Consider the following 57,671-nt stretch of genomic DNA (forward strand, 5'->3'; position numbering starts at 1 on the left):
CCGATCACGGTTACGGTCTGGTGAAGTTTTTCTTCCTGCTGACCTTCGCCGCGGCGATCCCGGCGATCATCTCCGGCGGGATTGCCGAGCGCGCGCGATTCGCTCCGCAACTGTGTGCAACGGCGCTGATCGTGGCGTTCATCTACCCGTTTTTCGAGGGCATGATCTGGAACGGCAACTTTGGTCTGCAGGCCTGGCTGACCGCGCGCTTTGGCGCGGCGTTCCATGATTTCGCCGGATCGGTAGTGGTGCACGCCATGGGTGGCTGGCTGGCGCTGGCGGCGGTGTTGCTGCTCGGGCCGCGCAACGGGCGTTATCGTGACGGGCGTCTGGTGGCGTTCGCACCCTCAAGCATTCCGTTTCTGGCGCTGGGTTCGTGGATTCTGATTGTCGGCTGGTTCGGCTTCAACGTGATGAGCGCACAGACGTTGCAAGGCGTCAGCGGTCTGGTTGCAGTCAACTCGTTGATGGCCATGGTCGGCGGCACGGTGGCGGCGTTGATTGTCGGGCGTAATGACCCGGGCTTCCTGCACAACGGCCCGTTGGCCGGACTGGTAGCGATCTGCGCCGGTTCCGACCTGATGCATCCGGTGGGTGCCTTGGTCACCGGCGCGATTGCCGGTGCGCTGTTTGTCTGGTGCTTTACCGCCGCACAAGTCAAATGGCGCATCGACGATGTGCTCGGTGTCTGGCCGTTGCACGGTTTGTGCGGGGTGTGGGGCGGGATCGCCTGCGGCATCTTCGGCCAGACTGCGCTGGGTGGTCTCGGCGGCGTCAGCCTGATCAGCCAGGTGATCGGCACCGCGCTGGGTGTGTTGGTGGCGTTGCTCGGCGGCTTCGTCGTCTACGGTGTGATCAAGGCCTTGCACGGCCTGCGCTTGAGTCAGGAGCAAGAGTATTACGGCGCCGACCTGTCGCTGCACAAGATCGGCGCGGTGAGTCAGGACTAGGCTTCCTTGTCTTCGGCGCCGGGATAAAACCCGTGCAACAGGCGATAGCGATCGATGCGCACTTGATCGATCTGCTCCTGCACCTGATGCGCCGGCAGGCCGAGCATGATCAAGGCGTGGGAGGCGAGCATCAGGCTCGATTCCAACAGTTCCGGCACCACTTCGGTGGCGCCGGCCGCTTTGAGTTCAGCCCATTGGCTGTCGTCGCGGGTGCGCACCAGAATCGGGATCTGTGCATTGAGCCGGCGCGCTTCCTTGAGAATCCGCAGGCTGACATCGCTCTGATCCACGGCGATCACCAGCAGCCGGGCGCGCAACAGTCCGACCGCGGTCAGCAGGTCGCCGCGTGACGAGTCGCCGTAATGCACCTCGCTTTCGCCGGACGCGGCTTCCTGCACGCGCACCGGATCGTTGTCCAACGCGATATAAGGCTGATTGGCATTGCGCATGAAGCGGCCGATGGACTGGCCGACTCGGCCGTAGCCACAGATCACCACGTGTTGATCCAGACCGGCATTGAGGGCGCTGATTTCCTCGATTTGCGCCTCCTGGTTCGGCTTGCGGTGCAGGCGCGCGGCGATTTTCGGCGCGGCGCGCAACAGCAACGGTGTCAGCAGCATCGAGCAGAAGGTGGCCGCGAGCAGCAGGGCGCCCAACTCGGCAGGGAGCAGTTGGTTCTGTTGCATCTGCGCCATCAAGGCGAAGCAGAATTCCCCGCCCTGCGCCAGGGCCAGGCCGCTGCGCCAGGCGGTTTCATGATCGCTGCCGCGCCACTTGATCAGGAGTGCGACGACCGTGCCTTTGATCAGCATCAGGCCGAGGGTCAGGCCGAGAATCAGCACGCTGTGACTGATGAACAGTTGCAGGTCGATCAGCATGCCGATGCTGACGAAAAACACCCCGAGCAGGATGTCGCGAAACGGCCGGATGTCGGCCTCGATCTGATGGCGATAGTGGCTCTCGCCGAGCAGCATCCCGGCCAGAAATGCGCCAAGGGCAGGGGACAGGCCCAGCAGGTGCGTCAGCCATGCGGTCAGCAGCACAATCACCAGCGCCAGCAGCACGAACAATTCCGCCGAGCGCGACGCGGCCACTTCATGGAACAGCCGTGGCAGCAGCCAGCGGCTGGCCAGCAACAGACCGAAAAACAGCACCACGGTCTTCACCAGCGTCAGCGGCAAGGCCCAATACCAGGCTTGCGCGCTGCTCCCGGCGAACACTGGCACCAGGGTCAGCAACAACACCGCGACCACGTCCTGAAACAGCAAGACCCCGACTGCGTTCTGCCCGTGGCTGCTGAACACTTCGCCCAGGCTGCTCAACTCCTTGGTGACAATCGCCGTCGACGACAACGACAGCCCGGCGCCGAGCAACATTGCCGGGGCCAGCGGCATGCCCAGCAGGATCAGCACCAGCCCGAGCACCCCGGTGCTGAGCAATACCTGCTGACTGCCCAGGCGAAACACTACCTGGCGCAGCGCGATCATTTTCGACAGGGAAAACTCCAGGCCCAGTGAGAACAGCAGGAACACCACGCCCAACTCGGCCACGTCCGGCAGGTGTTCGCTCTCGTTGACCCAGTTGAACGCGGTCGGTCCCACCATCAGGCCCACGCAGAGATAGCCCAGCACCGGCGGCAAGCGCAGGCGGCGGAACAGGGCAATCATCACCAGTGATGAGGCGAGGATGATCAACAGGTTGGCAAACACAAGACACTCCGATGTCAGGCTCAGGCTTCTCAAGCGTAGAGGCAAAAAGCCCGGGAGCATCGCCTGATTGGCTTTTCCGTGGACTGATTTGCGTCAGGGTTTGCGTGTTTCCCGCCGTGTTCGGGTCTTCGGGCAGCAGTCGCTCGACGGGTTTTCGAGGCAGGCCTAGAATGAACGCTCACTTTTCCGGTTGAGCGATCATGCCTCCTGAATGTCAGTTGTTCGGCACCTTGGGATGCCATTTGTGTGAGTTGGCAGAGGCCGAGTTGATGCCGCTTGTCGAGCATGGGCTGTTGGTGGAGCTGGTGGACATCGCTGAAAGTGAGCCGTTGGTTGAGGCTTATGGGCTAAGAATTCCGGTACTGCGCCGAATTGATACCGGGGCCGAGTTGGACTGGCCTTTCGACGCCGATCAAGTGGTTGCTTTCCTGCGTTGATCCTCATTCCGCTGGTCACTCCTGCACAGGCAGTCCTTGGCACTCTAGGGTTTATTCGGTTACTGTATGTTCATACAGTAATTGGAAAGACCTGCTGCTTTTGATGACTTGAGCAGGTGAATCCGGCAGTCAGAGGGACGAACCGTGGTCAATGTCGAACAGTTGAAGAACAGCGTGAACCGGATGTCGGTTGACGTGGTGCGCGAGGCGGTCCTCGAGTTGCGCCTGGACGGGCTGGTCACGGAGGGCAAGACGCCTTTCAACAAACTGCATTTCAACACCTGTTTTGCCGAGATCGAGGCGCTGTTCCAGCGTGCCGGTTATCACAAGCAGCTGGATGTGGTCGGTTATCAGGGCTTGCTGTACGCCTTGTATGACCCGGGGCGCTGGGAGGCGGTCGATGTGCTGCGCTGGCTCAAGGAGTTCACCGAAGCCGCGGCGCTCAAGTCGATTCCGGCCTGAGCGGGCCGCAGATTCTGCGCTAGGTTCGTTGCGCTCAGTGTTGGATAATGCCGGCCTGCATTGAGGGTTCGAATTTCCGTATGTCCACACCAACATTTTCCGCTGCTCAGAATCAGGCCAGCACCCTTTACCTGCCTCCGGGTGCGTGGCTTACCGTGCTGGATTGCCTGTGTGAGCATTTCAGTGCGATCAGCCGGGAGCAATGGCTGGACAGAATCGCCCGGGGCCGGGTGCTGGATGGTCAGGGGCAGCCGATTGCGGTGGATCTGCCGTACAAGGAAGGCCTGCGCATTCACTACTTCCGCGAAGTGCCGGATGAAAAACCGATTCCGGTGCTCGAGTCGATCCTGTATGCGGACGAGCATCTGGTGGTGGCGGACAAACCGCATTTTCTGCCGGTGACACCCGCCGGTGAATACGTCGAGCAGACGTTGCTGCGCCGTCTGATCCGTCGCCTCGATAATCCGCATCTGGTGCCACTGCACCGCATTGACCGGCACACGGCGGGGCTGGTGATCTTTTCCGCCAACCCGCAAACCCGCTCGGCTTATCAGTCGTTGTTCCCGACCCGGCAGATCGATAAACGTTATGAAGCGATCGCCCGTGCGCTGCCGGAACTGGAATTTCCCCTGGTGCACAAAAGTCGCCTGATCGACGGCGAACCGTTCTTCCGCATGCAGGAAGGCCCAGGTGTCGCCAATACTGAAACGGCGGTGGAAGTCCGGGAAAAGAATGGTGATCTGTGGCGCTACGGCCTGTACCCGGTGACGGGCAAGAAGCATCAGCTAAGGGTGCATATGACCGCGCTAGGGGCGAGTATCTGTAATGATCCGTTCTACCCGGATGTGTTGAAAGACGTTGAGGATGACTATGCCAATCCGTTGAAGCTGTTGGCACAGGGGCTGCGGTTTGTCGACCCGGTGACCGGCGAAGAACGCGAGTTCGAAAGCCAGATCACCCTGCAGTGGTGACGCCATTCACTTTCCCCGCGCCCATGAAAAAGCCCGCATTAATGCGGGCTTTTCTGTATCCGGTGTCGACGTAAAGCTTACAGCTCTTTAACGGTACGAACCTGATCCTTGTTGATGCGGGTCTCTTTGCCGTCGAGTTGTTTGAACTCGTAGAAGCCCGAATCTTCATCGTATTTCGGGGTGTCGACGGCCTGGATTTCGCGACCGTCATTCAAGGTGATCACTGTTGGCGACGAGCAACCAGCGAGAGTTGCCAGGCCCAGTGCGAGCATGAAAGTGGCGAGGGTCCGTTGAGTCATGGGTGTGTCTCCGAATGGGAATACTTTGGTTACTGAGCTTGAGACGTGTACAAGGCGTGAGAGTTCCTTGAGTGCTGTCAGTCTGACACAGTGTTATGCGCATTTAACAGTTCGGGGGTGTTCAGGTTGGCCAGTCGCGGGTCATTGTCGGGGCATTGCAGGGCCGTCGCGCCGAGGTTGCGCATGACCCGGCCAGGGCTGCGCTCGCCGGTATTCCAGGCGGTTTCGAACACGGGCAGCAGCGCGACTGGAATCACACACAGCAGCGGTTCCCAATGGTCATCGTGACGCAGCATTAAAGGTTTGTCAGGAAACCGGCCGGCGGTTTCACGCATGTCCTGCAGCAGTGCTGCGTCGATTCGCGGCACATCGCAGGGCAGCACCAGCAGGTGCGGCAGGCGGGCGGCTTTGAGTCCGGCAAGGATACCGGCCAGAGGACCGGGAAAATCGCCCTCTTCATCGCTGACCAATTGATCGGCGTACGCGGCATAACGCTCACGATTGCGATTGCAGGAGATGATCAGATCGTCAGTCAGCGGCCGCACCTTGCGCTGCAGGTGCGCAATCAGCGGCTCACCCTGCCACTCGATCAGCCCTTTGTCCTGGCCGCCCATGCGCTGGCCGCGTCCGCCTGCCAGGAGCAAAATGGAACAAGGGGGCAATGGCGTATTCGAGGTCATGGCAGCTCTCCAGCAGGGCGGCGAAAAATTCGGGCGCTGTGATATAACACCGGGCTGTTTCTCCTACAACTGGACGAGCCTAATGAAAGCCAAGGCCGATGTACCTTTTGCACCGCTGAACATTTCGGTGCTGACTGTCAGCGACACCCGAACCCTGGAAACCGACACATCAGGCCAGGTTTTCGTCGACCGTCTGACCGCTGCCGGCCACCGTCTGGCCGAGCGGGTCCTGCTCAAAGATGATCTGTACAAGATCCGCGCGCAAGTTGCCCACTGGATTGCCGAGGACGTGGTGCAGGTTGTGTTGATTACCGGCGGCACCGGTTTTACCGGGCGTGACAGCACGCCTGAAGCCGTAGCTTGTCTGCTCGACAAGCAGGTTGACGGATTCGGTGAACTGTTCCGCCAGATCTCGGTGGCTGATATCGGTACGTCAACCGTGCAGTCGCGAGCTCTGGCCGGTCTGGCCAATGGCACGCTGGTGTGCTGCCTGCCAGGTTCAACCAATGCGGTGCGCACCGGTTGGGACGGGATTCTCGCCGAACAGCTGGACTCTCGGCATCGCCCATGCAATTTCGTACCTCACCTGAAACAGGCAGCGCCTTGTGAATCCCGTGGGTAAGCCGGGCAAGACTGGCAGTCTGATGCCTGTCGAGGAAGCGCTGGCCCGCCTGCTGGAAATGGCTGACGCTTCGCCGATTGTCGAGCGCGAGTTTCTGCCGTTGGCTGAAGTAGAGGGGCGGGTGCTGGGTGACGACCTGATTTCGACTCTGGATCTGCCGCCCTGGCCAAACAGCGCCATGGACGGTTATGCCCTGAATCTGGCGGACTGGACCGGCGAACCGCTGCCGGTCAGCCAGAAAGTGTTCGCCGGGCAGGCGCCTGAGCCATTGAAGCCCGGTACCTGCGCGCGGATCTTCACCGGTGCGCCAGTGCCAGCCGGGGCCGATTGCGTGGAAATGCAGGAGAACGCCGAGGTTCTGACCGACGGCAGCGTGCGCTTCATCGAAACCATGAGTGTCGGTCAGAACATTCGCCCGCAGGGGCAGGAAACCACTGTCGGTGAGTTGATCCTGGCGGCAGGTACCCGACTGGGACCGATCGAGCAAGGTCTGGCGGCGTCGCTGGGGTGTGCCGGCCTGAATGTAGTACGCAAGGTGCGAGTCGCGGTGCTGTCCACCGGCGATGAACTGGTCGAGCCGGGTCAGCCGTTGGGGCCGGGACAGATTTACAACAGTAATCGGGTGGTGTTGTGCAGTTGGTTGCAGCGCCTGGGTTGTGAAGTGATTGATGCCGGCATTCTTCCGGACGATCTGGCCACTACGCGGGCGCGTTTGGGCGACTTGCGGGATGTCGACCTGATTCTGTCGACCGGCGGCGTTTCGGTGGGCGAAGCGGATTTTCTTGGCATCGCGTTGAGGGAAGAGGGCGAGCTGGCGCTGTGGAAACTGGCAATCAAACCGGGCAAACCGCTGACCTTCGGCCATTTTCGCAAGGTGCCGGTCATCGGCCTGCCGGGTAACCCTGCTTCGACTCTGGTGACCTTTGCTCTGCTCGCGCGGCCCTATTTGCTGAGGCGTCAGGGCGTGCAGGATTCAGAACCTCTGAAGTTTACGGTGCCGGCAGGCTTCGTCTGGCCAGTGGCCGGCAATCGGCGCGAATACTTGCGCGGTCGACTCGAACAGGGGCGGGCAGTCATTTACCGCAATCAAAGTTCCGGTGTGCTGCGCAGTGCAGCCTGGGCGGATGGCCTGGTAGAAGTGCTGGAAGGCCGTACGCTGGCAGAAGGCGATGAGGTTGGGTTCATTCCATTGAGCGACCTGCTCGGCTGATCCGCGCCTGGTGACTGCAGGCTCGACCGATACCGCGTCGATGCCTGCATTTCTTCCGTCAATGGCTCATCAGTGTGACCAACTGATCGAACCGGCTGTTGGCAACCCATCCCAACAGTCCCAAGACCACCGCCGTAGCACCCGCCGAATAGGCGAGACGGTGCTTGATGGTCTTTACATCCCCGCGGACTTCGTCCATATCGCGACGAATGTATTTGAGGTGGGTTTCCAGTTCGGTCACGCGCGGTTCCATATCAACTTCTCCAGCGGTTCTGGCGTTTTTTTTGAAATCGGATTTGTGACTGGTGCGACTTTCACCGAGAGGGACAATCGGACTAGTTGGAATTTTGGCTTCATGGCTGGACATGGAAATGTCCATCGGCTGTTTCAAATGTAAGCGCGCTGGCCTTCCCGTCATTCCAACTGTCACCAGCACCGAGGGTGTATCCACTCATTACCTGCACGTCCTTGTGTTGTTAAATCGAAGATTGATACCACCTGCACACGGTGAATCAATGATCGAGTCTGGTCAATTGAGCCGATTCCTCACATATCGTAAGAAAAAATACCGCTGTGTAGGACTGCAACAGGCAATCGTTTGAATTAAATGGGATTGCCATGGCTTTTTTGCGGGTGCCAGAGGTCAAGATGTTTCATACCGATTCAACCGTGGGGAGTGACCGTTATGAGTGAGCGCAGGGCGCTGTTGATTTTGCATGGCAAGCAGGCACTCAATGAGGCGGTGCGCGCCGCCGTCGAAGCAAAGCGCGAGCAGGGCTGGGAGCTGGCAGTGCGTCTGACCTGGGAGGCCGGTGACGCTCAGCGTCTGGTGGAGGAGGCGCTGGCAGGCGGCTATCGGCAGATCATAGCCGGGGGTGGTGATGGTACGTTGCGGGATATCGCTGAAGCCCTGGCGGCGCATGCGCACAAGGCCAGTCTGGTGCTGTTGCCGCTCGGGACGGCCAACGATTTTTCCCGCGCGGCGGGGATCCCGCTGGAGCCGGCCGAGGCACTTGAGCTTCTCGATGTACCGCCGCGTGATATTGATCTGGGCGAAGTTGGCGGGCAGATTTTCCTCAACATGGCGACCGGCGGTTTCGGTAGCCAGGTGACGGCCAATACGTCCGAGGATCTGAAAAAAGTGTTGGGCGGGGCCGCCTATCTGTTCACCGGTTTATCGCGCTTCAGTGAGTTGCACGCGGCCTATGGCGAACTGCAGGGGCCGGACTTTCACTGGCGTGGCGAGCTGCTCGCGCTGGGCATCGGCAACGGTCGTCAGGCGGGTGGTGGACACGTATTGTGCCCGCAGGCGCTGGCGGATGATGGCCTGTTGGACATCAGCATTCTGCCCGCGCCACAGGAGTTGGTGGGCACGCTGAAGAATCTGCTCAGCGATGGTTTCGGCCTCGATAACATGTTTGTGCGCGCCCGCTTGCCCTGGGTCGAAATCAAGGTTGCCGAGGGCTTGAGCATCAATCTTGACGGCGAGCCGCTGACAGGCGAAAGCCTGCGCTTCGAGGCCCGTCCGGGAGCATTGCGGGTGCACTTGCCCGAGCATTCGCCGCTGTTGGGCGGTAACCGCTCGATCAGTCGTCCAGGCTGATGATCTGCTCGCGTACCGCGAACAGTACCAGGCCCGCCACGTCGTAGATCTGCAGGCGTTTCATGATCTGCGAACGATGGGTTTCGACAGTCTTGATGCTCAGGCCCAGACCGTTGGCGATTTCCCGGGTGGATTTGCCGCGCACGATCAACCGCAGGATCTCCAGCTGCCGTGCCGTCAGGTTGTGCGAGTCGGCCACTTCCGGCTGGTTTTTCTGCGTGCGGGTCAGCGCCTGGTTGATCACGGTGTGGGCGATCGCCGGGCTCAGGTAGCGTTCGTTGTTGCGCAGGGCTTCGAGGGCATGTTCAAGCTCGGTGGCCGTCGTGTCCTTGAGCAGATAACCGTGCGCCCCGGATTCCAGTGCCTGCATGATCAGCGCCGGATCGGTATGCATCGACAGGATCAGTACCTTGCTTTGTGGCCGCACGCGCTTGAGCCGTTGCAGGGCTTCCAGGCCTCCGGTTTCCTTCATCGAGATATCCAGCAACACGATATCGGGTACCAGTTGCTCGACCATTTCGAGCAGCTGCGAGCCATCGCTGGCTTCGCCAACGACTGCATAACCGGGAATGTCGAGCACCAGAGCACGCACGCCGGCCCTGATCAGCGAGTGGTCATCCACCAGAAGTAAGTTACAAGTCAACGCATAACCTTATTCGTACTGGCCCGCTCGAGTGCACGGGGCGCCCAGGGGAATAGTGCTTCGATTTGAGTGCCTTTGCCCGGCTCGCTGATGACGTTCAGCGTGCCGCCCAACTGTTCGATCCTTTCGGCCATCCCGGCCATGCCGCGCTGTCCTTCCCGCCCCGGATCCGCAGCAGGCGCAAACCCTTGGCCATCGTCGCTGATCAACAGCGTCAGGCCTTGCGGCAGTCGTTGCACGCGGATCAACAGGTTGCTGGCCTGCGCGTGACGCAGAATGTTGGTGACCGCTTCCTGGGCAATGCGAAAGGCGGCGACTGCCATTTCTTCGGGAATCCCGTTGAGCCGCTGCTGGCAATCGAGGCTCCAGTGCACCGGCGTGTTGGCCAGAGTCTTGAGCAAGTGCGCACGCAGACTGGCCTCCAGCCCGAGGCTGGTCAGTTGGCGCGGATTGAGGATAGCCGACACGTCGCGCACCTTGTTCAGGGTTTCCTCAAGGGTGTCGCAGAGTGTCGAGCATTGCTCTTGCAGGTCTTGCGGCAGACGTCTTTTCAGCCATTCGCTTTGCAGCTTGGCCGCCGTCAGCAACTGACCGATATCGTCGTGCAGTTCGCGGCTGAGCCGGTGCCGTTCGTTTTCCTGGACTTCCAGCAAGCGGTCGGCGAGCTCCTGAGGCTGGAACTTGATCGATTTGCGTGACAGCCGATATTGCACCCAGACACAAGCGGTGGCGGCGATGTTCAACAGCAGCAGACCGAGCGAGAGTGGCGCCGAAAAACCGTAGGTCAGCAAGCTGCCAACGGCTGCGCTGACACACAATATGAGAGTGAACCGGCGTGCATTTTCCCGGGAGGGTGGCCATGTGGTGATTGACTTGAGGCTGGCGTACATAACGGATGGAGCCAATAGATGTTCGCTGCGGGTAGACCGGCCGGTGGCGGGCGGATCTCTGTCTGAAAATGCTGTCAATTATGTTATTGATTTTAACCGGGGTCAGTGAACGACATTTTGACCGCAAACTTCGATGGATGCCTGTCACTGAATCACTGTGCCATTAAATTGAAAGCAACTAATGGCCGGCATAATACCACTTAAGATACCGTTGGTCGCGTTTGCCATATATGTCCATTGAGTCATGAAAGAGGCCATGTTGGACGTGAGTTCCATAATGGAAAAGTCGCTTTATTGTGTTCGATAGATATCGATGTTGCTCGAAGTTGATCGTTACACGGACACAGGCAAACCCTGAGGCCGCAGGAAAATTTCCGCTGGTGTCAGGTGTGATTATTTAATTCGGTTTGTCGCTGGCAGGTATGAACTATTCAATTGCGACATTCAGCGGTGCGGATCAGCTATCTGGATTCGTGCAATTTCAGCACTGAATCAGGCCTGCCGTTCCGAATAAGACATGAGTGACAACGGTTGAGTCGCAAGTGACGGCTGAAATTCACCTTGACCTACCTGGAACGCGAAGGCTTCGATCAGGGAGGTCTGTTCGCTGGCGTCCAGGCTCAACTGGCCAGTGTTCTGATCGACCAGTTCGATTTGCCAGGCCATCAGGGTGAAACAGTCTTTGAGCGCATCCAGAGCCTGTGCATGCAGGTCGATATGTTCCGGCGCGTGGTCGAGCAGGCTGTGAATATGCAGGGAAAACTCGGAAATCGCCTCCAGTGCCAACGCTTCTGCACGGCTTGCAAGCTTGAGCAGGGTGCTGCGCATGCAGTCGATGGCGTCCTTGTCGTTGCTGATCAGTTGCAGGTGGCTCAGGCATTCTTCGGACTTGGCCAGGAGTGTTTCAGCTTCGACGAGAAATTCGGGGAAGCGTTGTGCCCAGTCTTTGCGGTCGATTGGCATGCTTATCTCCACAGCGTCATGTCTGATGAGGGAATGCCGTGTGTGTCGACGATCATGAATCGTCGGGAGATCGCGCCCCACCGTGCAAGTGCACTGGCTGAGGTTTTCCAGAGGGTAAGGTTCCACTGACCTGCGATCGCACACAATAGCCTGACTCCGTTCATGCAATGAGAATGGCGTCACATTAATGGCTATTGGATATTGCGAACATCAGGTTGGGCCTGATTGTTACTAGGGGATTCCCTTACACGCGGGAACCTGTGACGCCAACCGTGGTCGCGCCAGAAGAGAATGTAGCAGATGAAAACACCGAGCCAGTAAACCATGATGTTAATGTGACATCAATGCCTGTGTATGGCATTTTGATACTGATTTCTATGGGGATCAAGAATCGCCATAAACAGCCGATAACCCCTCAATAGTGAATTCATCAGAACAAGCCCAGGAGTCATTGATGGCCGGCATTCTCGACACGGTAGACCAACGCACGCAACTGGTGGGTGAGAATCGCCTGGAAATTCTCATGTTTCGACTGGCCGGACGCCAATTGTTCGCGATCAACGTGTTCAAGGTTCAGGAAGTTCTGCAATTGCCGAAGCTGACCCTGATGCCGCAGCGCCACCCGTTTGTCTGCGGCGTGGTCAACCTGCGCGGCCAGACGCTGCCGGTGATCGACCTGTCCCAGGCGATCGGCATGCGTCCGCTGGTGCCGGGCCCGAACAGCACCATCATCGTCACCGAGTACAACCGTTCGGTGCAGGCTTTCCTTGTCGGTGGCGTGGATCGCATCGTCAACATGAACTGGGAAGCCATCCTGCCGCCGCCGACCAGCGCCGGTCGCCAGCATTACCTGACCGCGATCAGCAAGGTTGACGATCAACTGGTGGAAATCATTGACGTCGAGAAAGTCCTCGCCGAGATCGTCCCGTACAACGCCAAGGTCTCGCGTGACAAGCTCGACGATCCGGTGCTGGAACGTGCCCGTGGCCGCGAAGTGCTGCTGGTGGACGACTCCAACGTGGCGCTGTCGCAACTGCGCGACACCCTTGGCCAGCTCGGGGTGAAGATGCACATCGCCAGCGATGGCCTGAAGGCGCTGAACATGCTCAAGGCCTGGGCCGATACCGGGGTGAACATGACCGACAAACTGCTGATGGTGTTCACCGACGCGGAAATGCCGGAAATGGACGGCTATCGCCTGACCACCGAGATCCGCAACGACCCGCGCCTGCGCGGCCTGTACGTGGTGCTGCACACCTCGCTGTCCGGCAGTTTCAACGACTCGATGGTGAAGAAGGTCGGCTGCGACAACTTCCTCTCCAAGTTCCAGCCGGACAAATTGGTCGATGTGGTGCGTCAGCGCCTGATGCTCGATGAAGTGCCAGCCTGATCACACCACCACACCGCTCCTGTAGGAGCTGTCGAGTGAAACGAGGCTGCGATCTTTTGATCTTTAAAGTCAAAGTCAAAAGATCGCAGCGTGCCGCAGCTCCTACATTGTCGTGCAGTGCCCGAACTCTGCCTTTGATTCACAGATAAAGCTCGTATAGGGTGGCTTTTTTGCCCATCAGGAAGCTGGACATGCTGCGTCTGAGTGCGCTTTATCGTTACCCGTTGAAATCCGGCAAGCCCGAGATTCTGCAATCGATTGGCCTGGATAAACTGGGCCTGGAAGGTGACCGACGCTGGATGCTGGTAGACGAGGCCAGCGGCCGCTTCCTGACCCAACGGGCCGAAGCGAAAATGAGCCAGCTCTCGGCGCTGTGGAATGCGCAGGGCGGTCTGACCCTCAGTGCGCCTGACCACACCGCGCTGGATATCCCGTTGCCCGAGGACGATGCCGAGCTGCGCGGCGTGACCATCTGGCGTGACACCCTGCGCGTGCCGGATGCCGGTGATGAAGCGGCCCGCTGGGTCAGCGATTTCATCGGCAAGCCGACCCGTCTGGTGCAGGTGCCACTTGATCGCGCGCGCATGACGCAGGCCGGTTATGGCCGCGAGGATGATCAGGTGGCATTCGCCGACGGTTTCCCGCTATTGCTGATTGGTGAGGCGTCGTTGCAGGATCTGGTGCAAAAGGTCGGACGACCGCTGGAGATGTTGCGTTTCCGGCCGAATCTGGTGATCGAAGGCAGTGCGGCGTTCGCCGAAGATGGCTGGAAGCGCATTCGCATCGGCGCTGTCGAATTCCGGGTGGTCAAGCCGTGCTCGCGCTGCATCCTGACCACCATCGATCCGCAGACCGGGGAGCGCAGTGCCGATCGCGAACCGCTGGCGACCTTGCAGAAGTACCGCGCCCAGGCCGATGGCGCGATGTTCGGGCAGAATCTGGTCAACGACAGCAATGGTCGACTGGAAGTCGGTATGCCGGTGGAAATCCTCGAATAATCGAGGCCAGCAATGAAAAATGCCCGTGTCCATGGACACGGGCATTTTTTTGCACCGGGAAAAACCCGTGGGCTTAGCCGCGGTATTCGCACAGGTAAGCGGTATCAACGGCGACTTTCAGCTGGAACTTGCTGTTGGCCGGTACGTTGAACTGGCTGCCGGCGGCGAAGGTTTCCCAGTCGCTGCTGTCCGGCAGTTTGACGGTCAGTGCGCCGGAGACCACGTGCATGATTTCGCGCTGAGCGGTGCCGAATTCGTATTCGCCCGGGGCCATGACGCCGATGGTCGCCGGGCCTTCAGCGGTGCCAAAAGCGATCGACTTGACGGTGCCGTCGAAGTACTCGTTGACTTTGAACATGGGCGATTCCTCTTGAATGGGGCTTAAAAGGGTTAAAAAGGGCCGGCCAGTATGCACAAGGCTCCCGGCGCCGTCACCTGCCCGGGGCGTGTCCGGCGAGTTCTCGCCCTGACTTCAGAGTGGCAAGACCAGCGGCAGCAACCGCGCGGTGTTGCGCGCATCTTCCAGGGCCCGATGCTGTTGACCGCTGAACTGCATGCCGGCCAGTTGCAGCGCGCCGTTCAGGCCCAACGGTCGTTCCAGTCGCCGCGCCTTGGCAAAGCGCTGTTTGAGGTTCATGTGCTGCACCCGGCTCAGTACGCTGTCGAGTTGCAGGCGTTGCCACTCCTGGAGCAATTGCTTGCGGTCGTAATCGCCCCAACTGGCCCAGCCCTCGAGGCGCGTCTGGTGTTGCCCGAGCCAGCGTTCGAACGCCGGCCAGACCTCGCTCAACGGCTGCGCGGCGTCGATGTTGGCTTGGGTGATGTGGGTGAGCTCCCGACAGAACGGCGTCAGCAACGGCCGCCGGGTCGGTTTGACGAACCGCTGAAAGTGATCCTGCTCGCGACCGGCACGATCGACCAGCGTCGCGCCGATTTCGATGATTTCCATTTCCGTAACCGGCCAGCCACCTTCATCTGTGGTGGCTTCCAGATCAATGACCAGCCAATGGGGCATCGCAGGTTTCCTGATTTACGCGTCCTGATAGATCAGAGCGTAGTCAAACCTCGCGTTTGCGCCTGGCGACTCACTCGACCTGCAACAGAACCTGACGATTTTTTACCTGATCGCCGACCTTGACCTGCACCCGCTTGAGCACGCCGTCGATGCCGGCCTTGAGCGGGTGCTCCATTTTCATTGCCTCCAGCACCACCAGCAACTGACCCTTGCTGACCGTGCTGCCTTCGCTGACCAGCACGTCGACGATGGCACCGTCCATCGGCGCCTTGAGTGTGCCGGAGCTGACGCTGCTCTGACTGCTGATGAGCGCATGAGTTCGATCCTCCAGGCGCAGGCTGCCGGGGTGGGTGAACAGCCAGAGTTCTTCACCATCGACCCGATAGGCGTGACGCTGGCGCAGGCCGTCGACTTCCAGCGTCACCGCGCGCTCGTCGCAATCGATGACGGTCAGCGCCAGCGCGCGCTGCATCACGTTCACGGTGAATCGGCCAGCGCCGTCCGCAAGCAGTTGCAAGGTCCAGTCCCGTTCTTCCACACCGAGACGGAAATTGAGCGGCACGCCGGCATTGTTGCGCCAGCCCTTGAGTGGCGCACGATGCGCCCGCGCGCCAGACTGATAAAACAGCACGGCGGCGATGGCCAGTTCTTCGGCGGTGGGTGCGTAAACATGCAGGCAAGGGTGGTCAGTGAAGTGCTGCGCGATGAACGCGGTGCTGAACTCGCCGCTGATGAACTGAGGATGTTGCAGCAGGCTGACCAGCAAACGCTGATTGGTCTGCACGCCGAGCAGCACGCTGTCCTGCACCGCGCGCAACAGTTTGCGCCGCGCTTCTTCGCGGGTGGCGCCGTGGGCAATCAGTTTGCCGAGCATCGGGTCGTAGAACGGGCTGACCCACTGACCTTCGCGCAAGCCGTGATCGATCCGCGCCCCAGGACTCACCGCCGGTTCCCAGGCCTGGACACGACCGGTCTGCGGCAGGAAATTCTGCGTCGGATCTTCGGCATACAGACGCACTTCCATGGCGTGGCCGTTCAGCGCGACCTGATCCTGAGTCAACGGCAGCGGCTGCCCTTCGGCGACGGCCAATTGCCAGGCGACCAGATCCTGCCCGGTGATCAACTCGGTCACCGGATGCTCGACCTGCAGACGCGTGTTCATTTCCAGAAAGTAGAACTGCCCACGGGCATCGAGCAGAAACTCGACGGTGCCGGCACCTAGGTAATTCACCGCTCGACCAGCCTTGAGCGCCGCTTCGCCCATGGCCTGGCGCAACTCGTGGGTCATCACCGGGCAGGGTGCTTCCTCGATGACTTTCTGATGGCGGCGCTGCACCGAGCAGTCGCGCTCGCCGAGGTAGATCAGGTTGCCGTGATGATCGCCGAACAGTTGCACCTCGACGTGCCGTGGTTCGATCAGCGCCTGTTCGAGGATCAGCTCATCACTGCCGAAACCGTTCAGCGCCTCGGAGCGAGCGGTGCGCAATTGCGCCGGCAACTCCTCGCTGCTGTGCACCAGGCGCATGCCGCGTCCACCGCCGCCGGCGCTGGCCTTGATCATCAGCGGGTAGCCAATGCGCTCGGCCTCGCGCAGCAACGTGGCGTCGTCCTGCACGGCGCCTTGATAGCCGGCGATACACGGTACGCCGGCTTCGAGCATGGCGATTTTCGACAGGCGCTTGCTGCCCATCAGTTCGATGGCCTCGGCGCTGGGGCCGATGAAGGTCAGATTGGCCGCTGCGCAGGCGCGGGCGAATTCGGCATTTTCCGAGAGGAAGCCATAGCCGGGATGAATCGCGTCGGCACCGCTGCGGCGGGCGGCGTCGAGGATCGCCGGGATGTTCAGGTAGGACTGCTGCACCGGGGCGGCGCCGATGTTCACGGCTTGATCAGCCATCTGCACGTGCAGGGCATTGGCGTCGGCATCGCTGAATACGGCAACGGTGCGATAGCCGAGGGCCTGGGCGGTGCGCTGGATGCGGCAGGCGATTTCACCGCGGTTGGCGATCAGGATTTTGTGGATGACGGGCATGTTGATCTTCCTGAGTATTTGGCGGTGGGTTGTCTGGCCTCTTCGCGAGCAGGCTCGCTCCCACAAGGAATTTGCATCGTTCACAAAACCTGTGGGAGCGAGCCTGCTCGCGAAGCTTTTAAGGGGCCCACTTCGGTTTACGTTTTTGCACAAAAGCCATGGTGCCCTCGATCCCTTCGGCCCCGGTCACCGCTTCGCTGAACCACCGCGCCGCTTCATCCAGCAATTCACTCGAAGGCTGCCCGGCACTGGCCAGCAGCAGCTTTTTGGTTGCCGCGTTCGCTTCGGGCGCGCAGCACAGAACATGGTCGATCACTTCATCGAGGCGTTCGGCCAGCGCTTGCGGATCCTGCTCGACAAAATGCACCAGCCCCAACCGCCGGGCCTGATGGCCATCGAAGCGCGCGGCGGTCAGTGCCAGACGGCGAGTCTCGGTCAGGCCTATGCGTTGCACCACGAACGGAGCGATCTGCGCCGGTAGCAAACCGAGGCTGGTTTCCGGCAGACCGAATTGCGCTTGATGGTCGGCCATTGCGATATCGCTGACACATGCCAGCCCGAAACCACCACCGAGCACTGCGCCCTGCAGCACGGTGATCAGCACTTGTGGTGCGTCCTGAGCTTCTTGCAGCAGGGCTCCAAAGGCGCGGTTCAACTCGCGGTAAGCGTCGGCCCCTTGGGCACGGGCATTGGCCATGTCCTTGATGTCGCCACCCGCACAGAAATGCCCACCGGCACCGCTGAGGACCAGAGCGCGCACCCCGCGGTCATCGCGCACCGCCGCCAGCACCGCACGCAGCTCGGCGACCATTTGCAGGCTCATCGCATTGCGGCTTTCCGGGCGATTGAGGGTGATGTGCAGCACGCCGCCGTGCTGTTCCAGCAGCAGCGTCTGGCAGTCGGGCAGGGCGCTCATTTCTTTTTCCCCGGCAGGATGCCCATCAGTTTGCAGATGATCCCCAGCATGATTTCGTCGGCGCCGCCGCCAATCGACACCAGCCGCACATCGCGATAGGCGCGGGCCACCGGGTTGTCCCACATGAAGCCCATGCCGCCCCAATATTGCAGACAGCTGTCGCTGACTTCACGACCGAGGCGTCCGGCCTTGAGCTTGGCCATCGACGCCAGGCGTGTGACGTCCTGGCCCTTCACATACTGCTCGGTGGCCTGATAGACCAGCGCCCGCAGGCATTCGATTTCGGTCTGCAATTCGGCGAGGCGGAAGTGAATCACCTGATTGTCGATCAGCGCGTTGCCGAAGGTCTTGCGCTCCTTGCAGTACTCGATGGTGCTGTCGACGCAATATTCCAGGCCCTTGATCATGTTCGCCGCGCCGAACAGGCGTTCTTCCTGGAACTGCAGCATCTGCATCATGAACCCGGCGCCTTCGTGGCCGATGCGGTTGCGCTGCGGCACACGCACGTTATCGAAAAACACCTGGGCGGTTTCCGAGCTGCGCATGCCGAGCTTGTCCAGGTGCGAGCTGAGGCTGATGCCCGGGGTGTTCATCGGCACCATGATCAGCGACTTGTTGATGTGCGGCTTGTCGTCCGAGGTGTTGGCCAGCAGGCAGATGAAGTCGGCACTCGGTGAATTGGTGATCCACATCTTGCTGCCGTTGATCACGTAGTCGTCGCCGTCCTTGCGCGCGCTGGTCTTGAGCCCGGCGACGTCGGAGCCGGCACCGACTTCCGAGACTCCGATGCAGCCGACCTGCTCGCCGCTAATCGCGGGGCGGAGGAATTCGTCGCGCAATTCATCGGAGCCGAAGCGGGCCAGCGCCGGGGTGCACATGTCGGTCTGTACGCCGATCGACATCGGAATGCCGCCGCAGTGGATGGTGCCAAACTCTTCGGCGGCGACAATCGAATAGCTGTAGTCGAGGCCCATGCCACCGAATTTTTCCGGTTTGGAAATTCCCAGCAACCCGAGGTCGCCGGCCTTGCGGAAAATCTCGTGGATCGGAAAGCGCCCGGCCTGTTCCCATTCATCGACGTGCGGGTTGATTTCGTGCTCGACGAATTGGCGGACGGTGCGGCGCAGTGCTTCGTGTTCCGGGGTGAAGATCATTTTTATTGTTCTCCTTGGGATCCGTGGCAGTCAGAAGCGGCTGACGCCGAAGCTGTTGGGTTGCAGCGTGCGGATGTCGGCTTCGTGGCAGATATCCAGCAGGTAACCGAGCAGGGTGCGCGTATCGCGCGGATCGATCAGGCCGTCGTCCCACAGGTTGGCGCTGCCGTAGAGCGCGGTGGACTGGCTGTCGAGTTTCTGCGCGGTGACCTGTTCGAGCATATCGAGCATTTTCGGGTCCGGCACCAGTCCCTCCTTGAGCTGTTTGGCCTCGGTGACAATACGCAGCACCTTGCCGGCCTGCGCGCCGCCCATCACCGCGGTGCGGCTGTTGGGCCAGGCAAAAATGAAGCGTGGATCGAGACCGCGCCCGCACATCGCGTAATTGCCGGCACCGTAGGAACCGCCGACGACAATCGTCAGTTTAGGCACTCGCGCATTGGCCACCGCTTGAATCAGTTTCGAGCCGTGTTTGATCACGCCTTGCTGCTCGGACTCGGTGCCGACCATGAACCCGGTGGTGTTGTGGAAAAACAGCAGCGGCGTCTGACTCTGGTCACACAGCTGAATGAACTGCGCGGCCTTGCTCGCCCCAGCGGGGGTGATCGGGCCGTTGTTGCCGATCAAACCGCAGGCGCGACCGTGGATTTTCAGTTGGCCGCAAACGGTGTGTTGATCGAACTCGCCCTTGAATTCAAGGAACTCGGATTCATCGGCAATCCGCGCAATGATTTCGCGCACGTCGTAGGGTTTTTTCGGGTCGTCGGGGATCAGTCCGAGCAGTTCGTCGATCGGGTACAGCGGCGCCTTGTATTGCGGCTCGGGCAGCCACGGCAGTTGCTCGTTCCACGGCAGCATGCGCAGGATCTCGCGCACCAGCCGCACGCCATCGGCATCGTTCTCGGCCAGGTACTCGGCGGTGCCGGCGACTTGCGCGTGCATCTCGGCGCCGCCCAGCTCTTCATCGGTGGCGACCTCGCCCGTCGCGGCTTTGAGCAGCGGCGGCCCGGCAAGAAACAGCTTGGCCTTGCCGCGTACCACCACCACGTAATCCGATAGCCCCGGTTGATACGCGCCACCCGCCGTGGCCGAACCGTGCACCACGGTAATTTGCGGCAGGCCCATGGCCGACATCCGCGCCTGATTGGCAAAGCTGCGCGCACCCTCGACGAAAATCTCCGCGGCATAGTTGAGGTTGGCCCCGCCGCTTTCGGCGAGGGTGATCACCGGCAGTTTGTTTTCCTGGGCGATCTGTTGCAGGCGCAGGGACTTTTTCAGGCCAGTCGGGGAAATGGTGCCGCCCTTGATCGCGCTGTTGTTGGCCACCACCATCGCGCGTATGCCGGACACGTAACCGATGCCGGCAATCAGGCCACCGCCGGCGGCGCTGCCGTCCTTGTCGTCGTGCAGTTTGTAGCCGGCCAGGCTCGCCAGTTCGAGGAACGGTGCGCCGGGGTCGAGCAGCAGATTCAGGCGTTCGCGGGGCAGCAGTTGCCCGCGCTTGTCGAATTTCGCCTTGGCTTCGGCAGCCTTGTTCAGCAGGTTCTGTTCCAGTTGCTGGACGTGCTCGATGGCCGTGAGCATCGCCGTCTGATTGCGGGCGAAGGCCTCACTGTACGGATCGAGTTGGGACTGGATCTGCGGCATGGCTTACTCCTTGTCCTTGAGGACGTCGGGCAAGTACGCCCGATGGAAACCGTTGAACGACTCGCTGTGGCTCGCCTTGTGCAACGGCCATGCGCGGCTGCCGAGACTGGCCGCGCCATCGATTTTCAAGGTGCTGCCGCTGATGAACGCCGCCGCCGGACTGAGCAGGAAAACGATCGCCGCACTGACTTCCGATTCGGTACCGATGCGCTTGAGCGGCACATGTTCGCGCAGGGTCGGGATCACTGCTTTGAACGCGCCCTCATAAGTATCCATGCCGCTGGACGCGATCCAGCCCGGCGCCACTGCATTGACCCGCACCCCGGCGTAACCCCATTCGAACGCGGCGGTCTTGGTGAAGTTGTCCATCCCCGAACGTGCCGCGCCGGAATGGCCCATGCCGGGCATGCCGCCCCACATGTCGGCGAGCATGTTGACGATGTTGCCACCGTGCTTGCTCATCGACTGGTTGAACACTTCCCGGGCCATCAGGAAGCCGCCGACCAGATTGGTCCGCAGCACGGTTTCGAAGCCTTTCTGATTGATCGAGGCCAGTGGCGACGGGTACTGGCCGCCGGCATTGTTGACCAGACCGTGGATCGGCCCGTGTTCGGCGATCAACTCAGTGACCAGTTGTTTCACCGCTTCCTCATCACGGATATCGCAGGCTTGCCAGTGCGCGCGGCCACCGTCTTCGGTGATTTCAGCGGCGACCTTTTGCAGTTTTTCCGGCTTGCGCCCGACCAGCAGCACATTGGCCCCGAGCGCCGCCAGTTCATGCGCGGTGCAGCGCCCGATGCCGCTGCCGCCACCGGTGACGATGATGTTCTGGCCGCTGAACAGATCGGTACGGAAAATTGACTCATAAGCCATGACGCGAATCCTCTAGTCGAGCTGTTCGGCGATGCTCTGCGGCACCGGGATCTGGATTTCCAGCAACTGCTGGGCGAAGGCCTTGCCCTGTGGATCGATACGCAGACTCGCGACACCGCCACCACCGAGGGCGTTTTCCAGCAGGAAATTCAGGCTGTGGGTGCCGGGCAGGTACCAGCGCTCGACCCGGCCATGAATCGGGTCGAGCACGTGGCTCATCCAGTCGACAATCACTGCCGGGGTCAGCGCTTCGGCGATCCACGGCAGGTATTCGGGGCGGCGCGGCAAGACGCCGATGTTGCTGTGGTTGCCCTTGTCGCCGGAGCGCGCCACCGCCAGTTTCACCAACGGCACACTGGCGTCGGCGCGGCCCTGGGGTTTCGGTGGCTGGTCGGGGGTGGGCAGATCGTGGCTGTCGAGTGGTGTTTGCGCGGGCAGGGCGCAGGGGTGCTGTTCACCGGCCATATCGACTTGCAGGGTGCAGGCGTTTTTATCGATCAGGAACGAGAACAGGCGAATCAACGGATATACCGTCGGCCGTCCGCCGACGATGCCGGTCAGCCCCGGAGCCATGCCGGTGGCAGCCTGGGCGATTTCCCGGGAGAACAGGATCAGCGCCGGTTTCAGTGGATGGCGCACCGCGAGTTTGATCACCACCTCGCGGCTGTCACGACGCTGGCCGTGCGGGCCGTAAGTGGCTTCGCTGCCGAGCAGTTCGATGTCGACTTCGGTGTAGGGTGGCCAGCCGCGCTGGCTGAACATTTCTGCAGTCTTGTCGATGATTGCCTGACTGACGCGCCGCGCCTTGTCCACCGCATCGATACCGGCGATCAGGCAACTGGCGGTGCAGCGGAAACCGTCCGGCCAGGTTGCGCTGACCTTGTATTTATCGCTGGGCGGCAGGCCTTTGGCGCCGTGGACGTGCACGGCGTTTTTGCCCTGTTGCTGCAGTTTGACCTGAGTGAAATCGCAGACCACATCCGGCAACAGATACGCCTGCGGATCACCGATTTCATAAAGCATCTGCTCGCCAACTGTCAGCGGCGTCACCAATCCGCCGGAGCCTTCGGGTTTACTGACGATGAACTGGCCGTCGGCGCTGACTTCGACGATGGGGAAACCGATGTGTTCGTAATCCGGCACGTCGCGCCAGTCGGTGAAGTTGCCACCGGTGCATTGCGCGCCGCATTCGATGATGTGCCCGGCCAGCGCGGCCTGGGCCAGTTTGTCGTAGTCGTGCCACGCCCAGCCGAATTCATGTACCAGCGCCGCACTGACCACCGCGCTGTCGACCACGCGCCCGGTGATGACGATGTCGGCGCCCAGGCGCAGGGCTTCGACGATGCCCGGTGCGCCGAGGTAGGCGTTGGTCGATACGCACATCGGCGGCAGCGGCGTGCCGTTGAACATTTCGTGGATGCCTTGGGCGGCAAGTTGCTTGAATTGCGGTTGCAGGTCATCGCCGAGCAGCACGGCGATTTTCAGCTTGACCCCGGCCTTGTCGCAGGCGGCTTGCAGGGCGGCGGCACAGGCTTTTGGATTGATCCCGCCGGCATTGCTGATGACGCGGATTTTCTGTTCAGCCAACTGCGGCAGCAGCGGCGCGAGCACTTCGACGAAGTCCCCGGCGAACCCGGCCTGCGGGTCCTTCATACGGGCGCCGGCCATGATCGACATGGTGATCTCGGCCAGGTAATCGAACACCAGATAATCCAGCTGACCGCCGGCCACAAGTTGTGCGGCGGCAGTATTGGTGTCACCCCAGAATGCGCTGGCGCATCCGATCCGAACGGTGGTGGGCATTTTTATCTCCGACTCAGGGACCTGCGACAGAAGTGTCTGGAGGCTACCAAGCAAGCGCTTGGTTTGTAAACCACTGAAATATCTTCTGCCCAAGCGCTTGCTTGGTTGCGGCCCGCGGCTTAAATTGCGCGCAACCCTGCGTGTTCAGGGGGCAACAGACTGATCGACTGTAGGAGAGAACGGGTGGACGAGCAAAAAGCCCTGAGGGTCATGCGCGAACTGGTCGACCAAGGCCAGTTGACCGACCCTGACAGTGCCCGCGGCAAACTGCTGCAAGTGGCGGCTCACCTGTTCCGCAACAAGGGCTACGAGCGCACGACGGTGCGTGACCTGGCGGGGGCGGTGGGGATTCAGTCCGGGAGCATTTTTCATCACTTCAAAAGCAAGGATGAAATCCTCCGTGCGGTGATGGAGGAGACCATCCGCTACAACACCGCGCTGATGCGCGCCGCGCTGGCCGAAGCCACCAATGTCCGCGAGCGGGTGCTGGCGCTGATCCGCTGCGAATTGCAATCGATCATGGGCGGCAGCGGCGAAGCCATGGCGGTGCTGGTCTACGAATGGCGCTCGTTGTCCGAAGACGGTCAGGCCCGGGTGCTGGCCCTGCGCGACGTCTACGAGGACATCTGGCTGCAGGTGCTGGGGGAAGCCAAGGAGGCCGGTTTTATCCGTGGCGACGTATTCGTTACCCGACGTTTTCTCACCGGCGCGCTGTCCTGGACCACCACCTGGTTCCGTGCCGGCGGCAGCCTGAGCCTCGATCAGTTGGCCGATGAAGCGCTGATTCTGGTGCTCGAAGAGCGTTAACCCATTTTTCTATAAGGTCGGGAAACTGGCTAACTGGGCGAAACCGCCTAGCTTGAATGCATTGATCGGTATTTTTTCGGGGAGTGGGGTGTTTTGAAGTCTTCGCCAATTCGGACGGCCACGGGTCTGGTACTCGTCGCGCTGACGGCATTTTCAGGGTTGCCTGCGCAGGCGGCGCAACTGGTTCGAGTGGGCGCCGCGCACTTTCCCCCTTACACCATTCGCCCGGAAAGCGGCGCCGATACCGGGCTGCTGCCGGAATTGGTCGAAGCGCTCAACGCGTTGCAGACGGACTATCAGTTTGTCTTGGTACCGACCTCGATTCCCCGGCGTTTCGGCGATCTGAAGGAAGGTCGCACCGACATGGCCATCTTCGAAAACCCCGAGTGGGGCTGGAAGGACATTCTACATACCACGGTCGATATGGGCTTGGAAGATGCCGAGATTTTTGTCGCGCAACGCAAAGATGCTCGCCAGGAAAACTATTTCGCCGATCTCAAGGGCAAGCGCCTGGCGCTGTACAGCGGTTATCACTATGAGTTTGCCAACTTCAATGCCGATCCCAAATACCTTGCTGATACGTTCAACGCCACGCTGACCTATTCCCACGACAGCAACCTGTTGATGGTTCTGCGCGGGCGCGCCGACATTGCCTTGGTGACGCGCTCATACCTGTTCGATTATCTGAAGCGCAATGAAAAGGTTAAAGATGAGCTGTTGGTGTCGCAGCGCATCGATCAGATTTATCACCACTACGCCATTTTGCGCCCGAGCGCACCGATCACCGGCGAGGCGTTCAGCAAGTTACTGCAGGGGCTGCGCAACAACGGCCAGATGCTGAAAATCTTCGAGCCGTACAAGATTGCCGTGGTGCCGGTGCCGCACCCCTGAGCGTTTTTCACCCCGGCGGCTAAATTTCCTCCCCTGGCTCACGTCCCATCGTTGAACTGTCGACGATTATCGTGAGCCCGACCCATGTCCAATCTGAATGACCTGACTGCCCTGGCCTTGCCTTCGGGCAGCCAATTGGTAGCCGATGCAACTGAAAGCCGTCTAAGCCTGAGCCTGGACGGGCAACCGCTGATTCGCCTGCGTATGGATCGTGACGGCAACGGCCCGATTCAGCTCGATGAGCGTTTTGCCCTGCCGCCCGGCCTGACGTTGTGGGCGGCCTGTTACTGGTTGTTCGCCCGTGAGCCGGAGCGCCAGCAGTTGCTCTGGCAGCTGGATCAGCCACCGACCGAAGCCTTGCTCAGCGGTTTGCTGGTGAGTACCGAGGTGGCCGGTGAGTATCGCTGCGAACGCACACTGTTCTGGCAACTGCCGCAGCCATGGCTCGGTACCTCGTTGAGCGGCAGCTACCCGCAGCAAATGGTGATCAGCCAGGGCAAACGCCATCCGCTGCGCCCGGTGAAGCCGCGCGGTGAAGTCTATCGGCGCTTCGATGCACGCCTCGGGGCGTGGATTTCCCTGCGCACGGTGGAAATCGAGCAGGATCTGGCGCGTTTCAACCGTTGGCAGAACAGTCCGCGGGTCGCCAGTTTCTGGCAGGAGGAGGGCAGTCTTGAGCAGCATCGCGAATACCTGAGCAAGCTCGACGCCGATCCGCACACCCTGACGCTGATCGGTTGTTTCGACGATCAGCCGTTTGCCTATTTCGAAGCCTACTGGGCCAAGGAAGATCGTATTGCGCCGTTCTACGACGCCGACAATTACGACCGTGGCATTCACATGCTGGTGGGGGAGGAGAATCACCGTGGCCCGCACAAAGTCGCGAGTTGGTTGTCGGCCCTGGTGCACTACCTGTTTCTGGATGATTCGCGCACTCAGCGCGTGGTTGCCGAACCGCGTGCCGACAACGCGAAGATGATCGGCCACATGCACAACCAGTGCTTCCACTGCGAGAAGGAATTCGACTTCCCGCACAAGCGTGCGGCGCTGATGATTCTGGGGCGTGAGCGGTTTTTCGATCGGTGCAAGCTGGCCTGAGGTTCAGGCCTCAAAGATCTACGTGATCTTGAGGCCGCATTCGCGAGCAAGCCCGCTCCCACATCGACCTGTGTACGCCGGTCAAATGTGGGAGCGGGCTTGCTCGCGAATGGCTTGACGCCGAATTCAGGGCTTAGCGACGACCCATCGAAGCCGCATCCCCACGACTGCCCGACACCTTGCGGCAGTGCACCAGCGCATCACGAATCATGAAGTTGACCAGGGTCGGCGAGACGCCGAGTTCCTTGGCGATGTCCTTTTGCGGCACCCCGTGCAGGCGGTACATCTCGAAGGCGTAGCGGGTGCGGCTGGGCAGTTCGGTGAGGGCGTCGGCGATGTGTTCCAGTGTCGAGAAATTGATGTGCGAGGTTTCTGGCGAAGCGCCTTGAATGACCACGTTCAACCCTTCCTCTTCCGGGCCTGCGTATTTCTGCTCCAGCGCCTGTTTGCGGTAGTGATCGATGGCCAGATTGCGCACGATCTGGAACAGGTAACTCAATTGAGCCTTGATTGACGACGTGATCGGTGGAGCCGACTGCAGCCGGAAGAACGCATCCTGAACCACGTCTTCGGCGCGCGAACGGCAGCCGGTAATGCGGGCTGCAATCTTCACCAGAATCAGTCGATTGTCGACGAAGGCCTGAAGTAGCGGTGAATCGCACCTGCTTGTGGATACTTGTTCCGTCATGGAAATCACCTTGCTGCCAATAGGTTAGTGGGACGCCTGGGGGACGGGGCCGTCCTACACATCGAGCGACAAATTATGTTGAATGATAATGATTGTCAATTGAGAAAGAGAACTAATGCTCCGTAAAGGTGCGAATCGAGAACTGCGACACACCGCCACACCTCGGCCCCCGTTGGCGATCCTGCGCGCCGACTAATTATTTCCACAGGTCATCCGTTCTCATTGGTGAATGTCTTCGGCGCACAGCCCCGGCCAGACAGCATTCCCAAGCCTCGCGCGGTCGGCACAGACCGCGCCCTGCACGCCCTCGACCGGCGTGACGCAGCAACCCGATTCCACTTAGCAAGCCGAATTCAGGCAGGAAACCTCATGACCGACGCGTTCGAACTCCCCAGCACTCTGGTCCAAGCCCTCCAGCGCCGTGCGGCACAGACGCCGGATCGACTGGCCCTGCGCTTTCTCGCCGAAACCGAGGAGCAGGGCGTGGTGCTCAGTTACCGCGAACTCGATCAGCGCGCGCGGACCATTGCTGCCGCGTTGCAGGCCCAGGCTGAATTCGGTGATCGCGCGGTGCTGCTGTTTCCCAGCGGCGCGGATTACGTCGCGGCGTTTTTCGGTTGTCTGTACGCCGGGGTGATTGCGGTGCCGGCCTATCCGCCGGAGTCCGCCCGTCGTCATCATCAGGAACGCCTGCTGTCGATCATTGCCGACGCCGAACCGCGCCTGCTGTTGACCAGCGCTGACCTGCGCGATGCCTTGCAGCAAATCGAAGGTGCGCCGCCGCTGCTGTGCGTCGATACGCTCGACAGCGCGCAGGCTGAACGCTGGGTTGAGCCGGCTCTGCCGCAAGATCACATTGCCTTCCTGCAATACACCTCCGGCTCCACCGCGTTGCCCAAAGGTGTGCAGGTCAGCCACGGCAATCTGGTGGCCAACGAGCTGCTGATTCGTCACGGTTTCGGCATCGACGTGAACCCCGATGACGTGATCGTCAGCTGGCTGCCGCTGTACCACGACATGGGCCTGATCGGCGGCCTGCTGCAACCGATTTTCAGCGGCGTGCCGTGCATCCTGATGTCACCTGCGTACTTCCTTGGCCGCCCGTTGCGCTGGCTCGAAGCGATCAGCCAATACGGCGGCACCATCAGTGGCGGGCCGGATTTCGCCTATCGTTTGTGCAGCGAGCGGGTCAGCGATTCGGCGCTGGAACGCCTTGATCTAAGCCGCTGGCGCGTGGCCTATTCCGGCTCCGAACCGATCCGCCTCGACACCCTTGAACGCTTTGCCGAGAAGTTCACCCCGTGCGGTTTCAGTGAAGACAGCTTCATGGCCTCCTATGGTCTGGCCGAGGCGACCCTGTTCGTCGCCGGCACCCCCCGTGGCGCTGGTATTCCTGCGCTGCGCGTCGATGATCAGGCGCTGGCGCAAAACCGCGCCGAGCCGGGCGACGGCAGCCCGATCATGAGTTGCGGCATCAGCCAGCCGGAGCATGCGGTGCTGATCGTCGATCCGGTAACGCTAAACGAACTGGCTGACAACCTCGTCGGCGAAGTCTGGGCCACCGGCCCGAGCATCGCCCACGGCTACTGGCGCAATCCCGAGGCCAGTGCCAAGACTTTCGTCCAGCACGCCGGCCGCACCTGGCTGCGCACGGGTGACCTGGGCTTCATCCGCGACGGTGAACTGTTCATCACCGGTCGCCTGAAAGACATGCTCATCGTGCGCGGCCACAACCTGTATCCGCAGGACATCGAGAAGACTGTCGAGAACGAAGTGGAAGTGGTGCGCAAGGGCCGCGTCGCGGCATTCGCGGTCACTCAGGACGGTGAAGAAGGCATCGGCATCGCCGCGGAAATCAGCCGCAGCGTGCAAAAAATCCTGCCGCCGGAAGCGCTGATCAAAGCCATTCGCCAAGCGGTGGCCGAGGCCTATCAACAAGCGCCGAGCGTGGTGGTGCTGCTCAACCCGGGCGCGCTGCCGAAGACGTCCAGCGGCAAGCTGCAACGCTCGGCGTGCCGCAATCGTCTGGCCGATGGCAGCCTCGACAGCTACGCGGTGTTCCCGTCCGCCGAGGTGCAAAGTACCGCATCGACCCTGGCAGCCTCCGAGCTGGAAGCCTTGATCGGCAAGATCTGGGCCGAACAACTCAACGTCAGACAGGTCGGTGCCGACGACCACTTCTTCCTGCTCGGCGGCAACTCGATTGCCGCCACGCAAGTGATCGCCCGAGTGCGTGAAGAACTGGCGCTGGAGCTGAATCTACGCCTGTTGTTCGAAGCCCCGACCCTGTCCGCGTTCGCCGCTGCCGTGGCGCAGCAGCAACAGGACGGCGGCAGCGCCCAAGGCGCAATCAACACCTTGTCGCGCAGCGAAGCACTGCCGCAATCGCTGGCGCAAAACCGGCTGTGGATCACCTGGCAACTCGACCCGCAAAGCAGCGCCTACAACATTCCCGGCGCCCTGCGTCTGCGCGGCGAGCTGGACGAAGACGCGTTGCGTGCGAGCTTCCAGCAACTGATCGAGCGCCACGAATCGCTGCGCACACGTTTCTTCGAACGCGACGGTGTGGCGCTGCAACAAGTCGACGCCGCACCTGAATTCAACCTGCAACTGATCGACATCAGCGACCTGCCGGCGCACGAGCGTGAAGCCCGCGCGCAACAGATCCGCGAGGACGAAGCGCGCACCCAGTTCGACCTGGAAAAAGGCCCGCTGCTGTGGGTGACGCTGGTGCGTCTCGACGACGAAGATCACCAGTTACTGGTGACGCTGCACCACATCATTGCCGACGGCTGGTCGCTGAACGTACTGATCGACGAATTCTCGCGCCTGTACGCTGCCGCCTCTCAAGGCCAGCGCGCCGAACTCGCGCCGCTGCCGACCCAATACGCCGACTACGGCAGTTGGCAGCGCCAATGGCTGGCGCAAGGCGAGGGCGAGCGGCAACTGGCGTACTGGAAAGCCCAACTGGGCGACGAACATCCGGTGCTGGAACTGGCCACCGATCATCCGCGTTCGGCCAAACAATTGCACAGCGCTGCGCGCCACAGTGTGCGCCTCGGGGTCAGCCTCAGCGATGCGATCAAGCAGACCGCCCAGGCTCACCAGTCGACGCCGTTCATGCTGTTGCTCTCGGCCTTCCAGAGCCTGCTGCACCGCTACAGTGGTCAGCGCGATATCCGCATCGGTATCCCCAACGCCAACCGTCCGCGCCTGGAAACCCAGGGCCTGATCGGCTTCTTCATCAACACTCAAGTGCTGCGGGCCGAGGTTGATTCACGGCTGTCATTTGTCGAGTTGCTGGCGCGGACCCGCGACGCTGCACTGGGCGCTCAGGCGAATCAGGATCTGCCCTTCGAACAACTGCTCGAGGCGTTCCCGCAGGCCCGCGAGCAGGGTCTGTTCCAGGTCATGTTCAACCATCAGCAGCGCGACTTGAGTGCGCTCAAGCGCCTGCCGGGCCTGCTCGCCGAAGAGTTGCCGTGGCACAGCCGCGAGGCCAAGTTCGACCTGCAACTGCACAGCGAAGAAGATCGCAACGGGCGCCTGACCCTGTCCTTCGACTACGCCGATGAGCTGTTCGACGCAGCGACCATCGCGCGTCTGGCCGAGCACTTCAGCAACCTGCTGCGCGCCGTCTGCGAACAGCCGCAACAGGCGATCGGCGACCTGCCATTGCTCACTCCGTGCGAGCACGAACAGCAGCAGGCATGGAGCATCGCCCCGTGCACCCCGGCGCAACAATGGCTGCCGGAACTGCTCAACGAACAGGCGCGGCAGACCCCGGAACGCACCGCGCTGGTGTGGGACGGCGGCAGCCTCGACTTCGCCGAATTGCACGCCCAGGCCAACCGCCTCGCGCATTATCTGCGCGACAAAGGTGTCGGCCCGGATGTGTGCGTGGCGATTGCTGCCGAGCGTTCGCCGCAACTGCTGATCGGTCTGCTGGCGATCATCAAGGCCGGTGGCGCGTATGTGCCGCTGGACCCGGATTACCCGGCCGAGCGCCTGGCTTACATGCTCAGCGACAGCGGCGTCGAACTGCTACTGACCCAGACCGCATTGCTCGACCGTCTGCCGGCCAGCGACGGCGTCAGCGTGATCGCCATGGACGCGCTGCATCTGGAGAACTGGCCGAGCCAGGCGCCGGGTCTGCACCTGCATGGCGACAACCTCGCCTACGTGATTTACACCTCCGGCTCCACCGGCCAACCGAAAGGCGTCGGCAACACCCACGCCGCGTTGGCCGAACGTCTGCAATGGATGCAGCACAGTTACCGCCTGAACGACAGCGACGTGCTGATGCAAAAGGCGCCGATCAGTTTCGACGTGTCGGTGTGGGAGTGCTTCTGGCCGCTGATCACTGGCGCACGTCTGCTGATCGCCGGCCCCGGTGAACACCGCGATCCGCATCGCATCGCCCAGTTGGTTCAGGAATACGGTGTGACCACGCTGCACTTTGTGCCGCCGTTGCTCGCGCTGTTCATCGACGAGCCGCTGAGCGCCGAATGCACCAGCCTGCGCCGGTTATTCTCCGGCGGTGAAGCGCTGCCGGCGGAACTGCGCAACCGCGTGCTGGCGCAACTGCCGGCGGTGCAACTGCACAACCGTTACGGCCCGACCGAAACCGCAATCAACGTCACCCATTGGCACTGCACCAGCGCCGACGGCGAGCGCTCGCCGATTGGCCGGCCGCTGGGCAACGTGATCTGCCGCGTGCTCGACGCCGATCTCAATCCCGTGCCGGCCGGTGTGCCGGGTGAGCTGTGCATCAGCGGCATCGGTCTGGCCCGGGGGTACCTCGCTCGCCCGGCGCTGACTGCGGAGCGTTTCGTGGTCGACCCACTGGGCGAGCAGGGCGCACGTCTGTATCGCACCGGTGACCGTGCACGCTGGACCGCTGACGGCGTGATCGAATACCTCGGGCGTCTCGATCAGCAAGTCAAACTGCGTGGTTTCCGCGTTGAGCCGGAAGAAATCGAAGCGCGCCTGCTGGCCCAGGACGGCGTCGCTCAAGCCGTGGTACTGGTGCGGGAAACCGCCGCTGGCGCGCAATTGATCGGCTACTTCACCGCCATCGATGCCCGCGAAGATCAGGACGCGCAAATCGCTCGTCTGAAAACCGCACTGGCCGCCGAACTGCCGGAATACATGGTCCCTGCGCAACTGATGCGCCTGGACGCAATGCCCCTGAGCCCGAGCGGCAAGCTCGACCGCCGCGCCTTGCCCGAGCCGCAGTGGCAGGTGCGTGAACACGTCGAACCGGTCACCGAACTGGAGCAACAGATTGCCGCAATCTGGCGCGAAGTGCTGGGTCTGCCTCAAGTCGGTCTGCGCGACGACTTCTTCGCCCTCGGCGGGCACTCATTGCTGGCCACGCAAATCATCTCGCGCAGCCGCCAGGCCTGTGACGTCGAGTTGCCGTTACGCGCCTTGTTCGAGCACAGCGAACTCGGTGACTTCGCCGAGCAGATCCGCCTGATCCAGGCCAGCGGCCAGACCAACCAGCAGCCGCCGATTGCCAAAGTCGATCGCCGCCAAGTCGTGCCGCTGTCCTATTCGCAACAACGCATGTGGTTCCTCTGGCAGATGGAGCCGGACAGCCCGGCGTACAACGTCGGCGGCATGGCGCGCCTGCGCGGCGTGTTGCATGTCGAGCATTTCGAGGCGGCCTTGCAGGCGCTGATCCTGCGCCACGAAACCCTGCGCACCACGTTCCCGAGCGTCGATGGCGTGGCCCGTCAGCAGGTGCATGCCGAGACCGGCGTGCGCATGGGTTGGAAAGATTTCTCGAAACTGCCGGCGGACCAGCGCGAGCAGAGGGTTCAGCAACTGGCCGACGAAGAAGCGCATCTGCCGTTCGATCTGGAAAGCGGCCCACTGCTGCGCGCCTGTCTGGTGAAGACCGCCGAGCAGGAGCATTACTTCGTCCTGACCCTGCACCACATCGTCACCGAAGGCTGGGCGATGGATATTTTTGCCCGCGAACTCAGCGCGTTGTACGAAGCCTTTGTCGATGACCGCGACTCGCCGCTCGAAGCGTTGCCGGTGCAGTACCTCGACTACAGCGTCTGGCAACGGCAGTGGCTGGAGTCCGGTGAACGTCAGCGTCAACTCGACTACTGGACCGCGCAACTCGGTCGCGAACATCCGCTGCTGGAACTGCCCGGCGACCGTCCGCGTCCGCCGGTGCAAAGCCACCAGGGCGAGCTGTTCCGTTTCGACCTGAGCGACGATCTTGCCGCCCGCGTCCGTGCGTTCAATGCGCAAAACGGTCTGACCCTGTTCATGACCATGACCGCCGCGCTCGCCACCTTGCTCTACCGCTACAGCGGTCAGACCGACCTGCGCATCGGCGCGCCGGTGGCCAACCGTATCCGCCCGGAAAGCGAAGGGCTGATCGGTGCGTTCCTCAATACCCAAGTGCTGCGCTGCCAGCTCGACGGGCAGATGTCGGTCGGCGAGTTGTTCGAGCAAGTGCGTCACACCGTGATTGAGGGCCAGTCGCATCAGGACCTGCCGTTCGATCATCTGGTCGAAGCGCTGCAACCACCCCGCAGCGCGGCGTACAACCCGCTGTTCCAGGTGATGTGCAACGTGCAGCGCTGGGAGTTCCAGCAGAGCCGCATGCTCGCCGGGATGACCGTCGAGTACCTGGCCAACGATGCGCGAGCGACCAAGTTCGACCTCAACCTGGAAGTCACCGACCTCGACCATCGCCTCGGTTGCTGCCTGACATACAGCACCGATCTGTTCGACGAGCCGACCATCGCACGCATGGCCAAGCATTGGCGCAACCTGCTGGAAGCGTTGATCGCCGACCCGCAACAGCGTTTGAGCCAGTTGCCGCTGCTAGACCAACCCGAGCAGCAACAACTGCTCGACAGCCTCGGTGTCGAACCGGGCGAACGTCGTCTCGATCAATGCCTCCATCACCTGTTTGCCGAACAGGCACTGGCGCGCAAAGACGCCCCGGCCCTGACCTTCGCCGGGCAGACCCTGAGCTACGCCGAACTTGATGCGCGGGCCAATCGCCTGGCCTGGGCCCTGCGTGAGCGTGGGGTCGGCCCGCAAGTGCGGGTCGGTCTGGCGCTGGAGCGTTCGCTGGACATGGTCGTCGGCTTGCTGGCGATCCTCAAGGCGGGCGGCGCTTACGTGCCGCTGGACCCGGAATACCCGCTCGACCGTCTGCACTACATGATCGAAGACAGCCGCATCGGTCTGCTGCTCAGCGACCGCGCGATGTTCAATGCGCTTGGCGATCTGCCGTCGAACGTGGCGCGCTGGTGCCTGGAAGACGACAGCGCGGCGCTGGCGGATTACCCGGCCACTGAGCTGCCCTTTATCAGCCTGCCGCAGCATCAGGCGTACCTGATCTACACCTCGGGTTCGACCGGCAAACCGAAAGGCGTGGTGGTGTCCCACGGTGAAATCGCCATGCATTGCCAGGCCGTGATCGAACGTTTCGGCATGCGCCCGGACGACTGCGAGCTGCACTTCTATTCGATCAACTTCGACGCCGCCACCGAGCGTCTGCTGGTGCCGTTGCTCAGCGGCGCGCAAGTGGTGCTGCGAGCGCAAGGGCAGTGGGATGCGGAAGAAATCTGCGGGTTGATCCGCACCCATCGGATCAATGTGCTCGGCTTCACCCCGAGCTACGGCAGCCAGCTGGCGCAGTTCCTCGCCACGCAGAATGAAACTCTGCCGGTGCGGATGATCATCACCGGCGGCGAAGCGCTGACTGGCGAGCACCTGCAACGGATTCGTGCTGCGTTCAAACCGAGTCTGTTCTTCAACGCCTATGGCCCGACTGAAACCGTGGTCATGCCGCTGGCCGGTCTCGCCCCGGAAGTGCTGGAAGAGGGCGCCGGCAGCGTGCCGATCGGCAGCGTGATCGGTGACCGCGTGGCGTACATTCTCGACGCCGATCTGGCGTTGGTGCCGCAAGGCGCGACCGGTGAGTTGTTCGTCGGCGGCGCCGGTCTGGCGCAGGGCTATCACGACCGTCCGGGCATCAGCGCCGAGCGTTTCGTGGCGGACCCGTTCGCCGCCGATGGCGGACGCATGTACCGCACCGGCGATCTGGTGCGCCAGCGTACCGATGGTCTGGTGGAATACCTGGGCCGGATCGACCATCAGGTGAAAATCCGTGGTTTCCGCATCGAACTGGGCGAGATTGAAACCCGTCTGCTCGATCACCACTCGGTCCGCGAAGCGGTGGTGCTGGCGCTGGATGCACCGAGCGGCAAACAACTGGTGGGTTATCTGGTCAGCGAAGTCGCCGAGCAAGGCGAAGCGCAACAGGCCGAACTGCGTGAAGCACTGAAGTCGCACCTCAAGGCACAACTGCCGGATTACATGGTGCCGACGCACCTGATCCTGCTGGCGAGCATGCCGCTGACCGCCAACGGCAAACTCGACCGCCGCGCCTTGCCGGCACCGGATCCCGAGCTGAACCGTCAGCACTACGTCGCCCCGAGCAATGAGCTGGAGCAGACCCTGGCGCAGATCTGGTGTGAGGTGCTTAACGTCGAACAGGTCGGCCTCAACGACAACTTCTTCGAACTCGGTGGTGACTCGATTCTTTCGATTCAAGTGGTCAGCCGTGCGCGGCAGCAGGGCATTCATTTCAGCCCGCGGGATCTGTTCCAGCATCAGACGGTGCAGACCCTCGCCGCTGTCGCCAGCCGCAGCGAGCAAGTCACTGCCGAGCAGGGACTGGTGGTCGGTGAGTCGGCCATGACGCCGATCCAGCACTGGTTCTTCGATACTGATATTCCTGAGCGTCAGCACTGGAACCAGGCGCTGCTGCTGGAGCCGAGCGTGGCGCTGGAACCGCATCGTCTGGAGCAGGCGCTATTGGCGGTGATAGAACAGCACGACGCCCTGCGTCTGCGCTTCACTCAGGCCAACGATCAATGGCAGGCAACGCATCAACCGGTGTCCGACGCCGAGGTGTTGTGGCAGGTGCGGGTGGCGGCGATGGACCAGTGCGCAGCGCTGTTCGCCGATGCCCAGCGCAGTCTCGATCTGCAAAACGGCCCGCTGCTGCGCGCCTTGCTGGTGGATGGTCCGCAAGGTCAGCAACGGCTGTTCATTGCGATCCATCACTTGGTGGTCGACGGTGTGTCTTGGCGCGTATTGCTCGACGATCTGCAAACCGTGTACCGCCAGCTCGATGCCGAACAGTCGGTAAAACTGCCGGCGAAAACCAGTGCCTTCAAGGACTGGGCTGCACGTTTACAGGCCTATGCCGGCAGCGAATCGCTGCGCGAGGAACTGAACTGGTGGCAGACCCAACTGGCCGGATCGAACGCCGAGCTGCCGTGCGAAAACCCGCAGGGCGGACAGCAGAATCGTCACGCGCAAACCGTCAGCGTGCGCCTGGATGCCGAGCGTACCCAACAACTGCTGCAACAGGCGCCGCGGGCCTACCGCACGCAGGTCAACGATCTGCTGCTGACCGCGCTGGCCCGTGTGCTGTGCCGCTGGAGCGGTCAGCCGTCGGCATTGATTCAACTGGAAGGCCACGGCCGCGAAACCCTGTTCGACGAGATCGACCTGACTCGCACCGTCGGTTGGTTCACCAGCGCCTATCCATTACGCCTGACCCCGCACAACATCGAAGAGGCCGCCGGGCAGGGCGCTTCGATCAAGGCGATCAAGGAGCAACTGCGCGCGGTACCGCACAAAGGTCTCGGTTATGGCGTGTTGCGTTATCTGGCCGATGACCTCAGCCAGCGCAGCATGGCGGCGTTGCCGAATGCCCCGGTGACCTTCAACTACCTCGGCCAGTTCGACCAGAGTTTCGCCAGCGATGCGCTGTTCCGTCCGTTGGACGAGCCGGTCGGTGCGGCCCACGATCCGCAGGCGCCGTTGCCCAACGAGTTGAGCATCGACAGTCAGGTGTACGGCGGCGAACTGTTGCTGCGCTGGACTTTCAGCGGCGAGCGTTACGAGGCGCAAACCATCAACGATCTGGCCGACGCCTACCTCGGCGAGCTGCAAAGCCTGATCGAACATTGCCTGCAAGACCAGGCCGGTGGCCTGACGCCGTCGGACTTCCCGCTGGCGAAACTGACCCAGGCGCAACTCGATGCACTGCCGGTGCCGGCGGCGCAGATCGAAGACGTCTATCCGCTGACGCCGATGCAGGAAGGCATGTTGCTGCACACCTTGCTCGAACCGGGCACCGGTCTGTATTACATGCAGGATCGCTACCGCATCAACAGCGAGCTCGATCCGGAGCGTTTCGCCCAGGCCTGGCAAGCGGTGGTCGCCCGTCACGAAGCGCTGCGTGCGTCGTTCTGCTGGAACGTCGGCGAAGACATGCTGCAAGTGATCCACAGCCCGGGGCGCACGCCGATCGAGTACCTGGACTGGAGCGCCGTTGCCGAAGAAGAGCAAGAACCGAAGCTGCAGGCGCTGCTGAAAAGCGAGCGCGAGGCCGGGTTCGATCTGCTCAATCAGGCACCGTTCCACCTGCGCCTGATCAAGGTCGGCGCGGCGCGTTACTGGTTCATGATGAGCAACCACCACATCCTCATCGATGCCTGGTGCCGCTCGCTGCTGATGAACGATTTCTTCGAGATCTACACCGCCCTCGGTGAGGGGCGCGAAGCACAGTTGTCGGTGCCGCCGCGTTACCGCGACTACATCGGCTGGCTGCAACGCCAGAGCCTGGCCGAGGCGCGCCAGTGGTGGCAGCAGAACCTGCAAGGTTTCGAACGCACCACGCCGATCCCGAGTGACCGACCGTTCCTGCGCGAACACGCCGGTGAAAGCGGCGGCATGATCGTCGGTGACCGCTACACCCGTCTCAACGTTGAAGATGGCGCCCGTCTGCGTGAGCTGGCCCAGGCCCATCAACTGACCATCAACACCTTCGCCCAAGCGGCATGGGCCTTGGTGCTGCGACGCCTGAGCGGTGATCGCGACGTGCTGTTCGGCGTGACCGTGGCCGGGCGTCCGGTGGAAATGCCGGAGATGCAACGCACCGTCGGCCTGTTCATCAACAGCATCGCGCTGCGGGTGCAGATCCCGGCGGACGATCAGCGCGCCAGTGTGCGCCAGTGGTTGAGCGGCCTGCTCGACAGCAACATGCAGCTGCGCGAGTACGAATACCTGCCGCTGGTGAACATTCAGGAGCAGAGTGAACTGCCGAAAGGCCAGCCGCTGTTCGACAGTCTGTTCGTGTTCGAAAATGCCCCGGTGGAAGTCTCGGTACTGGACCGCGCGCAGAGCCTCAATGCGACTTCGGACTCCGGTCGCACCCACACCAACTTCCCGCTGACGGCGGTGTGCTACCCGGGTGATGACCTCGGTCTGCATCTTTCGTATGACCAGCGCTATTTCGACGAGTCGACCATCGAGCGCATGCTCGGCGAGTTCAAGCGCCTGCTGCTGGCGCTGGTCGAGGGTTTCCACGGCGACATGGCTGACCTGCCGCTGCTGGGCGCCGAGGAACAGGACTTCCTGCTGCACGGTTGCAACCAGAGCGCCCACGATTATCCGCTGGAGCAGAGCTACGTGGCGCTGTTCGAAGCGCAGGTCGCGGCGCACCCGCAGCGCATCGCCGCCACTTGCCTCGATCAGCAACTGAGCTATGCCGCGCTCAACCACAACGCCAACCGTCTCGGTCATGCACTGGTTGCGGCCGGGGTGCAGATGGATCAACCGGTGGCATTGCTGGCCGAGCGTAATCTCGATCTGCTGGGGATGATCATCGGCAGCTTCAAGGCCGGTGCCGGTTACCTGCCGCTGGACCCGGGCCTGCCGAGCCAGCGTCTGCAGCGGATCATCGAGCTGAGCCGCACGCCGGTGCTGGTGTGCAGCGAAGCCTGTCGCGAACAGGCGCAGACCTTGCTCGATGAATTCAGCTGCGCCAACCGTCCACGGCTGTTGGTCTGGGAAGAGGTGCAGGCGTTGGCGACCTCCGCGGACAACCTCGGCATCCACAGTGGCCCGGACAATCTGGCTTACGTGATCTATACCTCGGGTTCGACCGGGTTGCCGAAGGGCGTGATGGTCGAGCAGCGCGGCATGCTCAACAACCAGTTGAGCAAGGTGCCGTACCTGAAACTGACGGACGCCGACGTGATCGCGCAGACCGCCTCGCAAAGCTTCGATATTTCGGTCTGGCAGTTCCTCGCCGCGCCGTTGTTCGGCGCGCGGGTGGACATTGTGCCGAACACCATCGCCCACGATCCGCAGGGCTTGCTGGTGCATGTGCAGGCGCAGGGCATCACCGTGCTGGAGAGCGTGCCGTCGCTGATTCAGGGCATGCTCGCTTCTGATCGCCTGAGCCTCGACGGCCTGCGCTGGATGCTGCCGACCGGTGAAGCGATGCCGCCGGAACTGGCGCACCAGTGGCTGCTGCGTTACCCGGACATCGGTCTGGTCAACGCTTACGGGCCGGCGGAGTGCTCGGATGACGTGGCGTTCTTCCGCGTTGACCTGGCCTCGACTCGCGGCAGCTATTTGCCGATCGGTACGCCGACCGACAACAACGTGCTGTACCTGGTCGATGGCGCGCTGGAACTGGTGCCGTTGGGTGCGGTGGGTGAGTTGTGCGTAGCGGGGACGGGTGTCGGTCGCGGTTACGTCAGCGATCCGCTGCGCACCGCGCCGGTGTTCGTGCCGAACCCGTTCGGCGTGCCGGGCGAGCGTCTGTATCGCACCGGTGACCTCGCGCGGCGGCGCAGTGACGGGGTGCTGGAGTACGTTGGCCGGGTTGACCATCAGGTGAAGATTCGCGGTTACCGGATTGAACTGGGTGAAATCGAGGCGCGTCTGCACGAACAGCCGGAAGTCCGCGATGCGGCGGTCGGCGTGCAGGAAGGCGTGAATGGCAAGCACTTGGTCGGCTATCTGGTCGCGGCGGATTCGGCGCTCAACCCGAGCGAACGTCTGGAGCGGATCAAGCAACGCCTGCGCAGCGAACTGCCGGAATACATGGTGCCGCTGCACTGGTTGTGGCTGGATCAGTTGCCGCACAACGCCAACGGCAAACTCGACCGCAAGGCCCTGCCGGCGCTGGAGATCGGTCAGTTGCAGAGCCAGGACTACCTGGCCCCGCGCAACGAGCTGGAGCAGACCCTGGCCGACATCTGGGCCGAAGTGCTCAAGGTCGACAAGGTCGGCGTGCGCGACAACTTCTTCGAACTGGGCGGGCATTCGTTGCTGGCCACGCAGATCGCTTCGCGGGTGCAGAAAACCCTGCAACGCGATGTGCCGCTGCGGGCGATGTTCGAGTGCAGCACGGTGCAGGAACTGGCCGAGTACATCGAAGGCCTGGCGGCCAGTGACATGACCGAGGACAAGGTGGATCGCTTGAATGATCTGATGGCGGAGCTGGAAGGCTTGTAATTCCGGCGTCTTCACCGGCCCCTTCGCGAGCAAGCCCGCTCCCACCATTGGAATGCATTCCCCTGTGGGAGCGGGCTTGCTCGCGAAAGCGTCAGTGAATTCAACACAAATAAACCGGCATATTCACGTACATATCCAGGGTTGACGATCAACAACCGGCAGCTCAGTCTGCCGGTTCTCTTTTTTGTCGCGGGGGTGGTCGATGCCTTTCTTCACGGTTGACGGACAAGCGCTGCACTACATTGATCAAGGCACCGGCCCGGCCGTGTTGCTGGCCGGCAGTTATCTGTGGGACACGGCGATGTGGGCACCGCAGATCGCTGCACTGTCGCCGCACTACCGGGTGATTGCCCTGGACCTGTGGGGCCACGGTGAATCCGGGCGCTTGCCGCCAGGCACCACCTCGCTGGATGACATTGCGCGGCAGGCTGAGGCCTTGCTCGATCACCTGCAGATCGAGCAGATAACGCTGGCGGGGCTGTCGGTCGGCGGCATGTGGGGCGTGCGGCTGGCCTTGTCGGCACCACAGCGGATCAACGGGCTGGTGCTGATGGACACCTACGTCGGCGTCGAGCCTGAGCCAACCCGTCAATACTATTTTTCGCTGTTCAAGCAGATCGAAGAAAGCGGCGAGATTGCGCCACAGTTGCTCGACATCGTGGTGCCGATCTTCTTCCGTCCGGGCATCGATCCGCAGTCGCCGCTGTATCAGGACTTCCGCGCCAAACTGGCGGCCTACACCACGGATCGCCTGCGCGAAAGCATCGTGCCGATGGGCCGAATCACGTTCAGCCGTGATGACCTGTTGCCGCGTCTGGGCGAGCTGAACGCCGCGACCACTCTGGTGCTGTGCGGCGACCAGGACAAACCACGACCGCCCTCAGAGGCTCAGGAAATGGCCGAACTGATCGGTTGCCCGTGGGTGCTGGTGCCGGAGGCAGGGCATATCTCCAGTCTGGAGAATCCGCAGTTTGTGAGCGAGGTGTTGTTTACCTTTTTGGCTGAGCGCAACCGTTAAACCGTGTCATCGTTCTTTTCGCGAGCAAGCCCGCTCCCACAGTGACCGCGGTGATCCCTGTGGGAGCGGGCTTGCTCGCGAAGAGGCCAGATCAGGCAATAAAGAATTCGGACTTATTTCGGCCCGAGAATCTTCGCCAGTTTCTCCGGCGAAGGTGCCCCTTGCTGCTGTTGCAGCTCACCCTTGTCATCCATGTAGAAAATCGCCGGAGTCGCCTGCAATTCCAGGTCTTCCATCAACTGCATGTTCGCCGCGAGTTTGGTCTGCACTGCCGCCGGGATGTCTTTCAATGGCTTGAGGGTGCTGGCCTTGCCGGCCTTTTCGTGGTCTTCCAGGGCCTTGGCCGGATCTTTCGCGGCCAGCAGTGCAGCGGATTTGGCCGGGCTGTCTTCGCGGATGATCCCGACCATGATGTGCCGCAGTTGTACCTTGCCGGCCTTGACCCATGGCCGCGCCTGTTCCCAGAACATGTTGCAGTACGGGCAGTTCGGATCGCTGAACAGGTACACGGTGCGCGGTGCATCCTTGTTGCCGTCCTGAATCCAGTTGCTGGCTTCGAACTTGCCCCAGATTTCCTTGGCCATCGGCGCGTAGACCAGTTTCTGCAACGGCTCACTGCTCAAGTCCTTGCCGTCGGCGTCGTACAGATTGCCGAGCAAGACGTGCTGGCCGTCCGGTGTCAGGTACAGCGCCATGCCACGGTTCTGGTACTGCGCTGCATAACCGCGCAAGCCGTCCGGCGCGTCGAACTGGCCGACGATTTTCGCGCCCTTGGCTTCGATCTGCTTGATCGCGGCGGGCAATTCTTCGGCGGCCTGAACCGACGGCAGGTGCAGCAGGGCAGTGCCCAGAGTCAACGTCAGCAGGTGGCGGAGGCGGGGCATGGCAGTTTCCTTGCAGGGGTGGCCGGTGCGGCGGTTGGATTTGGGATGTCGAAGTTTTCCAGGGCGCGTGCCAGGCTGGCGTTCGACAGTTCGCCCAGGTGGCTGCTCAGCAAACGTCCGTCAGGGCTGTAGAACAGCGTAGTCGGCAGCGCCATGGAACCCACGGCTTGACCCAGTCGGCCGCTGCGGTCGAACAGTACGTTGTTCAGGCTCAGGCCCTGGGTTTCGAGGAAGGTGGCAACGCTTTGCATGCTTTCGGCCTGATTGACGAACAGAAAGGTCAGGTCCGGGCGTTGTTGTTGAGCGTTTTCCAGCACCGGCATTTCACGCCGGCAGGGCGGGCACCAGGTTGCCCAGAGGTTGATCACCAGTGGGCCACCCTGATAGTCGCTGAGCTGGATGGTTTCACCGGCGGCGTTACGCAGGGTGATTTCCGGCAGGCGCGTGCCTTGCTCGTAGATGTTCAGCGACAGGGTCGCCAGCAGCCAGAACAGCACGCCGCTGGCCACACCAAAACCCAGTGGCCGACGCAGGCCCGGGCGGCGCCAGCCGCGATAAAGTGCAGCCAGCAGCAGTACGATCACCCCCGGCCAGGCGAGGAAACCGCCGTCGCGCAGGTCGATGATCTGCCACGGGTCGTTGCGATAGTGCCCCCAATACAGGGCGACAAACGCCACGCGCGCCGCAAGCATGCCCAACAGGAAAAGGCTGAACAGCGCCGACTCGGGATTATCGCCGCCACGCTTGGCCACCCGCCAGCCGACAAAGGTCGCCAGCGCCAAGGCACTGATCAGCAGCAGATGGTTAAGCGCGATGGCGAAGGTGCCGAGGGTGAACGTCAGCATCAGTTGGCGTCTCGAGTGGTGGTCCAGCGTTGCAGGAATGTATCGGCATCGACTTCGCCGGTGATGCGCTGGCTACGCCGTTCTTCGCCGTCGGCGCCAATCCAGACAAAACTCGGTGGCCCCGGGACTTTGTAGCGGCCGAGCAGTTCGCGGCTGGCGGCATTGTCGGCGGTGACGTCGAGGCGCAGCAGGCGCACATCGCTCAGCGCCTGCATGACCTTTTCCTTGCCGAACACTTGTTTCTCCATGACTTTGCACGACACGCACCAGTCGGCGTAGTAATCGAGCAGCACCCATTGGCCCTGAGCCTTGGCGCTATCCAGTTCGTGTTGCAGGGTTGCGGGATCCTTGATCGTGGTGAACGCCTCATGCCCGCTCGGCGTGGCGCTGGCGACCCGGCCGGCGCTGTACACCTGCAACGGCTGATACGGATCGTCACTGCCACCGGCAGCACCAATCAGCAGCAGGCTGCCCCACAGACCGAGCAGCAACGAACTGGCGCCGAACACCTGGGCGACCCGGCCGAAACCTTCCGATTGCTTCCAGGCACAGAACGCGGCGATCAGCAGCAACGCGCCACACAGGCCCAGCCACAACGAGGCGTCCAGCACCGGGCGCAGCATCAGCAGCGCGGTCGCGAGGAACAGGAAACCGAAGATGCCCTTGAGCAGATTCATCCACGCGCCAGGTTTCGGCAGGAAGCGATTGCCCACGGTCACCAGCAGCAACAGCGGCACCCCGATACCAATGCCCAACGCGAACAGAATCAAGCCACCGTGCAGCGCATTGCCGCTTTGCGCGATGTACAACAAAGCGCCGGCCAGTGGCGCGGTCATGCACGGGCCGACCAGCAGCCCGGACAACGCACCGAGTACACCGGCACCGATCAGGCTGCCACCGCTGCGACTGCGCGAGGCGTGTTCGAGGCGATCACGCAAGGCCACCGGCAACTGCAATTCAAAGAAGCCGAACATCGGCAGCGCCAGCACCACAAACACTGCGGCAAACGCACCGAGCAGCCACGGATTTTGCAGCCATGCCTGCAGGTTGGCGCCGAGCAGGGCGGCGATCACCCCCATCGCCGCATACACCAGCGCCATGCAGATCACATAGCTGCTGGCCAGGGCGAAACCACGGCGTGGGGTGGCGCCACTGCCGACAATCATGCCCGCCAGAATCGGCAGCATCGGCAACGAACATGGGGTAAACGCGAGCAACAGGCCGAGGCCGAAGAACACCAGCAGGCTCCAGCCGAGCGCCCGTTGTTGCAGGCTGCTGGCCAAGGCCTGATCCGGCGCTTCGGCACTGGCTGTCGGCGTCGCTTTGCCGCCCAGATCGATGACCCGGGTCTGCGGCGGATAACACAGGCCGGCATCGGCACAGCCCTGGTAACTGACCTTGATCTGACCGCTGGCCGAGGCCGGGACTTTGACTTCCAGCCCCTGGCGATACACCGGTTGTTCACCGAAGAACTCGTCACTGTGCGACTCGCCCTCGGGCAATGCCGGCTGTTGCTCGGCCGGCAAACCGTCGAATTTCAGACGTTTCTGGTACAGGTAATAGCCGTCGGTGATTTGCCAGAACAGCTGGGTTTCCCCGGATTCAAGGCGTTCGGAAGTCAGCACGAAGGCTTTGTCGACCGGCAGAAACTCCGGTTTGGTCTCGAATGGATTGTTTCCGGCCTGGGCCAGGCCGGAAATCAGCAGTGCAAACAAAAGAAAAAAATGACGCATGGAGGAGCCTTGTCCCTGTGCAAGTGTGGGCACAATGGTGGATGGCGATTAACCGATGATTAACCGCCCCGCACGCTGTCCGATGGACGGCCCGAAGCAGATGCGCTGATGCCTGCAAGAGGTCTCGGTTTATCAGCAACCCGGGCCAGCGGATTTCGGAGATTGTATACGCGCCACATGTTTTTTTCGCGTCTTGATCATATCGGCGGGCCGGTTGTCATTCAGATAAACATAAAGACAAGATTTCGTATCTCGGAGTTATTCGTTGCCGCTGACATCTTGCTGTTTGCCAATGGCTCAACTTCGCTTGATAAAGCTTATTAATATGATTGCGGGTTTGACTGTTCTGGCGGGTAGGGACAAGGTGTGTAGCAATGTTGGCGATTAATCGATGCTTAATCGCCAACAATAACTCACTTGAAAAAAGTGTTTTCAGCCGCGCAGCAGTCCTGGCCAGGATTCGTCGTCAATCTGGATGGGACCGGACTCAACCTGATTTTCCTGAATGTTGTAGCGGATGTATTCATCCTTGTCCAAAAACAGATACCAGTAACTGTCCGCCAGCGTACGATCGTTTTGCGCACCCGTCATGATTCGGTCCTGATACTGGGCCAACCCAGGCCATGTTTCATCATTAATGGTTTCTTCGACAAGTGTCTCATAACCAAAATCAAGCCTGAGCGCCTTACCGTTGTCCATCAGGAAACGGAACAACTGTGCTCGGCCCGGCATGGTTTGCCACCACGTTCCTGCAATGATCCGGTCGAAGTAAGGCACAAGTTTATGCCAGCGTGATTCCTGAACTGGAACCGTGCTGATGCAGCGTTCATCGTCCTGATCATATTTGGTGACATAGGGAGTGAGTCGATCCTCTCCATAATGAAATAGCCACAGGAAGTCTCCGTCTATCCTGTCAGTGTCGAGTCCAGTGGTCGTAAAACCAAACCGCAACTGATAGGCGTCATGAAAGTCATCCCAATTCCCGGATACCTCCAAAGGATATTTTTCAGGTACTTTGTTTTCTGCCAGGCTGAAGCGCGAGTATATGTTGTAGTGCGTGAAAAAGAAGTAAATCTGGTCTTTGCCTGAGCGCCAGTCAACAGCGACGGCCTTTCCTAATCGAGACATGTTTAGTCCTTTAATGGTTGTTGAAGAAAGCGTTGTTGTTAATCGTGTGCAGTCGATGTTAGTTGCACAGCTTGATTTTTAATATGCCCGGTATGTTTCAATTTGAAAGTTGCGCCTGGCGGTTGTCGATCAGATTGGAACGCAGGTAGATGACCGACTCTTTACCTGACGTACTGCGGTGGTGGGGGCGGCTACGCAGCGTTTCTCTCGTTAAACGGTACACTTGGCATAACTGCGGCTTAATCTTCGGCTGCTTGAATGGCGTTTTTGCTCATGGAGCCCCCATGCACGTACTGGTTTGTGAAGACGATGAACTGATCGCCAGCGGTATCGTGGCCGGTCTCACGGCGCAGGGCCTGACGGTCGAGCACGTCAACACCGCCTCGAAAGCACGGGCGATGCTCAAGGTCGCCGAATTCGACGTGATGGTGCTCGATCTCGGCCTGCCCGACGAAGATGGCCTCAAGTTGCTGCAACAACTGCGTCAGCAGGGTCTGGAAATTCCGGTGCTGATCCTGACCGCGCGCGACTCGGTCACCGATCGGGTCGATGGCCTGCAGGCCGGGGCTGACGATTACCTGCTCAAACCGTTCGATTTGCGGGAGCTGTTCGCCCGTCTGCAAACCCTGTTGCGCCGGGTCGCCGGACGCAGCGTCAACCTGATCGAACACGGTGCGCTGACCTACGATCCGAGCAGCCGTGAAACCACGCTGGCCGGAAAACCGGTGGAATTGTCGCGTCGCGAGCAATCGCTGTTGCAGGCGCTGTTGCACAACCGTGGCCGGGTGCTGTCCACCGAGCAGTTGAAGGACAGCGTCTATGGCTTCAATGACGAGCTGGAAAGTAATGCGCTGAACGTGCACATCCATCACCTGCGCAGCAAGCTCGGCAAGGGTATTGTCGAAACTGTGCGCGGTCTGGGCTATCGCCTCGGGCCGGCCGATGGTGGAGAACAACAGAAGTGATGAGTCTGCGTCTGCGCCTGAGTCTGACCCTCGGCGCCGCCTTCGCCCTGATCTGGGCGCTGGCCGCGGCCTGGATGCTCAGCGACTTGCGCAATCAGATGATGTTTTCCCTCGACCAGCGTCTGGTAGCCTCGGCGCGCATGGTCGCCGGGCTGCTCGAGCAATTGCCGGCGCTGCCGAGCAAGGGCGAGGGCACCCATTTCAGTGCCGAACAATTGAACATTCCCGGCGGCATGGCCTGTCAGGTCAGTTCGCTGCGCGGAGAGATTCTGGCCCGCAGCCACAGCAGCCCCGAGCAAACCCTGGAAGCGGAAAAAATGGGCTTCCACGACCAGATGATCGATGGCGCGCCGTGGCGCAGTTTTACCCTTGCGCGAGGTGATGTGCGGATTACCACCGCCGATCGGCAGATCGAGCGCGAAGCCCTGAACATGTCGATCCTGCTGGCGGCTTCGGTGCCGGTCGGCGTGGCATTGCTCGGTTGTCTGTGCCTGTTGTGGCTGGGCATCGGCCAGGGCCTGGCGCCGCTCAATCGACTGCGCGAAGCCTTGATGCGACGCAATGCCGACTCGCTTGAGCCGTTGCAGTTGCAGTCGTTTCCCAGCGAGCTGAAACCCTTGCTCGATACGCAGAACCAGCTGTTCCAGCGCATTGGCAAGACCATCGAGCGTGAACGCCGCCTGACCGGTGACGCCGCCCACGAACTGCGCAGCCCGCTGACGGCGATCAAGACCCACCTGCAGGTGGCGCGCATGACCGAAGGCAGCGCCCGCGATCAGTCGCTGGCGCGGGCCGAGGAGGGCGCCGACCGCATGCACCGCACGCTGGAGCAATTGCTCTTGCTGGCGCGGGTCGAGGGCAGTCTGTCGTTCGACGACGGCGTGCAGTGCAGCGCCGAGCAGGTGGCGAAACTGGCGATGCAGGATGCGGCCGGCGGTGAGCGTCAGCGCATAAAGCTGCAATTGCCCAAGCAGCTCTCCAGTGCGCCGGTGCAAATGCCGGCGGTGCTGTCGATTGCCGCGCTGCGCAATCTGCTCGACAACGCCCTGCGCCATACCCCGGCGGACGCTAGCGTGGAATTGAGTCTGGAAACCGTCGGCCAGCGCGCACGCTTTGTGGTACGCGACCATGGGCCGGGTATCGCCGCCGATGATTTGCAGCACCTGACCCAACGCTTCTGGCGCAACGGTCAGAGCACCGGCTGCGGCCTCGGCCTGGCCATCGTGCAAGCCATCGTCCAGCGCTGCGCTTGCTCCCTGCATTTCGACAGCCGCCCGGATGGGCTGCGCGTCGAGCTGACCATGCCGCTGCAACCTGCCTGAACCACCAAAAATCCCCTGTGGGAGCGGGCTTGCTCGCGAAGGCGGCGTGCCAGTCAGCAACGTATCGACTGACCGGACGCCTTCGCGAGCAAGCCCGCTCCCACAATTGGGATTTGTGCTGTGGCACATCAAATGTAACGTCTCTGCATTGGTGATTCGCCGGCCCCGGCGTTAAGGTCGGGGCTGCTCTGACTCAATGGATTGAGGGAACGCGCCATGGAAGCACCGATCTGCATTTGCCCGGCCAGGCCGGCCGATGCCGGCCTTATCAGCCGCATCATCGAGCGTTCGATCCGCGTCGGTTGTGCGCTCGACCACCGCAACGACCCGCAACTGCTCAGCCGCTGGATTGACCTACAGTCCGCCGACGTCATCAGTGCGCACCTTGCCGATCCGCATTTCTATTTGAACATCGCCTTGCTGCAGGACAAGCCGGTGGGCGTCGGCATGGCGGCGGGCAGCGGCGACATCGGCTTTTGCCATGTGCAGCCGGAATGGTTTCGCCGTGGTGCAGGGCGCGCTCTGATGACTGATCTTGAAGGTTGGCTGCGGATTCGTGGTGTGCCACAGGTGAGCGTTTCCAGCACCCGTATCGGCGCGGCTTTTTATCGGCATCTGGGTTACCGCGAGACGGCGCCGGCCTTCACCGATCAGGGCCTGCACCGCGTTGCAATGCACAAGCCATTGGCGGTGCCCGACTGACAACTCGATCCGGGGTCTAAATCCTCGCCCCGCTTAAGCGTTTCCAGAACAGGAAAACCTGCATGTGCGCCCCGCGACCGGAACGCGCACCTGTGCGGTGTGCTGTTTTGGTCACTATCCATAGCGTATTGAGGGGTCGAGAGATGTCAGTCGCCACCAGCCTTATCGAAGAGTCGTCGGCCCGGATCACCTCCGCGCCGGCCGAAACCCTGTATCAGTTCAACGAGTCACCACTGCTGGCCCGGCAGAGTCAGCAGGAATCCAATGCCCGCAGCTATCCGCGGCGCATTCCGCTGGCGCTCAAACGTGCCAAGGGCCTGTATGTCGAAGATGTTGAGGGCCGTACGTTCATCGATTGCCTGGCCGGTGCCGGCACCCTAGCGCTGGGGCACAACCACCCGGTGGTGATCGAGGCGATCCAGCAAGTGCTGGCCGATGAACTGCCGCTGCACACCCTCGACCTGACCACACCGGTCAAGGATCAGTTCGTCCAGGACCTGTTCGGGTTGCTCCCGCCGGCATTGGCGGCCGAGGCGAAAATCCAGTTCTGCGGCCCGACCGGCACCGATGCGGTGGAAGCCGCGTTGAAACTGGTGCGCACCGCCACCGGGCGTAGCACCGTGCTGTCGTTCTCCGGCGGTTATCACGGCATGAGCCAGGGTGCGCTGAGTCTGATGGGCAGCCTGGGGCCGAAGAAACCACTGGGTGCCTTGCTCAGCAACGGCGTGCAGTTCATGCCGTTTCCCTATGATTACCGCTGTCCGTTCGGCCTCGGCGGCGCGGCCGGGGTGAAAGCCAATCTGAGTTATCTGGAAAACCTGCTCAACGATCCTGAAGCCGGCGTGCAGTTGCCGGCGGCGGTGATCGTCGAAGCGGTGCAGGGCGAGGGCGGGGTGATCCCGGCCGATATCGAGTGGCTGCGTGGCTTGCGCCGGATCACCGAGAAGGCTGGCGTGGCGCTGATCGTCGATGAGATCCAGAGCGGTTTCGCCCGTACCGGCAAGATGTTTGCCTTCGAACACGCCGGCATTGTCCCGGACGTGGTGGTGTTGTCCAAAGCCATCGGCGGCAGCCTGCCGCTCGCGGTGGTGGTCTATCGTGACTGGCTCGACACCTGGCAGCCGGGCGCCCACGCCGGCACGTTCCGTGGCAACCAGATGGCGATGGCGGCCGGTTCGGCGGTGATGCGTTATCTGCTCGAACACAAGGTCTGCGAACACGCCGCCGCCATGGGCGAGCGTCTGAGCGAACATCTGCGGATCCTGCAACGCGACTTCCCGCAACTGGGCGATATTCGTGGTCGTGGCTTGATGCTGGGCGTTGAGCTGGTTGACCCGAACGGCGCGCCGGACGCCCTCGGTCATCCACCGGCATTCGCGCGCCTGGCACCGCTGGTGCAGCGTGAGTGCCTCAAGCGTGGGCTGATTCTGGAGCTGGGCGGCCGGCATGGCGCGGTGGTGCGCTTCCTGCCGCCGCTGGTGATCACGGCTGTCGAAATCGATCGTGTCGCCGAGATCTTCGGCCGCGCCTTGGCCGCCGCTACCGCCGCCGAGTAAATTTTTCGCAGCGCCGAACGTTCTATCTACATACCCGGCTGCACCCCAGGTGCAGCCTACCCTTACACCGATGGAGAACCAGCATGACGTCAGTATTCGACCGCGAGGACATCCTCTTTCAGGTCGTGGTCAACCACGAAGAGCAATACTCGATCTGGCCGGATTACAAAGCCGTACCGGAAGGCTGGCGCACCGTGGGCAAGAGCGGCCTGAAGAAGGAATGCCTGGCCTACATTGAAGAAGTCTGGACCGACATGCGTCCGCTGAGCCTGCGTCAGAAGATGGAAGGGCAGGCGGCGGCTCAGTAATTTATCCGCCAAAAACAAACCCGCTGGACTGGTGACAGGCAGCGGGTTTTTTCATTCCTGGCAATGGTGTTGTTCTAGCGGGCCTCTTCGCGAGCAAGCCCGCTCCCACATTGGATCTGTGGTGCGCACAACTCCCCTGTGGGAGCGGGCTTGCTCGCGAAGAACGATAACGCGGTATTACTGAAACTACGCCCCGCTCAAGCCCTTGAGCAACAAATCCACATTCCCCTCCAGCTCCGCCACCGGATCCGCCGCATCGGTACTCAACACCAGCAGATGACTCCCCGAGGCGGCAATTGCTGCTTTCACTGCCTCCGATGGCTGGCGATGATGCAGCACCAGCGCCACGTCGTTGTCCTTCAGCGTCACCGTGAGTTTCTTCAGATCTTCGGCTGTCCACTCGGCATCTGCTCGTGCGTCCTGACCGATCAGCTCCAGATTCAGGCTGCCGATCAGGTAACCGAAGTGATCGCTGAGGCTCATCACGCTCAGGTTTTCAGCCTCGGCCAGGCGCGCTTCGCTGTCGGCGCTGAGCTTGAGCAGGCGCTGTTTCAGCGCCGCCAGATTGGCCTCGATCTTTGGTTTGGCGGACGGCGCCAGACGCACCAGATCCGCCGCGATCACGTCGGCCATCCGCCCCATGTTGTTGCTCGCCAGCCATGGCTGACTGTTCAAACCATCGACCTTCAACCCCGGCTGCACGGCAATCCCCGGCAGGGCGCCGTCGACCGGACGTGCCGCATCGACTTCGACAATGCGAATGTTGCTGCGCCGCGCGATCGGGTACAGCGGATCATCGGCCCACAGCGAGCGCACGCCAATCACCGCGTCGGCATTGCTCGCCAGTTTGCCCAGCGCCGGAGCGCCGCGACCGGTGAAGTATGCGGTCTGACGGCTGCCCGGCAGATTCGCCGGAGCTGCGCGCTCGAGGCTGACGTCAGTGCCCTTGAGCAGCACTTCGCCCAGACCGTAAGTGATGGGCAACGAGGCCAGCACGCGCAGCGGTTCAGGGTTTTCAGCCGCCATCAGCGGGCTGCCGACCACGCCGCACAGGGCCATGGCCAAGGTCAGTTTTCGCAGTGAGAAAGTCATTTATCCAAGGTTCCCTTTCAGACTCGGGACGACCCCGCGCGCAATGGCGGCGAGGGCGAAGGCAATGCCGGCGACCAGGATGATCGCGGCGCCGGAGGGGATCGGCAGGTCGAAGACGATCGGCGCGAGAATCCCGCATAGCGTGCTGACGGTGGCAATCAGCACCGAACACCAGAAGAAGCCCTTGAGCGACTGGCTCAGTAACCGCGCTGCCGCCGCCGGAATCACCAGCAACGCGCCGACCAGAATCGCGCCGATGACCTTCACCGCCGCGACGGTGATCAGCGTCACCAGAATCACGAACAGGTAATCCAGAGTCTTCACCGCCACGCCGCGCACCGCTGCCAGTTGCGGGTTGAAACTGGCGAGCATGATCCGGTTGTACAACGGCAGCGCCAGCGCCATGACCAGCGAACCGACGATGGCCAGCACCAGCAGATCGTTGCCGTTGACGGTGAGCACTGAACCGAACAGCACGTTCTCCAGAATGTGCACGTTGATCTTGCCGGCCAGAATCAACAGCAGGCTCGCGCCGAGGGCCAGCGATACCGAGAGGAACACGCCGATCAGGGTGTCCGGTGCCAGGCCGGTGCGGTTGCGCAAATAGTTGAGCAGGATGCCGAACAGCAGGCAGTAACCGAACAGGCTGCCGTACGGCCCGGTGTAGGGTTCGCCAAGCAGAATGCCGATGGCCACGCCGGTCAGCGCCGCATGTCCGACCGCTTCGGAGAAAAACGCAAAGCGCTTGACCACCACCAGCGTGCCGAGGCCACCGAGCACCGGGCCGATCAACAGGCCGGCAAGCAGCGCGTTGACCACAAATCCGTAGGCCAGCGCCTCCGGCAGGTAACCGGACGACGCCCAGCCTTGAACCATCAAACGAAAGGCTTCGTAACTCATCAGACCGCGCTCCGTGGATGGGTGGAAAACAGACTCAACAGGCGTTCCGGAGTCAGCGCCTGTTGCGGCGTAGCGTCGAACAGCACGCGGCGGTTGAGACCGGTGACCCGGTCGGCCAGACGCTTGACCGCTTCCAGATCGTGCTCGATCCACAGCACGGTGATGCCGGCCGCGCGCCAGTCACCGAGCAGGCGTTCGAACACCTGGATCCCGGCTTCGTCGAGGGCAGACATCGGCTCATCCAGCACCAGCAATTGCGGGGCCGGGATCAAGCCTTGCGCGAGCAACACGCGCTGACGTTCGCCACCGGACAACGCGCCCATGCGCCGCTTGCGTTTGTCCTGCATGCCGACCCGTTCCAGCGCCTCGCCGATGGCCTTGGCGTAGTGCTTGCTCAAGCCGAGAAACGCCGGCCGGCGCTGGCACATGGCGGCCATGAAATCGTCGACGGTCATCGGCAGGCCGCGATCGAATTCCAGCGCCTGCGGCACATAACCGATGGTGCCGGGTTGGCCGGGCCAGTGCAGGCTCAGTTGACCCTGATGCGGCATCTGCCCGAGCAGGGTCTTGATCAGCGAACTCTTGCCGCCGCCGTTGGGGCCGACCAGAGCGTGCACGTGGCCGGGTTGGACCTGGAAGCTGACGTTGTCGAGAATCGTGGTGCGCCCGAGGGTCAGAGAGACTTGCGCAAAATCCAGAGTCGGCCCCAATCCTTGTGGGAGCGAGCCTGCTCGCGAATGCGGTGTGTCATTCGATAAAGATGTTGGCTGACCCGGCGCCTTCGCGAGCAAGCCCGCTCCCACAGGGGATGGCGGGGTGTCAGAGAGGGATTCTTTTGCCGTCATGCCCCGGACTCCTGAATCGCCCGCACCACGGTGTCGAGGTTGCCGGTCATTTCCTTTTCGTACTTGTCGGCGGTGTATTCGCCATAGGAAATGTGCGACAGCGGATACAGCTTCACCCCCGACTCTCGCTGGATGGTTTCGACGTAAGTGGAGGGGAAATCCATCTCGGAGAAGATCACCTTGACGTCGAGCTCGCGCAGTTGGTCGATGGTCTTTTTCAACTGGCTCGGGCTGGGTTCGATGCCGTGGGCCGGCTCGACCACGGCCGTCACTTCCAGGCCGAATTCGCGCAGCAGATAGTCGTAAGCCGCATGCACCGTGGCCACACGCAGTTCGGCGTTGGGCGCCTGGGTCAGTTTGGCCAGCGCATCGGCGCGCATCTGCCGCAGGCGTTTGCCGTAGGCGCGGGCGTTCTGGGTGTAAGTCTTGGCGTTGTCCGGGTCGAGTTTGCCCAGTTCGCGGGCGATGTTGTTGACCTGGGCAATCGAGGCACTGATCGACAGGAACGTGTGCGGGTTGACCACTTTGCCGGCGCCGCGCGCAGCGGTTCCGGTGGCGGCCAGCAGCGGCACGTTTTCGTTGGCTTCGATGGTCTTGATGTTCGGCGTTTCGCTGGCGGCGATCATGCGGTCGGCGAAATCGTCATGGCCGACACCGTTGAGCACGATCACATCCAGACCGCTGATGCGCTTGATGTCTTCGGCGCGCGGCTCATAGGCGTGCGGGTTGAACCCGGCGGGAATCAGTGGCACCACATCGGCCTTGTCGCCGACGATGTTCGCCACATAGCTGTAATACGGGTGCAGGGTGATGCCGATGCGCAGGCGTTTGCCCGGTTCAGCACTGGCCAGTGGGCTCAGCAGGCACGCGCACAGGCCTATCAGCAGAGTGCGCAGGAGGGGACGGCGAGTCAGTGAAATAAGCATGGGCAAGCGGTCTTCTCTCGGGTGAAGGCGAAGGTTCAGTGGCGATGTTCGCGGGTCACGCCGGCATCGAACTGCGCGACGATCTGTTTCCAGCCGGCGGCGGACAGCGCTGCGTCGGTCAGCTCGGCAGGCGTTTGCAGATCGGCGTCGCGGTTAAGCCAGATGTCCGGCGCGGCACTGGCGTCGGCGCTCAGCAACATCACGAACGAACCGGCGACGGCGGGCGACTGGCTGTGGCCGAAATAGGCGCTGTCCGCCAGTAACTGCCAGGCATGGCCGCCACGGCTGACCGAGCTGGCATCCTGAGCGAACGGGGCGAAACCTTCCTCGGCCAGATTTTGCGGGGTCGGCAGGCTTTGCTGTTCTTCACGCAGCAGGCGGATCTCGTCGAGGGTCACCCGCAGGTCGGCATAGATGCCTTGCTCGGCGGCACTCAGGTCGCGCCGTGCATCGAGTTGATGGCTGGAAACCGGCTCCGGCTCATGGGACACCCCGCGCCATGCCACCACTGATCCGGCGACGGCAAGGATCAGCAAACACAAGATCAGGACATTCAGGGTTTCATGCCCGGCGCCGGCCGGACGTACGACTTGGGTGGTGGGCGTGCTCATGGGGCCTCGATATCGGCTTGGTCGATTTCCACGACGTGCCCGGGGCCGGCGTCGAACAGCACATAAAACTCGGCCGCCGGTTTCTTGAAGGTCAGGCTCGAATCGGCGCCAAGCTTGCCCGGCACCAGAATGGTTTCGTCGTAACCGATCACGTCCAGGGTCACCCCCGGCGCGCCGCTGCCATCGGAAAAGCCGCCGGTGCATTTGATCTGCTCGGCGTCAACGGCTTTGCATTCGCACATCGGGTTATGGGCCAGGGCGCCGGCGCTGAAACCTGCGCACAGCATCAGCAACGCGGCGCGCAACCGCAGACGGGAAGGGCGTTGAACGCAGTTCATGGTTTGGCTCCTTGTTGGTTCAGCCAGGCGAGGGTCGCGGGGGAGGCCTGGCTCAGGGGAATCGAGGCCTGATGCATGCTGCCGTCCCAGCCTTCCATGGTGATCCACAGTTCGGCGTCGGGACGGGTCTTTTCCGGAATCGGCATTTGTGTGCCCATGCGGTACGGCGTACCGAAGAAGATAGTGCCAGCGGCGCGCAGGCTGCGCGGCTTGCCGATGCGCAGGTAGGTAGCCTTGACCTGATCGATACAGGCATCGCACAGGGCGGCGCTGAAATCCTTCATATAGCCGGCCGGTCCGGTGAGAGTCGGTGCTTCGTTGCGCAATTCGGCCAGTCGCAGGCTCCACGGGCCGACCTGGATGTTGCCAATCTCCCGTTGACCCAAACCGCTGTCGCCGCGAAACAGCGAAGCGTCGGCGAAGTACTTGGGCATGAAGCCCAGCGGAATCAGCAGGAGCAGAACATTGAGGTGAAAGCGCCATTGGTGCCAGAAACGGGCCAGTCGGGAGGGCGGTGTGATCGTGCCGGACTTGCTCACAGGCTCACCTCCGAAGGCACATGGGTACGGGCCGGTTGTGCCTGGATGCGGTTTTTCTTTTCCTCGCGCTTCAGCGCATTGGCGGTGGCCAGCGCCGTGCGCTTGGTCCAGATCAGCAAGCCGCTGAGTACCATCATGCTCAGCAGCAGGCCGAAGAAGAACCAGATCAACTTGATCCAGATACCGCCGAAATCACCCGTGTGCAGCGGTCGCATCGACTCGGTGACAAACTCCAGCGAGGAGCGATCGGACAGCAGGCGGGACGCGGCGATGTCGCCGTTGTACGGATTGAGCGTTGCGGTCTGGAACATCAGCGGATACCAGCCGCGACCGCCGACGCTCATGTGGCTGTAGGCGTTACCTGGAAGGCTGACGAAACTGGCCTCCAGCCCTGGGATCTTCTGCTGGGCGATCTCGACGGCGCGGTCCAGGCTGATACGCGGCGGTGGTGTGCCGGCGGTCGAAATCGGCACGCTCTCTCGGGACATGGCGGGAATGATCGGCTCACTGGAAATGGAGATCTGGTTATCGAACAGGATCGCGCGGATCAGGAACCAGATGCCGGTGATGGAGATCACCGCGATGAACCAGATCGACCAGATGCCGCACAGGCGGTGGAAGTCGCCCCAGAAGATCCGCGCGCCGTGGCGTATGCGCAGGGTCGGGCGCAGAAAACCTTTCCAGAATTTTTTGTAGACCACCAACCCGGTGATCAACGACACCAGCATCGGCACGCCAAGAAACGACACCAGATACCAGCCCCAACTGAAACCGTTGGTGAACGGCACCAGCCACCAGCCGTGCAGGGCGCGGGTGAACGCCTTGAAGTCGAAGCTGGGGGCGGTGCCCTGAATGACTCCGGTGTACGGATTGACATAGACCGTCAGCGAGCGACCGTCCGGGTAGCTGACTTCGACGTCCAGGGCAAAGTGCGACTCATCGGGACGGCTGATGCTTTGTACCAGGGTCTGCGGCTCGGCTTGTTTGATCGCCGCCAGTACCTGATCGTAACTGAGCAGCGGCGCGTCGTCCGATGGCGGGCTGGCGCGCATTTGCGGGTTGGCCAGCCAGACGATTTCCTGGCTGACCACCGCCAGCGTGCCAGTGACACAGACGATCAGGACAAAAAACCAGATCGGCAACGCGAGCCAGCTATGCACCAGGAACCACAGTTTCGAGCGGGATTTCTTTGACATGATTGCGCGTCTTGATTCGGTGAGAGGAGCCTCTGCTACGGGCTTCGCAGCATGGTTCTCCGTAAAAGGCGCGGTCGTGGCTGTTGCCTACGCGAACGGCCTGCATCTCTATAGGACGGATGAGCCGGACAAATCCCGAAAGACGATATGAAAGTAAATGTTTCGCAATTCCTCCCAGACGCCACCCCCCCCCTGTGGGAGCGGGCTTGCTCGCGAATGCGGTGGTTCATTCAATAAGGATGTCGACTGAGAGGACGCTTTCGCGAGCAAGCCCGCTCCTACAGGGGGTGTTTGGTGATCAGCCGATCAAACACGATTCATGAATGCCGCACTCACTGTCAGGCAATTGATGGCCGGTCGGCGCTCCCTATGATGGAGAGCACCGGATTTCCCTGAGTGAGCGCCTTGATGAGCCCCAGAACCCTCTACGACAAACACATCGATTCGCACACCGTGTGCCGCCTCGACGACCAAGGCCATGTGCTGCTGTATATCGACCGTCAGGTGATCAACGAATACACCAGTCCACAGGCATTCAGCGGTCTGCGCGCTGCCGGGCGCAAGGTCTGGCGGCCGGCCACGGCGCTGGCGGTGGTCGATCATGTCAATCCGACCACCCCCAAACGGGTGGCGGCGATGCCTGA

General features: G+C 61.7%; 48 protein-coding genes (2 of these 48 cut by a window edge). 20 read left to right on the top strand and 28 right to left on the bottom strand.

Annotated features, from left to right (window positions below; translation table 11 throughout):
* Nucleotides 1-950 carry the 3' portion of an ammonium transporter gene (locus AC27VU_RS15100; protein WP_488724352.1) on the top strand. The gene continues 259 nt to the left of window position 1, outside the view, so 950 of the gene's 1,209 nt are visible here — the last part of the coding sequence; the start codon falls outside the window, past its left edge; it ends in the stop codon at nucleotides 948-950.
* Here the strand turns inward: AC27VU_RS15100 and AC27VU_RS15105 are convergent.
* Complete coding sequence (locus tag AC27VU_RS15105; RefSeq protein WP_003226730.1) at nucleotides 947-2,659, bottom strand: cation:proton antiporter; 1,713 nt, start codon at nucleotides 2,657-2,659, stop codon at nucleotides 947-949. The genes AC27VU_RS15100 and AC27VU_RS15105 overlap by 4 nt on opposite strands.
* A gap of 200 nt (nucleotides 2,660-2,859) precedes the next feature.
* On the opposite strand from AC27VU_RS15105, the gene AC27VU_RS15110 reads away from it, so the two are divergent.
* The 3 genes from AC27VU_RS15110 to AC27VU_RS15120 all read left to right on the top strand — a co-directional run bounded on the left by AC27VU_RS15110 (nucleotide 2,860) and on the right by AC27VU_RS15120 (nucleotide 4,529).
* On the top strand, nucleotides 2,860-3,096 hold the full coding sequence (locus AC27VU_RS15110; protein ID WP_103483816.1) for a glutaredoxin family protein: 237 nt from the start codon (nucleotides 2,860-2,862) through the stop codon (nucleotides 3,094-3,096).
* Nucleotides 3,097-3,240: 144 nt separating this feature from the next.
* Nucleotides 3,241-3,558: a transcriptional regulator gene (locus AC27VU_RS15115; RefSeq protein ID WP_003226726.1), complete on the top strand. Its 318-nt coding sequence runs from the start codon at nucleotides 3,241-3,243 to the stop codon at nucleotides 3,556-3,558.
* Between the two features lie 80 nt (nucleotides 3,559-3,638).
* Entirely contained in the window at nucleotides 3,639-4,529 is an 891-nt protein-coding gene (locus tag AC27VU_RS15120) for a pseudouridine synthase (protein WP_045122565.1), read from the top strand.
* A 77-nt stretch (nucleotides 4,530-4,606) separates the two neighbouring features.
* Here the strand turns inward: AC27VU_RS15120 and AC27VU_RS15125 are convergent, their stop codons facing one another.
* Together AC27VU_RS15125 and mobA are read right to left on the bottom strand one after the other, a co-directional pair.
* Nucleotides 4,607-4,828 carry a YgdI/YgdR family lipoprotein gene (locus AC27VU_RS15125; RefSeq protein ID WP_003226722.1) on the bottom strand — a complete coding sequence of 74 codons (222 nt, stop codon included), beginning with the start codon at nucleotides 4,826-4,828 and terminating at the stop codon, nucleotides 4,607-4,609.
* A gap of 77 nt (nucleotides 4,829-4,905) precedes the next feature.
* Nucleotides 4,906-5,508 carry a molybdenum cofactor guanylyltransferase MobA gene (gene mobA, locus AC27VU_RS15130; RefSeq protein WP_488724353.1) on the bottom strand — a complete coding sequence of 201 codons (603 nt, stop codon included), beginning with the start codon at nucleotides 5,506-5,508 and terminating at the stop codon, nucleotides 4,906-4,908.
* 82 nt (nucleotides 5,509-5,590) lie between these two features.
* On the opposite strand from mobA, the gene moaB reads away from it, so the two are divergent.
* Together moaB and AC27VU_RS15140 are read left to right on the top strand one after the other, a co-directional pair.
* Nucleotides 5,591-6,130, top strand: coding sequence for a molybdenum cofactor biosynthesis protein B (gene moaB, locus AC27VU_RS15135; protein ID WP_488724354.1), 540 nt, complete (start codon nucleotides 5,591-5,593; stop codon nucleotides 6,128-6,130).
* Entirely contained in the window at nucleotides 6,114-7,340 is a 1,227-nt protein-coding gene (locus tag AC27VU_RS15140) for a molybdopterin molybdotransferase MoeA (RefSeq protein ID WP_262141932.1), read from the top strand. The genes moaB and AC27VU_RS15140 overlap by 17 nt, the downstream gene beginning before the upstream one ends.
* Nucleotides 7,341-7,398: 58 nt before the next feature.
* Here AC27VU_RS15140 and AC27VU_RS15145 read toward each other — a convergent pair whose 3' ends face one another.
* Nucleotides 7,399-7,707, bottom strand: a complete 309-nt coding sequence (locus tag AC27VU_RS15145; protein ID WP_177434688.1) for a hypothetical protein — start codon at nucleotides 7,705-7,707, stop codon at nucleotides 7,399-7,401.
* A gap of 318 nt (nucleotides 7,708-8,025) precedes the next feature.
* Here AC27VU_RS15145 and yegS point away from each other — a divergent pair, with 318 nt between their 5' ends.
* Complete coding sequence (gene yegS / locus AC27VU_RS15150; RefSeq protein WP_488724355.1) at nucleotides 8,026-8,943, top strand: lipid kinase YegS; 918 nt, start codon at nucleotides 8,026-8,028, stop codon at nucleotides 8,941-8,943.
* On the opposite strand, the gene AC27VU_RS15155 is transcribed toward yegS, so the two are convergent.
* The 3 genes from AC27VU_RS15155 to AC27VU_RS15165 form a co-directional block, all read right to left on the bottom strand.
* A complete protein-coding gene (locus tag AC27VU_RS15155; RefSeq protein ID WP_003226712.1) occupies nucleotides 8,927-9,586 on the bottom strand; it encodes a response regulator in 660 nt (219 codons plus the stop codon). The two genes, yegS and AC27VU_RS15155, sit on opposite strands and share 17 nt — an antisense overlap.
* Entirely contained in the window at nucleotides 9,583-10,476 is an 894-nt protein-coding gene (locus AC27VU_RS15160; protein WP_103519693.1) for a sensor histidine kinase, read from the bottom strand. Before AC27VU_RS15160 ends, AC27VU_RS15155 begins: the two co-directional genes overlap by 4 nt.
* Nucleotides 10,477-10,968: 492 nt before the next feature.
* On the bottom strand, nucleotides 10,969-11,439 hold the full coding sequence (locus AC27VU_RS15165; RefSeq protein ID WP_103483810.1) for a hypothetical protein: 471 nt from the start codon (nucleotides 11,437-11,439) through the stop codon (nucleotides 10,969-10,971).
* A gap of 454 nt (nucleotides 11,440-11,893) precedes the next feature.
* Between AC27VU_RS15165 and AC27VU_RS15170 the strand changes: the two genes are divergently transcribed.
* A complete protein-coding gene (locus AC27VU_RS15170; RefSeq protein WP_003226705.1) occupies nucleotides 11,894-12,829 on the top strand; it encodes a chemotaxis protein CheV in 936 nt (311 codons plus the stop codon).
* A 191-nt stretch (nucleotides 12,830-13,020) separates the two neighbouring features.
* Nucleotides 13,021-13,827 (top strand): MOSC domain-containing protein, encoded by an 807-nt coding sequence (locus AC27VU_RS15175; RefSeq protein WP_003226703.1) that lies wholly within the window; start codon nucleotides 13,021-13,023, stop codon nucleotides 13,825-13,827.
* Nucleotides 13,828-13,900: 73 nt separating this feature from the next.
* On the opposite strand, the gene ppnP is transcribed toward AC27VU_RS15175, so the two are convergent.
* The 8 genes from ppnP to AC27VU_RS15215 form a co-directional block, all read right to left on the bottom strand.
* Nucleotides 13,901-14,185 (bottom strand): pyrimidine/purine nucleoside phosphorylase, encoded by a 285-nt coding sequence (gene ppnP, locus AC27VU_RS15180; RefSeq protein ID WP_003226701.1) that lies wholly within the window; start codon nucleotides 14,183-14,185, stop codon nucleotides 13,901-13,903.
* Nucleotides 14,186-14,299: 114 nt separating this feature from the next.
* Entirely contained in the window at nucleotides 14,300-14,842 is a 543-nt protein-coding gene (locus AC27VU_RS15185) for a 3'-5' exonuclease (protein ID WP_003226699.1), read from the bottom strand.
* Nucleotides 14,843-14,912: 70 nt separating this feature from the next.
* Complete coding sequence (locus tag AC27VU_RS15190) at nucleotides 14,913-16,874, bottom strand: acetyl/propionyl/methylcrotonyl-CoA carboxylase subunit alpha (protein ID WP_488724356.1); 1,962 nt, start codon at nucleotides 16,872-16,874, stop codon at nucleotides 14,913-14,915.
* Between the two features lie 118 nt (nucleotides 16,875-16,992).
* Nucleotides 16,993-17,790 (bottom strand): enoyl-CoA hydratase/isomerase family protein, encoded by a 798-nt coding sequence (locus AC27VU_RS15195; RefSeq protein ID WP_488724357.1) that lies wholly within the window; start codon nucleotides 17,788-17,790, stop codon nucleotides 16,993-16,995.
* Nucleotides 17,787-18,944: a citronellyl-CoA dehydrogenase gene (gene atuD / locus AC27VU_RS15200; RefSeq protein ID WP_003226692.1), complete on the bottom strand. Its 1,158-nt coding sequence runs from the start codon at nucleotides 18,942-18,944 to the stop codon at nucleotides 17,787-17,789. The genes AC27VU_RS15195 and atuD overlap by 4 nt, the downstream gene beginning before the upstream one ends.
* Nucleotides 18,945-18,974: 30 nt before the next feature.
* On the bottom strand, nucleotides 18,975-20,591 hold the full coding sequence (gene atuC / locus AC27VU_RS15205) for a geranyl-CoA carboxylase subunit beta (protein ID WP_488724358.1): 1,617 nt from the start codon (nucleotides 20,589-20,591) through the stop codon (nucleotides 18,975-18,977).
* 3 nt (nucleotides 20,592-20,594) lie between these two features.
* The gene (locus tag AC27VU_RS15210) at nucleotides 20,595-21,464 is read right to left on the bottom strand and encodes an SDR family oxidoreductase (RefSeq protein WP_488724359.1); all 870 of its coding nucleotides are present in this window, start codon (nucleotides 21,462-21,464) and stop codon (nucleotides 20,595-20,597) included.
* 12 nt (nucleotides 21,465-21,476) lie between these two features.
* Nucleotides 21,477-23,267 carry an acyclic terpene utilization AtuA family protein gene (locus AC27VU_RS15215; protein WP_488724360.1) on the bottom strand — a complete coding sequence of 597 codons (1,791 nt, stop codon included), beginning with the start codon at nucleotides 23,265-23,267 and terminating at the stop codon, nucleotides 21,477-21,479.
* Nucleotides 23,268-23,450: 183 nt separating this feature from the next.
* Here AC27VU_RS15215 and AC27VU_RS15220 point away from each other — a divergent pair, with 183 nt between their 5' ends.
* The 3 genes from AC27VU_RS15220 to AC27VU_RS15230 all read left to right on the top strand — a co-directional run bounded on the left by AC27VU_RS15220 (nucleotide 23,451) and on the right by AC27VU_RS15230 (nucleotide 26,063).
* The gene (locus AC27VU_RS15220) at nucleotides 23,451-24,074 is read left to right on the top strand and encodes a TetR/AcrR family transcriptional regulator (RefSeq protein ID WP_045122564.1); all 624 of its coding nucleotides are present in this window, start codon (nucleotides 23,451-23,453) and stop codon (nucleotides 24,072-24,074) included.
* 93 nt (nucleotides 24,075-24,167) lie between these two features.
* Nucleotides 24,168-24,965, top strand: coding sequence for a substrate-binding periplasmic protein (locus AC27VU_RS15225; protein ID WP_488724361.1), 798 nt, complete (start codon nucleotides 24,168-24,170; stop codon nucleotides 24,963-24,965).
* An 84-nt stretch (nucleotides 24,966-25,049) separates the two neighbouring features.
* Nucleotides 25,050-26,063, top strand: a complete 1,014-nt coding sequence (locus AC27VU_RS15230) for a GNAT family N-acetyltransferase (RefSeq protein WP_488724362.1) — start codon at nucleotides 25,050-25,052, stop codon at nucleotides 26,061-26,063.
* A 133-nt stretch (nucleotides 26,064-26,196) separates the two neighbouring features.
* On the opposite strand, the gene AC27VU_RS15235 is transcribed toward AC27VU_RS15230, so the two are convergent.
* Nucleotides 26,197-26,751 carry an RNA polymerase factor sigma-70 gene (locus AC27VU_RS15235; protein ID WP_003226680.1) on the bottom strand — a complete coding sequence of 185 codons (555 nt, stop codon included), beginning with the start codon at nucleotides 26,749-26,751 and terminating at the stop codon, nucleotides 26,197-26,199.
* Between the two features lie 369 nt (nucleotides 26,752-27,120).
* Here AC27VU_RS15235 and AC27VU_RS15240 point away from each other — a divergent pair, with 369 nt between their 5' ends.
* Both AC27VU_RS15240 and AC27VU_RS15245 read left to right on the top strand, forming a co-directional pair.
* Nucleotides 27,121-40,119 (top strand): non-ribosomal peptide synthetase, encoded by a 12,999-nt coding sequence (locus AC27VU_RS15240; protein ID WP_488724363.1) that lies wholly within the window; start codon nucleotides 27,121-27,123, stop codon nucleotides 40,117-40,119.
* A 202-nt stretch (nucleotides 40,120-40,321) separates the two neighbouring features.
* On the top strand, nucleotides 40,322-41,137 hold the full coding sequence (locus AC27VU_RS15245; RefSeq protein ID WP_488724364.1) for an alpha/beta fold hydrolase: 816 nt from the start codon (nucleotides 40,322-40,324) through the stop codon (nucleotides 41,135-41,137).
* A gap of 113 nt (nucleotides 41,138-41,250) precedes the next feature.
* On the opposite strand, the gene dsbG is transcribed toward AC27VU_RS15245, so the two are convergent.
* The 4 genes from dsbG to AC27VU_RS15265 form a co-directional block, all read right to left on the bottom strand.
* A complete protein-coding gene (gene dsbG, locus AC27VU_RS15250) occupies nucleotides 41,251-42,021 on the bottom strand; it encodes a thiol:disulfide interchange protein DsbG (protein ID WP_201136961.1) in 771 nt (256 codons plus the stop codon).
* Nucleotides 41,997-42,866 (bottom strand): TlpA family protein disulfide reductase, encoded by an 870-nt coding sequence (locus AC27VU_RS15255; RefSeq protein WP_488724365.1) that lies wholly within the window; start codon nucleotides 42,864-42,866, stop codon nucleotides 41,997-41,999. Before AC27VU_RS15255 ends, dsbG begins: the two co-directional genes overlap by 25 nt.
* Nucleotides 42,866-44,599 carry a protein-disulfide reductase DsbD gene (dsbD, locus tag AC27VU_RS15260; protein ID WP_488724366.1) on the bottom strand — a complete coding sequence of 578 codons (1,734 nt, stop codon included), beginning with the start codon at nucleotides 44,597-44,599 and terminating at the stop codon, nucleotides 42,866-42,868. The genes AC27VU_RS15255 and dsbD overlap by 1 nt, the downstream gene beginning before the upstream one ends.
* Nucleotides 44,600-45,031: 432 nt before the next feature.
* Nucleotides 45,032-45,727 (bottom strand): hypothetical protein, encoded by a 696-nt coding sequence (locus tag AC27VU_RS15265; RefSeq protein WP_488724367.1) that lies wholly within the window; start codon nucleotides 45,725-45,727, stop codon nucleotides 45,032-45,034.
* Between the two features lie 284 nt (nucleotides 45,728-46,011).
* Here AC27VU_RS15265 and AC27VU_RS15270 point away from each other — a divergent pair, with 284 nt between their 5' ends.
* From AC27VU_RS15270 to AC27VU_RS15290, 5 genes are all read left to right on the top strand, one after another.
* Entirely contained in the window at nucleotides 46,012-46,692 is a 681-nt protein-coding gene (locus AC27VU_RS15270) for a response regulator (protein WP_003226669.1), read from the top strand.
* A complete protein-coding gene (locus AC27VU_RS15275; RefSeq protein ID WP_003226668.1) occupies nucleotides 46,692-48,014 on the top strand; it encodes an ATP-binding protein in 1,323 nt (440 codons plus the stop codon). The genes AC27VU_RS15270 and AC27VU_RS15275 overlap by 1 nt, the downstream gene beginning before the upstream one ends.
* A 216-nt stretch (nucleotides 48,015-48,230) precedes the next feature.
* A complete protein-coding gene (locus tag AC27VU_RS15280) occupies nucleotides 48,231-48,716 on the top strand; it encodes a GNAT family N-acetyltransferase (RefSeq protein ID WP_488724368.1) in 486 nt (161 codons plus the stop codon).
* A 143-nt stretch (nucleotides 48,717-48,859) separates the two neighbouring features.
* Nucleotides 48,860-50,272 carry an aspartate aminotransferase family protein gene (locus tag AC27VU_RS15285; protein WP_488724369.1) on the top strand — a complete coding sequence of 471 codons (1,413 nt, stop codon included), beginning with the start codon at nucleotides 48,860-48,862 and terminating at the stop codon, nucleotides 50,270-50,272.
* Between the two features lie 83 nt (nucleotides 50,273-50,355).
* Nucleotides 50,356-50,580 (top strand): MbtH family protein, encoded by a 225-nt coding sequence (locus AC27VU_RS15290; protein WP_003226665.1) that lies wholly within the window; start codon nucleotides 50,356-50,358, stop codon nucleotides 50,578-50,580.
* A gap of 186 nt (nucleotides 50,581-50,766) precedes the next feature.
* Here AC27VU_RS15290 and AC27VU_RS15295 read toward each other — a convergent pair whose 3' ends face one another.
* Genes AC27VU_RS15295 through AC27VU_RS15330 form a run of 8 tightly spaced genes read right to left on the bottom strand, consistent with a single transcriptional unit; the run spans nucleotide 50,767 to nucleotide 57,027 of the window.
* Entirely contained in the window at nucleotides 50,767-51,672 is a 906-nt protein-coding gene (locus tag AC27VU_RS15295; RefSeq protein WP_488724370.1) for a metal ABC transporter substrate-binding protein, read from the bottom strand.
* On the bottom strand, nucleotides 51,673-52,572 hold the full coding sequence (locus AC27VU_RS15300) for a metal ABC transporter permease (RefSeq protein WP_003226663.1): 900 nt from the start codon (nucleotides 52,570-52,572) through the stop codon (nucleotides 51,673-51,675).
* A complete protein-coding gene (locus AC27VU_RS15305; RefSeq protein ID WP_488724371.1) occupies nucleotides 52,572-53,417 on the bottom strand; it encodes a metal ABC transporter ATP-binding protein in 846 nt (281 codons plus the stop codon). The genes AC27VU_RS15300 and AC27VU_RS15305 overlap by 1 nt, the downstream gene beginning before the upstream one ends.
* Nucleotides 53,414-54,343: a metal ABC transporter substrate-binding protein gene (locus AC27VU_RS15310; protein ID WP_103483791.1), complete on the bottom strand. Its 930-nt coding sequence runs from the start codon at nucleotides 54,341-54,343 to the stop codon at nucleotides 53,414-53,416. Before AC27VU_RS15310 ends, AC27VU_RS15305 begins: the two co-directional genes overlap by 4 nt.
* Nucleotides 54,344-54,378: 35 nt before the next feature.
* Entirely contained in the window at nucleotides 54,379-54,954 is a 576-nt protein-coding gene (locus AC27VU_RS15315) for a DUF6162 family protein (protein ID WP_488724372.1), read from the bottom strand.
* Nucleotides 54,951-55,292, bottom strand: coding sequence for a hypothetical protein (locus tag AC27VU_RS15320; protein ID WP_003226659.1), 342 nt, complete (start codon nucleotides 55,290-55,292; stop codon nucleotides 54,951-54,953). The genes AC27VU_RS15315 and AC27VU_RS15320 overlap by 4 nt, the downstream gene beginning before the upstream one ends.
* Nucleotides 55,289-55,831 carry a thiamine pyrophosphate-binding protein gene (locus tag AC27VU_RS15325; RefSeq protein WP_488724373.1) on the bottom strand — a complete coding sequence of 181 codons (543 nt, stop codon included), beginning with the start codon at nucleotides 55,829-55,831 and terminating at the stop codon, nucleotides 55,289-55,291. Before AC27VU_RS15325 ends, AC27VU_RS15320 begins: the two co-directional genes overlap by 4 nt.
* Complete coding sequence (locus AC27VU_RS15330) at nucleotides 55,828-57,027, bottom strand: PepSY-associated TM helix domain-containing protein (protein ID WP_488724374.1); 1,200 nt, start codon at nucleotides 57,025-57,027, stop codon at nucleotides 55,828-55,830. The genes AC27VU_RS15325 and AC27VU_RS15330 overlap by 4 nt, the downstream gene beginning before the upstream one ends.
* A 408-nt stretch (nucleotides 57,028-57,435) precedes the next feature.
* On the opposite strand from AC27VU_RS15330, the gene leuC reads away from it, so the two are divergent.
* On the top strand, nucleotides 57,436-57,671 hold the 5' portion of the coding sequence (leuC, locus tag AC27VU_RS15335) for a 3-isopropylmalate dehydratase large subunit (protein ID WP_488724375.1). 1,183 nt of this gene lie beyond the right edge of the window; the window shows 236 of its 1,419 coding nt (coding positions 1-236); it begins with the start codon at nucleotides 57,436-57,438; its stop codon lies beyond the right edge, outside the window.

The sequence above is a fragment of the Pseudomonas sp. 14P5.3.2 genome, assembly GCF_057799175.1.

Bases quoted from the DNA above. Each gene is read 5' to 3' on its own strand.
- AC27VU_RS15160 (WP_103519693.1), bottom strand. From the start codon at position 10,476: ATGTACGCCAGCCTCAAGTCAATCACCACATGGCCACCCTCCCGGGAA.
- AC27VU_RS15265 (WP_488724367.1), bottom strand. From the start codon at position 45,727: ATGTCTCGATTAGGAAAGGCCGTCGCTGTTGACTGGCGCTCAGGCAAA.
- AC27VU_RS15290 (WP_003226665.1), top strand. From the start codon at position 50,356: ATGACGTCAGTATTCGACCGCGAGGACATCCTCTTTCAGGTCGTGGTC.
- AC27VU_RS15300 (WP_003226663.1), bottom strand. From the start codon at position 52,572: ATGAGTTACGAAGCCTTTCGTTTGATGGTTCAAGGCTGGGCGTCGTCC.
- AC27VU_RS15305 (WP_488724371.1), bottom strand. From the start codon at position 53,417: ATGACGGCAAAAGAATCCCTCTCTGACACCCCGCCATCCCCTGTGGGA.
- AC27VU_RS15190 (WP_488724356.1), bottom strand. From the start codon at position 16,874: ATGCCCGTCATCCACAAAATCCTGATCGCCAACCGCGGTGAAATCGCC.
- AC27VU_RS15215 (WP_488724360.1), bottom strand. From the start codon at position 23,267: ATGCCCACCACCGTTCGGATCGGATGCGCCAGCGCATTCTGGGGTGAC.
- AC27VU_RS15110 (WP_103483816.1), top strand. From the start codon at position 2,860: ATGCCTCCTGAATGTCAGTTGTTCGGCACCTTGGGATGCCATTTGTGT.
- AC27VU_RS15210 (WP_488724359.1), bottom strand. From the start codon at position 21,464: ATGGCTTATGAGTCAATTTTCCGTACCGATCTGTTCAGCGGCCAGAAC.
- dsbD (WP_488724366.1), bottom strand. From the start codon at position 44,599: ATGCGTCATTTTTTTCTTTTGTTTGCACTGCTGATTTCCGGCCTGGCC.
- AC27VU_RS15175 (WP_003226703.1), top strand. From the start codon at position 13,021: ATGCTGCGTCTGAGTGCGCTTTATCGTTACCCGTTGAAATCCGGCAAG.
- AC27VU_RS15295 (WP_488724370.1), bottom strand. From the start codon at position 51,672: ATGACTTTCTCACTGCGAAAACTGACCTTGGCCATGGCCCTGTGCGGC.
- AC27VU_RS15245 (WP_488724364.1), top strand. From the start codon at position 40,322: ATGCCTTTCTTCACGGTTGACGGACAAGCGCTGCACTACATTGATCAA.
- AC27VU_RS15280 (WP_488724368.1), top strand. From the start codon at position 48,231: ATGGAAGCACCGATCTGCATTTGCCCGGCCAGGCCGGCCGATGCCGGC.
- AC27VU_RS15330 (WP_488724374.1), bottom strand. From the start codon at position 57,027: ATGTCAAAGAAATCCCGCTCGAAACTGTGGTTCCTGGTGCATAGCTGG.
- AC27VU_RS15310 (WP_103483791.1), bottom strand. From the start codon at position 54,343: ATGCTTATTTCACTGACTCGCCGTCCCCTCCTGCGCACTCTGCTGATA.
- atuD (WP_003226692.1), bottom strand. From the start codon at position 18,944: ATGATCTTCACCCCGGAACACGAAGCACTGCGCCGCACCGTCCGCCAA.
- AC27VU_RS15230 (WP_488724362.1), top strand. From the start codon at position 25,050: ATGTCCAATCTGAATGACCTGACTGCCCTGGCCTTGCCTTCGGGCAGC.
- AC27VU_RS15285 (WP_488724369.1), top strand. From the start codon at position 48,860: ATGTCAGTCGCCACCAGCCTTATCGAAGAGTCGTCGGCCCGGATCACC.
- AC27VU_RS15315 (WP_488724372.1), bottom strand. From the start codon at position 54,954: ATGAGCACGCCCACCACCCAAGTCGTACGTCCGGCCGGCGCCGGGCAT.
- AC27VU_RS15120 (WP_045122565.1), top strand. From the start codon at position 3,639: ATGTCCACACCAACATTTTCCGCTGCTCAGAATCAGGCCAGCACCCTT.
- ppnP (WP_003226701.1), bottom strand. From the start codon at position 14,185: ATGTTCAAAGTCAACGAGTACTTCGACGGCACCGTCAAGTCGATCGCT.
- atuC (WP_488724358.1), bottom strand. From the start codon at position 20,591: ATGCCGCAGATCCAGTCCCAACTCGATCCGTACAGTGAGGCCTTCGCC.
- AC27VU_RS15195 (WP_488724357.1), bottom strand. From the start codon at position 17,790: ATGAGCGCCCTGCCCGACTGCCAGACGCTGCTGCTGGAACAGCACGGC.
- AC27VU_RS15240 (WP_488724363.1), top strand. From the start codon at position 27,121: ATGACCGACGCGTTCGAACTCCCCAGCACTCTGGTCCAAGCCCTCCAG.
- AC27VU_RS15235 (WP_003226680.1), bottom strand. From the start codon at position 26,751: ATGACGGAACAAGTATCCACAAGCAGGTGCGATTCACCGCTACTTCAG.
- AC27VU_RS15125 (WP_003226722.1), bottom strand. From the start codon at position 4,828: ATGACTCAACGGACCCTCGCCACTTTCATGCTCGCACTGGGCCTGGCA.
- mobA (WP_488724353.1), bottom strand. From the start codon at position 5,508: ATGACCTCGAATACGCCATTGCCCCCTTGTTCCATTTTGCTCCTGGCA.
- dsbG (WP_201136961.1), bottom strand. From the start codon at position 42,021: ATGCCCCGCCTCCGCCACCTGCTGACGTTGACTCTGGGCACTGCCCTG.
- AC27VU_RS15275 (WP_003226668.1), top strand. From the start codon at position 46,692: ATGAGTCTGCGTCTGCGCCTGAGTCTGACCCTCGGCGCCGCCTTCGCC.
- AC27VU_RS15170 (WP_003226705.1), top strand. From the start codon at position 11,894: ATGGCCGGCATTCTCGACACGGTAGACCAACGCACGCAACTGGTGGGT.
- AC27VU_RS15165 (WP_103483810.1), bottom strand. From the start codon at position 11,439: ATGCCAATCGACCGCAAAGACTGGGCACAACGCTTCCCCGAATTTCTC.
- moaB (WP_488724354.1), top strand. From the start codon at position 5,591: ATGAAAGCCAAGGCCGATGTACCTTTTGCACCGCTGAACATTTCGGTG.
- yegS (WP_488724355.1), top strand. From the start codon at position 8,026: ATGAGTGAGCGCAGGGCGCTGTTGATTTTGCATGGCAAGCAGGCACTC.
- AC27VU_RS15320 (WP_003226659.1), bottom strand. From the start codon at position 55,292: ATGAACTGCGTTCAACGCCCTTCCCGTCTGCGGTTGCGCGCCGCGTTG.
- AC27VU_RS15185 (WP_003226699.1), bottom strand. From the start codon at position 14,842: ATGCCCCATTGGCTGGTCATTGATCTGGAAGCCACCACAGATGAAGGT.
- AC27VU_RS15270 (WP_003226669.1), top strand. From the start codon at position 46,012: ATGCACGTACTGGTTTGTGAAGACGATGAACTGATCGCCAGCGGTATC.
- AC27VU_RS15255 (WP_488724365.1), bottom strand. From the start codon at position 42,866: ATGCTGACGTTCACCCTCGGCACCTTCGCCATCGCGCTTAACCATCTG.
- AC27VU_RS15145 (WP_177434688.1), bottom strand. From the start codon at position 7,707: ATGTCCAGCCATGAAGCCAAAATTCCAACTAGTCCGATTGTCCCTCTC.